Origin of the sequence: Trichocoleus sp. FACHB-90, assembly GCF_014695505.1 — a bacterium.
Taxonomy (GTDB): domain Bacteria; phylum Cyanobacteriota; class Cyanobacteriia; order Cyanobacteriales; family FACHB-T130; genus Funiculus; species Funiculus sociatus.
The window spans coordinates 115,344-173,014 of the sequence record NZ_JACJOK010000061.1 but is presented as its reverse complement, the minus strand read 5'-3'; the positions used below and the strand labels follow the sequence as shown (position 1 = coordinate 173,014).

The 57,671-nt window shown below is 46.3% G+C and carries 49 protein-coding genes and 1 pseudogene (2 of these 50 cut by a window edge); 18 read left to right on the top strand and 32 right to left on the bottom strand.

The window, feature by feature from the left end:
• The 3 genes from H6F74_RS18595 to H6F74_RS18585 all read left to right on the top strand — a co-directional run.
• Nucleotides 1–741: the 3' portion of an aspartate ammonia-lyase gene (locus H6F74_RS18595; RefSeq protein ID WP_190443679.1), read on the top strand. It extends 681 nt beyond the left edge of the window; the window shows 741 of its 1,422 coding nt (coding positions 682–1,422); its start codon lies beyond the left edge, outside the window; its stop codon occupies nucleotides 739–741.
• Nucleotides 742–820: 79 nt separating this feature from the next.
• The gene (locus H6F74_RS18590) at nucleotides 821–1,120 is read left to right on the top strand and encodes a hypothetical protein (RefSeq protein WP_190443678.1); all 300 of its coding nucleotides are present in this window, start codon (nucleotides 821–823) and stop codon (nucleotides 1,118–1,120) included.
• A 133-nt stretch (nucleotides 1,121–1,253) separates the two neighbouring features.
• Complete coding sequence (locus tag H6F74_RS18585; RefSeq protein WP_190443677.1) at nucleotides 1,254–2,219, top strand: DUF362 domain-containing protein; 966 nt, start codon at nucleotides 1,254–1,256, stop codon at nucleotides 2,217–2,219.
• Between the two features lie 126 nt (nucleotides 2,220–2,345).
• Here H6F74_RS18585 and H6F74_RS18580 read toward each other — a convergent pair whose 3' ends face one another.
• Nucleotides 2,346–2,588, bottom strand: a complete 243-nt coding sequence (locus tag H6F74_RS18580; RefSeq protein WP_190418955.1) for an HNH endonuclease — start codon at nucleotides 2,586–2,588, stop codon at nucleotides 2,346–2,348.
• Between the two features lie 33 nt (nucleotides 2,589–2,621).
• Between H6F74_RS18580 and H6F74_RS18575 the strand changes: the two genes are divergently transcribed.
• Nucleotides 2,622–2,903 (top strand): DUF4090 family protein, encoded by a 282-nt coding sequence (locus H6F74_RS18575; protein WP_190443676.1) that lies wholly within the window; start codon nucleotides 2,622–2,624, stop codon nucleotides 2,901–2,903.
• 67 nt (nucleotides 2,904–2,970) lie between these two features.
• Here H6F74_RS18575 and H6F74_RS18570 read toward each other — a convergent pair whose 3' ends face one another.
• Complete coding sequence (locus H6F74_RS18570) at nucleotides 2,971–3,354, bottom strand: KGK domain-containing protein (protein WP_206756329.1); 384 nt, start codon at nucleotides 3,352–3,354, stop codon at nucleotides 2,971–2,973.
• Nucleotides 3,355–3,503: 149 nt separating this feature from the next.
• Complete coding sequence (locus H6F74_RS18565) at nucleotides 3,504–5,963, bottom strand: dynamin family protein (RefSeq protein WP_190443674.1); 2,460 nt, start codon at nucleotides 5,961–5,963, stop codon at nucleotides 3,504–3,506.
• Nucleotides 5,964–6,086: 123 nt separating this feature from the next.
• Here H6F74_RS18565 and H6F74_RS18560 point away from each other — a divergent pair, with 123 nt between their 5' ends.
• Nucleotides 6,087–6,497: a PPC domain-containing DNA-binding protein gene (locus H6F74_RS18560; RefSeq protein WP_190443673.1), complete on the top strand. Its 411-nt coding sequence runs from the start codon at nucleotides 6,087–6,089 to the stop codon at nucleotides 6,495–6,497.
• A 164-nt stretch (nucleotides 6,498–6,661) separates the two neighbouring features.
• Here H6F74_RS18560 and H6F74_RS18555 read toward each other — a convergent pair whose 3' ends face one another.
• Complete coding sequence (locus H6F74_RS18555) at nucleotides 6,662–7,606, bottom strand: RsmB/NOP family class I SAM-dependent RNA methyltransferase (protein WP_190443672.1); 945 nt, start codon at nucleotides 7,604–7,606, stop codon at nucleotides 6,662–6,664.
• 150 nt (nucleotides 7,607–7,756) lie between these two features.
• On the opposite strand from H6F74_RS18555, the gene H6F74_RS18550 reads away from it, so the two are divergent.
• On the top strand, nucleotides 7,757–9,211 hold the full coding sequence (locus H6F74_RS18550; protein WP_190443671.1) for a DUF2157 domain-containing protein: 1,455 nt from the start codon (nucleotides 7,757–7,759) through the stop codon (nucleotides 9,209–9,211).
• Between the two features lie 83 nt (nucleotides 9,212–9,294).
• Nucleotides 9,295–9,987, top strand: a complete 693-nt coding sequence (locus H6F74_RS18545; protein WP_190443670.1) for a GDYXXLXY domain-containing protein — start codon at nucleotides 9,295–9,297, stop codon at nucleotides 9,985–9,987.
• Between the two features lie 30 nt (nucleotides 9,988–10,017).
• Here the strand turns inward: H6F74_RS18545 and H6F74_RS18540 are convergent, their stop codons facing one another.
• From H6F74_RS18540 to H6F74_RS18510, 7 genes are all read right to left on the bottom strand, one after another.
• Nucleotides 10,018–10,254: a hypothetical protein gene (locus H6F74_RS18540; RefSeq protein ID WP_190418939.1), complete on the bottom strand. Its 237-nt coding sequence runs from the start codon at nucleotides 10,252–10,254 to the stop codon at nucleotides 10,018–10,020.
• Between the two features lie 262 nt (nucleotides 10,255–10,516).
• Complete coding sequence (gene sppA / locus H6F74_RS18535) at nucleotides 10,517–12,331, bottom strand: signal peptide peptidase SppA (RefSeq protein WP_190443714.1); 1,815 nt, start codon at nucleotides 12,329–12,331, stop codon at nucleotides 10,517–10,519.
• A gap of 139 nt (nucleotides 12,332–12,470) precedes the next feature.
• A complete protein-coding gene (fni, locus tag H6F74_RS18530) occupies nucleotides 12,471–13,499 on the bottom strand; it encodes a type 2 isopentenyl-diphosphate Delta-isomerase (RefSeq protein ID WP_190443669.1) in 1,029 nt (342 codons plus the stop codon).
• 78 nt (nucleotides 13,500–13,577) lie between these two features.
• The gene (gene pyrR, locus H6F74_RS18525; RefSeq protein WP_190443668.1) at nucleotides 13,578–14,114 is read right to left on the bottom strand and encodes a bifunctional pyr operon transcriptional regulator/uracil phosphoribosyltransferase PyrR; all 537 of its coding nucleotides are present in this window, start codon (nucleotides 14,112–14,114) and stop codon (nucleotides 13,578–13,580) included.
• Between the two features lie 146 nt (nucleotides 14,115–14,260).
• Nucleotides 14,261–14,878, bottom strand: coding sequence for a peptidoglycan-binding protein (locus H6F74_RS18520; protein WP_190443667.1), 618 nt, complete (start codon nucleotides 14,876–14,878; stop codon nucleotides 14,261–14,263).
• A gap of 234 nt (nucleotides 14,879–15,112) precedes the next feature.
• The gene (cbiB, locus tag H6F74_RS18515; RefSeq protein WP_190443666.1) at nucleotides 15,113–16,090 is read right to left on the bottom strand and encodes an adenosylcobinamide-phosphate synthase CbiB; all 978 of its coding nucleotides are present in this window, start codon (nucleotides 16,088–16,090) and stop codon (nucleotides 15,113–15,115) included.
• 53 nt (nucleotides 16,091–16,143) lie between these two features.
• Nucleotides 16,144–16,587 (bottom strand): Rrf2 family transcriptional regulator, encoded by a 444-nt coding sequence (locus H6F74_RS18510; protein WP_190443665.1) that lies wholly within the window; start codon nucleotides 16,585–16,587, stop codon nucleotides 16,144–16,146.
• A 379-nt stretch (nucleotides 16,588–16,966) separates the two neighbouring features.
• Here H6F74_RS18510 and H6F74_RS18505 point away from each other — a divergent pair, with 379 nt between their 5' ends.
• Nucleotides 16,967–17,380: an AbrB family transcriptional regulator gene (locus H6F74_RS18505; RefSeq protein ID WP_190418925.1), complete on the top strand. Its 414-nt coding sequence runs from the start codon at nucleotides 16,967–16,969 to the stop codon at nucleotides 17,378–17,380.
• Between the two features lie 177 nt (nucleotides 17,381–17,557).
• Here the strand turns inward: H6F74_RS18505 and H6F74_RS18500 are convergent, their stop codons facing one another.
• From H6F74_RS18500 to H6F74_RS30600, 3 genes are all read right to left on the bottom strand, one after another.
• Nucleotides 17,558–19,504 (bottom strand): chloride channel protein, encoded by a 1,947-nt coding sequence (locus tag H6F74_RS18500; RefSeq protein ID WP_190443664.1) that lies wholly within the window; start codon nucleotides 19,502–19,504, stop codon nucleotides 17,558–17,560.
• A gap of 199 nt (nucleotides 19,505–19,703) precedes the next feature.
• Nucleotides 19,704–21,323, bottom strand: coding sequence for a glycosyltransferase family 39 protein (locus H6F74_RS18495; protein WP_190443663.1), 1,620 nt, complete (start codon nucleotides 21,321–21,323; stop codon nucleotides 19,704–19,706).
• 83 nt (nucleotides 21,324–21,406) lie between these two features.
• The gene (locus H6F74_RS30600) at nucleotides 21,407–21,538 is read right to left on the bottom strand and encodes a hypothetical protein (protein ID WP_277875813.1); all 132 of its coding nucleotides are present in this window, start codon (nucleotides 21,536–21,538) and stop codon (nucleotides 21,407–21,409) included.
• A gap of 175 nt (nucleotides 21,539–21,713) precedes the next feature.
• Here H6F74_RS30600 and H6F74_RS18490 point away from each other — a divergent pair, with 175 nt between their 5' ends.
• Complete coding sequence (locus H6F74_RS18490; protein WP_199301381.1) at nucleotides 21,714–21,992, top strand: hypothetical protein; 279 nt, start codon at nucleotides 21,714–21,716, stop codon at nucleotides 21,990–21,992.
• Between the two features lie 152 nt (nucleotides 21,993–22,144).
• Here H6F74_RS18490 and H6F74_RS18485 read toward each other — a convergent pair whose 3' ends face one another.
• The 4 genes from H6F74_RS18485 to H6F74_RS18470 all read right to left on the bottom strand — a co-directional run bounded on the left by H6F74_RS18485 (nucleotide 22,145) and on the right by H6F74_RS18470 (nucleotide 25,395).
• On the bottom strand, nucleotides 22,145–23,419 hold the full coding sequence (locus H6F74_RS18485) for a recombinase family protein (RefSeq protein WP_190443662.1): 1,275 nt from the start codon (nucleotides 23,417–23,419) through the stop codon (nucleotides 22,145–22,147).
• A complete protein-coding gene (locus H6F74_RS18480) occupies nucleotides 23,416–24,039 on the bottom strand; it encodes a type I restriction endonuclease (protein WP_190443661.1) in 624 nt (207 codons plus the stop codon). The genes H6F74_RS18485 and H6F74_RS18480 overlap by 4 nt, the downstream gene beginning before the upstream one ends.
• Before the next feature lie 27 nt (nucleotides 24,040–24,066).
• Nucleotides 24,067–24,429 (bottom strand): VOC family protein, encoded by a 363-nt coding sequence (locus H6F74_RS18475; RefSeq protein WP_190443660.1) that lies wholly within the window; start codon nucleotides 24,427–24,429, stop codon nucleotides 24,067–24,069.
• A gap of 477 nt (nucleotides 24,430–24,906) precedes the next feature.
• Nucleotides 24,907–25,395, bottom strand: a complete 489-nt coding sequence (locus H6F74_RS18470; RefSeq protein WP_190443659.1) for a VOC family protein — start codon at nucleotides 25,393–25,395, stop codon at nucleotides 24,907–24,909.
• Nucleotides 25,396–25,528: 133 nt separating this feature from the next.
• Here H6F74_RS18470 and H6F74_RS18465 point away from each other — a divergent pair, with 133 nt between their 5' ends.
• A complete protein-coding gene (locus tag H6F74_RS18465) occupies nucleotides 25,529–25,849 on the top strand; it encodes a helix-turn-helix domain-containing protein (protein ID WP_190443658.1) in 321 nt (106 codons plus the stop codon).
• A 2-nt stretch (nucleotides 25,850–25,851) separates the two neighbouring features.
• Here the strand turns inward: H6F74_RS18465 and H6F74_RS18460 are convergent, their stop codons facing one another.
• The 4 genes and pseudogenes from H6F74_RS18460 to H6F74_RS18445 form a co-directional block, all read right to left on the bottom strand.
• Nucleotides 25,852–27,357, bottom strand: coding sequence for a phenylacetate--CoA ligase family protein (locus H6F74_RS18460; RefSeq protein ID WP_190443657.1), 1,506 nt, complete (start codon nucleotides 27,355–27,357; stop codon nucleotides 25,852–25,854).
• A 278-nt stretch (nucleotides 27,358–27,635) separates the two neighbouring features.
• Nucleotides 27,636–29,873 carry a PAS domain S-box protein gene (locus H6F74_RS18455; RefSeq protein WP_190443656.1) on the bottom strand — a complete coding sequence of 746 codons (2,238 nt, stop codon included), beginning with the start codon at nucleotides 29,871–29,873 and terminating at the stop codon, nucleotides 27,636–27,638.
• Nucleotides 29,874–30,037: 164 nt separating this feature from the next.
• A pseudogene (locus H6F74_RS18450) lies at nucleotides 30,038–30,280 on the bottom strand (ATP-binding protein); the annotation flags it as partial.
• Between the two features lie 17 nt (nucleotides 30,281–30,297).
• Nucleotides 30,298–30,966 carry an MASE1 domain-containing protein gene (locus H6F74_RS18445; RefSeq protein WP_190443654.1) on the bottom strand — a complete coding sequence of 223 codons (669 nt, stop codon included), beginning with the start codon at nucleotides 30,964–30,966 and terminating at the stop codon, nucleotides 30,298–30,300.
• Between the two features lie 168 nt (nucleotides 30,967–31,134).
• Between H6F74_RS18445 and H6F74_RS18440 the strand changes: the two genes are divergently transcribed.
• Nucleotides 31,135–33,270 (top strand): serine/threonine-protein kinase, encoded by a 2,136-nt coding sequence (locus H6F74_RS18440; protein WP_190443653.1) that lies wholly within the window; start codon nucleotides 31,135–31,137, stop codon nucleotides 33,268–33,270.
• 14 nt (nucleotides 33,271–33,284) lie between these two features.
• The gene (locus H6F74_RS18435) at nucleotides 33,285–34,013 is read left to right on the top strand and encodes a tyrosine-protein phosphatase (protein WP_190443652.1); all 729 of its coding nucleotides are present in this window, start codon (nucleotides 33,285–33,287) and stop codon (nucleotides 34,011–34,013) included.
• Between the two features lie 144 nt (nucleotides 34,014–34,157).
• Here the strand turns inward: H6F74_RS18435 and H6F74_RS18430 are convergent, their stop codons facing one another.
• Nucleotides 34,158–34,766, bottom strand: a complete 609-nt coding sequence (locus tag H6F74_RS18430; protein ID WP_190443651.1) for a hypothetical protein — start codon at nucleotides 34,764–34,766, stop codon at nucleotides 34,158–34,160.
• A 269-nt stretch (nucleotides 34,767–35,035) separates the two neighbouring features.
• Here H6F74_RS18430 and H6F74_RS18425 point away from each other — a divergent pair, with 269 nt between their 5' ends.
• From H6F74_RS18425 to H6F74_RS18415, 3 genes are all read left to right on the top strand, one after another.
• Nucleotides 35,036–36,475 (top strand): efflux RND transporter periplasmic adaptor subunit, encoded by a 1,440-nt coding sequence (locus H6F74_RS18425; RefSeq protein WP_190443650.1) that lies wholly within the window; start codon nucleotides 35,036–35,038, stop codon nucleotides 36,473–36,475.
• Nucleotides 36,476–36,522: 47 nt separating this feature from the next.
• Nucleotides 36,523–39,798: an efflux RND transporter permease subunit gene (locus H6F74_RS18420; protein WP_190443649.1), complete on the top strand. Its 3,276-nt coding sequence runs from the start codon at nucleotides 36,523–36,525 to the stop codon at nucleotides 39,796–39,798.
• Nucleotides 39,799–40,034: 236 nt separating this feature from the next.
• Entirely contained in the window at nucleotides 40,035–40,505 is a 471-nt protein-coding gene (locus H6F74_RS18415) for a DUF4079 domain-containing protein (protein ID WP_190418891.1), read from the top strand.
• 48 nt (nucleotides 40,506–40,553) lie between these two features.
• On the opposite strand, the gene H6F74_RS18410 is transcribed toward H6F74_RS18415, so the two are convergent.
• The gene (locus tag H6F74_RS18410; protein ID WP_190443648.1) at nucleotides 40,554–41,225 is read right to left on the bottom strand and encodes a DUF1997 domain-containing protein; all 672 of its coding nucleotides are present in this window, start codon (nucleotides 41,223–41,225) and stop codon (nucleotides 40,554–40,556) included.
• A 219-nt stretch (nucleotides 41,226–41,444) separates the two neighbouring features.
• On the opposite strand from H6F74_RS18410, the gene H6F74_RS18405 reads away from it, so the two are divergent.
• Together H6F74_RS18405 and H6F74_RS18400 are read left to right on the top strand one after the other, a co-directional pair.
• Nucleotides 41,445–42,107 carry an SDR family oxidoreductase gene (locus H6F74_RS18405; protein ID WP_190443647.1) on the top strand — a complete coding sequence of 221 codons (663 nt, stop codon included), beginning with the start codon at nucleotides 41,445–41,447 and terminating at the stop codon, nucleotides 42,105–42,107.
• On the top strand, nucleotides 42,104–42,766 hold the full coding sequence (locus H6F74_RS18400; RefSeq protein ID WP_190443646.1) for a glycoside hydrolase family protein: 663 nt from the start codon (nucleotides 42,104–42,106) through the stop codon (nucleotides 42,764–42,766). Before H6F74_RS18405 ends, H6F74_RS18400 begins: the two co-directional genes overlap by 4 nt.
• A gap of 277 nt (nucleotides 42,767–43,043) precedes the next feature.
• On the opposite strand, the gene H6F74_RS18395 is transcribed toward H6F74_RS18400, so the two are convergent.
• From H6F74_RS18395 to H6F74_RS18380, 4 genes are all read right to left on the bottom strand, one after another.
• Nucleotides 43,044–43,430: a VOC family protein gene (locus tag H6F74_RS18395; protein ID WP_190443645.1), complete on the bottom strand. Its 387-nt coding sequence runs from the start codon at nucleotides 43,428–43,430 to the stop codon at nucleotides 43,044–43,046.
• Nucleotides 43,431–43,510: 80 nt separating this feature from the next.
• Nucleotides 43,511–44,308: a 2-succinyl-6-hydroxy-2,4-cyclohexadiene-1-carboxylate synthase gene (gene menH / locus H6F74_RS18390; RefSeq protein WP_190443644.1), complete on the bottom strand. Its 798-nt coding sequence runs from the start codon at nucleotides 44,306–44,308 to the stop codon at nucleotides 43,511–43,513.
• Between the two features lie 132 nt (nucleotides 44,309–44,440).
• The gene (locus H6F74_RS18385; RefSeq protein ID WP_190443643.1) at nucleotides 44,441–45,001 is read right to left on the bottom strand and encodes a Uma2 family endonuclease; all 561 of its coding nucleotides are present in this window, start codon (nucleotides 44,999–45,001) and stop codon (nucleotides 44,441–44,443) included.
• A 241-nt stretch (nucleotides 45,002–45,242) separates the two neighbouring features.
• Nucleotides 45,243–45,602 (bottom strand): metal-sensing transcriptional repressor, encoded by a 360-nt coding sequence (locus tag H6F74_RS18380; RefSeq protein WP_190443642.1) that lies wholly within the window; start codon nucleotides 45,600–45,602, stop codon nucleotides 45,243–45,245.
• 200 nt (nucleotides 45,603–45,802) lie between these two features.
• Between H6F74_RS18380 and H6F74_RS18375 the strand changes: the two genes are divergently transcribed.
• Entirely contained in the window at nucleotides 45,803–47,020 is a 1,218-nt protein-coding gene (locus H6F74_RS18375) for an HhoA/HhoB/HtrA family serine endopeptidase (protein WP_190443641.1), read from the top strand.
• Between the two features lie 122 nt (nucleotides 47,021–47,142).
• Here H6F74_RS18375 and H6F74_RS18370 read toward each other — a convergent pair whose 3' ends face one another.
• The 4 genes from H6F74_RS18370 to H6F74_RS18355 all read right to left on the bottom strand — a co-directional run.
• The gene (locus H6F74_RS18370) at nucleotides 47,143–51,225 is read right to left on the bottom strand and encodes a DNA-directed RNA polymerase subunit beta' (RefSeq protein WP_190443640.1); all 4,083 of its coding nucleotides are present in this window, start codon (nucleotides 51,223–51,225) and stop codon (nucleotides 47,143–47,145) included.
• Nucleotides 51,226–51,387: 162 nt separating this feature from the next.
• Nucleotides 51,388–53,265 carry a DNA-directed RNA polymerase subunit gamma gene (locus H6F74_RS18365; RefSeq protein ID WP_190418870.1) on the bottom strand — a complete coding sequence of 626 codons (1,878 nt, stop codon included), beginning with the start codon at nucleotides 53,263–53,265 and terminating at the stop codon, nucleotides 51,388–51,390.
• Nucleotides 53,266–53,391: 126 nt separating this feature from the next.
• The gene (gene rpoB / locus H6F74_RS18360) at nucleotides 53,392–56,712 is read right to left on the bottom strand and encodes a DNA-directed RNA polymerase subunit beta (protein WP_190418868.1); all 3,321 of its coding nucleotides are present in this window, start codon (nucleotides 56,710–56,712) and stop codon (nucleotides 53,392–53,394) included.
• A gap of 548 nt (nucleotides 56,713–57,260) precedes the next feature.
• Nucleotides 57,261–57,671, bottom strand: partial view of a TatD family hydrolase gene (locus tag H6F74_RS18355; RefSeq protein WP_190443712.1) — the 3' portion only. Its footprint extends 381 nt past the window's final position; 411 of the gene's 792 nt are visible here — the last part of the coding sequence; the start codon falls outside the window, past its right edge — the gene reads right to left on this strand; the stop codon is at nucleotides 57,261–57,263.

Genomic DNA, 57,671 nt, shown 5'->3' with positions numbered 1-57,671 from the left:
ATGATACTCGGTTTGGGTGGCTCGGCGGCGGGAACTGGACTAAATACCCATCCTCAGTATTGCGATCGCGTTGCCCAATTATTGTCAAGATTAATTGACCAACCCTTGCGCCCCGCCCCGCATCTGATGGCGGCAATGCAGAGTATGGCACCTTTTGTCAACGTTTCCGGTGCGATGCGGAACTTAGCGCAGGATTGCGTCAAGATATCTCACGACTTACGACTGATGGATTCGGGGCCAAAAACTGGTTTAAAAGAAATTCAGTTACCGCCAGTGCAACCGGGATCTTCGATTATGCCGGGGAAGTATAACCCGGTGATGGCAGAGATGACGACGATGGTGTGTTTTCAGGTGATGGGATATGACAATGCGATCGCGCTTGCAGCCTCTGCCGGACAATTAGAGTTAAATGTGATGATGCCGCTGATTGCTTATAACCTGATTCACAGTATCGAAATTTTGGGCAATACTCTAGCAGCACTCACTACACGATGCTTGGAGGGAATTACCGCCAATCGCGATCGCTGTCTCGCCTACGCAGAAGGAAGTCTCGCCCTCGTCACCGCCCTCAATCCTCACATCGGCTATCTTAATGCCGCTGCCGTTGCCAAAGAATCCCTCGAAACTGGCAAATCCCTAAGACAAATCGTACTAGAACGAGGTTTGATGAGTTCTGAAGAACTAGCCAAAGTTTTAGACTTAGAGGAAATGAGCGCCATGCCAGAAGCTAAGATTAATTAGTTTTTAGTCATTAGTCAGTAGTCCTTAGTGCTGCCATAATAACTAATGACTAATGACTATCTAACCAGGAGTATTTTTAATGCACAGTCAATCAGGTGCAACACAATTAACCTTTCATTATATCGACGGCAACATAGAATCATTCACTATCTATGAACCAGCTGAGGCTATAGAAACTCAGCAGGAAATGCGGCAAGAAGTCCGCCGTCTTTTAGATAAATCATGGTGGATTCTTCATCTAGCTGAAGAAACAGTTTTTATCAACACAGCCAATATTATTAAGGTTGAAGTAAAGCCTTCTATGCCTCACCTCCACGGAGAAGATGTTTTCTCCAATGCCGAAAGAGTGACTGCTTTAACTCGTGGCAACCGAAAATAGTTTTGAGTTTTGATTTTTGAGTTATTGATTCAAAATTTAAAATTCAGAAATTGAGTAGGCTGGGTCTTTGGAACGAAACCCAGCACTACACATTCGTTTAAGTTATACAAGCTACCTCAATCCAAAATTGAAAATGAGAAAATCTTTTGTTAGTTTAATTCGAGCGAATTCCTACGAACAGCAATTATTGCGGGAATCTGTGCAAAGCTTACTGGCACCATTAGGAGGGATAGAAGCGTTTGTAAAGGCAGGCGATCGCGTCCTACTTAAGCCTAATCTACTCACAGGTGGTCGTGTAGGCAATGAGTGCGTCACTCGTCGAGAAATCGTTCACTGCGTTGCCAAACTGGTGCAAGAAGCTGGCGGTAAACCCTTCTTTGGGGATAGTCCTGCTTTTGGTAGTGCGATGGGTGTGGCAAAGGTTAATGGTTATCTTCCCCTGATGGAAGAATTAAATTTGCCAATTGTAGAATTTCACGGTAAGCGTTACGAAACAGCCAGCGGAGAATTCAATCATCTGCTATTGTGCAAAGAAGCATTCGATGCAGATGTAGTAATTAACTTGCCCAAAGTAAAATCTCATTGTCAACTAACAATGACAATGGGTGTAAAAAATCTCTTTGGTTGCGTACCTGGAAAAATGAAAGCGTGGTGGCACATGGAGGCGGGGAAAGATAGCGATCGCTTTGGGGAAATGTTGGTAGAAACCGCCAGAGCAATTAATCCCAATTTAACCATTTTAGATGGAATTATCGGTCACGAAGGAAACGGGCCTTCTGGTGGCGAACCCCGTCCTTTAGGCATTCTAGCGGCTTCTAGTGATGTGTTTGCTCTAGATCGTGCCATTGTCGAAATGCTCAATGTAAATCCCCTTCAGGTTCCCACAGTCGCAGCTTCGATGAGATTAGGTCTTTGCTCAAATCTAGAGGCGATTGACTTTGTGCAACTGCACCCAGAAGATTTAAAGGTGCTGGATTGGAAACTGCCTACTAAGATGATGCCTATCGACTTCGCGATGCCTCGCGTGATTAAATCTACTTTCAGGCATCTCTACATCCGGTTTATCAAAGAACCCATGAACGCTTATGCTGGCAGATAAGTCAAGTTGAGGCGTATTCTGTAAAAGTTGTTACAGTAGGATACAAAATTACCAGGATAATCTATATTACCCTCCGATTGCTTAGGAAGACCGCCCTTACTCATGCTAGAGGCGGTTTTTTTCTGTCTAGACGAAATAACGCCGGAACCGAGGATCTAAATTGTCTGTTTTGCGCTGGTTGCAGGTAAGACAGAGGGTGTGTAGATTGCTGATATCGTTAGAACCGCCCCGCGCCAAGGGTATGATGTGATCGATGGTCAGATTGGTTTCTAGCGTAGTTTTGCCGCAGCTTTGACATTGATAGCGATCGCGTTCAAACACATACTTCCTCACTTGTGGGGGGATGCGAATTCTGGGCGTTTTAGTCATAAAATACTTCTGTAAACACGATCCCAGGCTGAAATGACTGAAACTACAGGCGCTGATGCTATTGATGTAGCGATCGCTAAAGGAATTGACTTTGACGGTTCTCCGATTCCCACAGCCAAACTTGAATTATATCAAAAAGTGATGGGTTTGGAAGCTGGTCGTCAGCGCAGCGGCGTATCTAATACCATGCGTTCCAGAATTGTTCGCATCGGTGCTAAGCATATTTCCCAAGATGAACTCAATCAAATGCTAACAGATGCCGACTTTGCACCGCTGAAAGACAAAGAAGTTGCCTTTTACTACGGCGGAAAATAGCCTTAGTAATAGTAATTCTCCCCCTAGATGAATGAAAGTTTAGGGGATTTTTTTATGAAATTTTATTCTAATTTTCTTGGCTAATTATTTTACGAAGCTCGTCAAGCGGCGAGTCTGTTTGAGGCATTTCTGATTCATCAGGACAAAACTCTAAAGTTACTTTTATTCTGACTTTTCCTTTTTCCCAACTTTTACCGTTAACTCTTAATATTTCACAATCTAAACCCTCGTAAAACCATAAATGCTTATGTTCTTTAAGTGTTGGCACTCCTCCTCGCTGACTTAATAATTTGCCTAGTTGATCCAATCCTTCATACCGAAATGCTTTTTTCAATGCTCCCATAAATTCACCTAATTTAAACATAGAATTAGAAAATGATAAAATACCATCTCTATCTTCAACTTCAGCGTCTATTCTCTCGAATTTATTTGTCATATCAATCTCTATCATGAAAATTTTGTAGACAATTTTCCGGTCGGCTTTCCCAGTATCTCGCCTTGAACTCAAGTTCAAGGCTAATAGCGAAAGTCCGTTGAAACGGGCTAACAGATGTAAACTGGATATCCCGGCACAGTTACCGAGATATCCATGCCTTAAATTTAAACGTTCGTAACGTCTACTACCCTAGAGGAATTAACAACACCGCCACCAGATGCACTGCCGCTGAAAGCTTCTGGATTAGGCGAAACTGGGATAACGTCAGATTGACCAATTACAGGCAACTGATGATCGTACAAACCCATCGCCTGCAAACAACTATTAATCCCAGTCACGGCTGAATTATAATCTGCTACTTTTTGCTCAACTGCACTTTGCAAGCGGCGATTAGTAGCAATTTTTTCCTCAGCTTCTTGTTCTAGTGTTTGCTCTAAATAAGCACGAGCTTGAGTGTACTGCTGTAATATTTCATCAGCTTGATGCGCTGCCATTGGCAATAAATTAGTTGTGAGAGTTTGATTAACAGTTGCTGGAAAACCGCTACTAATCGTTGCTTTAATTTTTGGCTCAAAATCTAACTTTAACAACTGACGAATTGCCGGTTCTGCTGCCATCATGCTTTCGCAACCGTAGCTTTGAGAAGTTTGCAACAACGTTTGCCGAAATTGATAGATCGAGAAAGTACCTTCATCGTAAAAGCGAGGACTTTCACGGACATAGCGATTGCATTCGTCACTTGCTGCATTGACTAAAGCATGATGAACCTGTTTTTCTATCTCATTTAACTTTTGCTCAATCCCGCCATCATTACCAAGCAAACGATAAAGTTGGCGATAGTAATCAGATTTGCGAACTTGTTCAACTAAACGCTGGAATAGGTTGGTAACTACTTCCTGACAAGACTCCTTCAAAATATCTTCTAGTTGATTCGCCAAGTAATAAAGCGCCTCAACTAAAACGGCAATCAAAGGTGCTGTAGAATTGCGGGGATGGCTGAGGATAGCGCGACTATAAGCATCTGCAACTGAGAAAGTATCCAGCAATTCATCTAAGCGACGAACCATCCGAGATTGCAGTTGACGAAAATCTGCCTCGAAAGCGCTGGATTGACCTGTTACAACCTGATTTAATTCTTCTGTAATCTGCTGGTGAAATTCTTGACCAATCTGCTGTAGCTGCTGATTGAGACGTTGTAATTCCTGTGTCTTCATTGCCTCAATTTCACGGGGTTGGCTATCCAAATCACGCAGGGCAGCTTGGTAATATTTCTTCAGGCTAATGCAGGCATCTTCGAGATCGTCAGCCAGATTTTTAAACAGTTGAGGACGCTTCTCTTTAGTCAGATAGTCGATGATAGCCGTGCGAAATTCTTCAATCCCGCTATCTTTGATCAGATGCTCAATTAATGGCTTACCCCAGTCGTTGAGAATCCTCACATAGTTTTCATTCGGCGAATCCCAGCCACGAACTTCTGTCCGGAATGGAGTGGAAGATAGCTTGCCAGCATTGACACAGTAATTGTTAAACTCGCTCACAAAGGGGTGAGGTTCTTCTGCATCTGCTAAGAAGGTATCTAATCCCCAGCGATTACTGGAATTACCTGAAACTTTCAGCAAGCTACCATAAAAACCGAGTAGCCCACTGGTTTTATAAAACCGGGTGGGAGGCTGAAACTGGGAGCTAATCAAATTATCCAACCGTCGCCGTAGTTCCGGCTTGAACCAGGTAATATCAATGTAGTTGAAGATATAGAACACGCGATCGCGTATTCCCGGATTCCCCCGCATCGTTTCTAGGAGTTCCGTTTCTTCCTTCGTCATATCGCCATCTTTGGCATACTTGAGGATACAAGCCACCGCTGAGGTGTCAGGGTGCTTAATCTTGTCGTATGTCAGCAAAGCATCTCGCTCAACTGGCGCATCAATCCCTGGCGTATCGACAATGACATTGCCATCTTTCAAGAGGGGATGGTTGCAGTGATATTCAATCCGTTTCAAAACTGCACTATTTTTGCCGCGACGAGCATAATCTGCTGCTTGTTGGAGATTGGAGAAGTTAAACTGCTCCATTGGATAGGTGGCATTGCTGACAGTTTGGATGCGATCGCGGTTTGCTACAAATCCCTCTAGCAACAACATCAACGCATTCGCTTGTTTTGCTCTTTCTGATTTACTTTCTCCACCCTCGATCTCGATAATCGCTTTGCATCCATCGTTTAGCAATTGAATCACTTCAGCTTGATTAATATTACTCGCTGTCCCTAATCCCAGCAGATGAGACAGCGTACTTGCCTGTTCCCGAATTTCCACCTCGCTTAGAAATGTCAGCACTACTCGTTCTTTATCGGGTTCGGCATACTCGATATAACATTCCGTACCTGTAGCGTGTCCCTCTGCACTGTAAAGCAATTCTCGTTCTAGCAGGGCGTTAATTAGCATAGATTTACCCGCACTAAAAGCACCCGCAAACACAATTTCAAACTTCGGAGAAATAGCTTTACCGAGCGAAGTTTGGACAGGTGTAACATCTTGCGATCGCAGCGACGGCTCCTGATGCAACAATTGTAGTATCGACTCAACCTGTTCTTTCAGATTTTGACATTGAGGCGGCAACTCAGTCACGGTTTCATCCTGCGAATATAAATTAACACTATTCTAAAAATATTATCTAATGGTAGGTATAGTAATATTACTGAGTAAAACATTATCTAAGAATAGATACCAGTGTATCTACTTAAGTAACTTATGAAAATATTTGCTGTCCGGCTGAAACCAAACCAAGACTTAAGAAAAAGTTTAAAAGAATTTGGCGTACAGCAAGGTATAAAAGCCGGGTTTATTTTAACTGCAATTGGTAGCCTTAAATTAGCAACTATTCGCTTTGCAAATCAAAATAGTAGTACAGTTTTAAACGATAAATTTGAGATTCTTTCCCTGAATGGCACCCTAGCAAATACTGGCATTCATCTGCATATTGCCATTTCCGATAAACAAGGAAAAACCATCGGCGGACATCTTGATAACGGTTGCATTATTTACACAACCGCCGAAATAGTTATAGGCGAAAGTGAAAATTTTACCTTCATAAGAACACTTGACGAACAGACAGGCTATCAAGAACTAGAAATCCTCCCAAATACCTCCAAATATTCTTGAAATTCCTCTGCGTTCTCTGCGCCTCTGCGGTTCAATAAATTTTTAACGCAAAGGACGCAAACGAAAGCCTAGTTAAGAATAATTCTAGGCTGGGTTAAACGACACTGAAACCCAACAAACGCTTATGTTGAATTGGTTTTCGTTACCTCAACCCAACCTACCTCCTATAAACGAGTAATTATAGGTAAAACCTCTAAATCAATCTGCTGCGGCTCACCTTCTTCTGTATTCTTAAATAAGGCAGTAAACGCTCCAGCACCCAAACCATCTTGAGGCAGCATCCGATAACAAGGCATAGTAGTAATATGAGATTGATAGGCTGATAAATCCGAAACTTCTATCGCTTTAAATTGAGGGAATTTTTCCAAAAGCCATTCACAAACCTGCTCATTTTCTTCAGGTGAGTAAGTACAAGTCATATAAGCAAGATATCCTTGAGGAGCTACAATTTGGGCAGAATTAGCTATGATTCTCTTTTGCCTATTGGCACATTTATTAATAGCGATTGGGTGAAAGCATCCAGGTACTTTCTCCCCTTTGGCAAGTAAAGATTGCCCAGTACAAGGAGCATCAACAATCACAAGGTTACTGGTGCGGTCAAATGTAGTTTTCAAGATATCTGAGTCTTTGTTAATAACCACAGAAGATTGAATATTACACCGCTTCAAATTGGAAATAAGCATCCCCAGCCGTTTACCTATGACTTCATTGCAAATCAGTAACTCTGGTTGCAAAGCTTTCCACGCAAAGACACTTTTACCACCTGGTGCAGCGCACATATCAAAAATTAAATTTACTGGCGACCCAATGGTTAAGAGAGTGGAAGCTGCAAAAACGGAGGAAAAGTCGAGACAGTAATAATATCCTTGTTCGTGCAGTGGATTTTTACCGGGTTTTTCTTTCAAGGCTAAGCGGTTAACAAAGCTTGGTTGCCAAGAAGTCGGTGTTTCGACAACAAAGGGCAAATCTTCAGGTTCTTCTTTACACCAAAGGATGCAAGGGGGGAAGGAGTTAGGATTAATTAATGCCTCTACAAATTTTTCTTGTTCGGAAGTATCATCAAACAAACGCCGACTGAGTTTAAGCAGTAATTTAGAAGGTGTTTCCATATGTATGCAATCTATTTTTTAAACTTTTAAAGGCTTTTTTATTTGCCAGTATTTAAACTGTCACAACTACTTGAAGTCAATGAGGTAAGCAGGTTAAAACTTATTTTAAGAGAAGCCAGTAAAATATAAGAGCGAAACTGGGATAAAATTATGGTTTCAGATAAATTTCGCCGCCAGTTACGCCAAGAAGCAGAACTTTGGCAAGCTGAGGGGCTAATTGATACTGACCTATACGAACAATTATCAGAGCGTTATCAGTTTAATACTCTGGATACTGCGGCACGCGATCGCTTCGTAATGATTTTGCTGGGTTTGGGGAGTGTCCTCATCGGTTTGGGGATAATTACCTTTGTAGCAGCGAACTGGCAGGAGTTGCCACGCAATGGCAAGGTGACGCTACTGTTGAGTTTGTTTATCGGGGTGAATACGGCGGGTTTTTATTTGTGGCGACAACCCAAGGGGGCGCAACATCGCCTCGGTCATGGTTTGCTCCTGTTAGGATCGCTGATTTTAGGGGCGAATATGGGGCTGATGGGTCAGATGTTCCACATCAGCGGTCAGTTCTACGAGTTGTTACTCGCCTGGGGAATAGGCGTGTTGGCAATGGCTTACAGCCTGCGTTTAACGTCTTTGAGTGTAGTCGCGATTATTATTATCGGGTTGGGTTACTGGGGTTTTTGGGCGGATTACGTAGGACAAGGCTGGTCAGAAACGCTTGCTGGACAGGAATTTTCTTGGTCATCCCAGATGGGGCAACATATGCCCCTAATTTCTGGGTTGATGTTTGTGCCGCTTGCCTACTGGTGTCGCTCTCGCGCTATTTTTGGATTAGCTGCGATCGCAGTCATATCTTCCCTACTCGCCAATTTACAACCTTTGAGCTGGGGATGGTTTTCTTTTCGATCAACAGGTTTGCTGTTAGCGATCGCCTTCGCCCTGCCACCAGCTTTATTATGGGCTTATGATGACTCATTGTGGGTTTACGGTGACTACTCTTCAAACCGACAACCCCAACCCTTAGCAACTACAGGGTCATTTCAGCCCCTCGCCCGCAGTTTATCGCTGGCATTTTTGGGCGTGGTGCTTTATCTCTTGTCCTCATTTTTCTTCTGGAGAATTTTATCCACAGACTACTCTGGAGATCAACCAAGGAATTTAAACTGGCTTCCCCTAGTGGATGCGTTAATTTTAAGCGGCTTAGCCATCTTTGAGTGGTTGCGTCTAGCATGGCTTTCCAGAAGAATACGCGATCGCTCCGATAGTCTTATCACCACAATCGCCATTGGAATCTTCATCAGTTTAGTAGCTGCGATACCCATCTGGCATTTGGGCTTTACCCCAATTCCCGAACTTGCAACCTTAATTTTCAACGTGCTGTTGTTTCTGTTTGCAGGTGGCTTGATGCGTGCAGGATTAGCACAAGGAGAACGCCAACCTTTTTGGGGTGGTATGGTGTTAGTAACCCTGCGAATTATCACTTGGTTTGTGCTAATTGAGACGGGATTAGTCTTAAAGTCCCTGCTATTTATTTTATGCGGCGTGGTTGTGATTGCTGTCGGGCTTTGGTTTGAGCGTTATGTCCGTACTCTGTCAATTAAAAATTGAAAATGTCAGTAGTACGGTGGGCAATGCTTACCAAAGCTAGTGATTATTATGTAATGCCTTTGAATTCATAATCCAAAATCGACATGACACAAAGTTCTCAATCCTCATCAACCAATCCTACATTTGTCGGACAGCGATCGCTATCTGGACGCATACCATCTTGGAGACTCTGGGTTCCCCTGCTGTTCCAGACAAGCGTTATTCTCGCAGCTCCTGCGGTGCCGTTTTATACTGTAATGACTGGTAAATCCATAGTTTTACAGACTGTGCCAGTAGATCCTTACGACTTCCTACGCGGATACTCGCAGACCTTGAGTTATGACATTTCGAGTCTAGACACCCTGCGCCGTCTTCCGGGCTGGAAACAGTTACTTAAGCAACAAGCAGGTGGAAAGTCGATAAATGTGCCGCCGCCTGCGCCTTCTTCAGAATATTTAGTTTCAGGGACTCGCTTCTATGTAATTTTACAAGCGCCTGCTTCCAATAAATCTAGCTCCCCCAAGCCTTGGAAACCTGTGAGAGTAAGTAGCGATCGCCCTGCGTATTTACCTGATAATCAGATAGCCTTAAAAGGCAAGTCCACAGGAAACTCTATCGAGTACGGCTTAGAAACGTACTATATGCCAGAGAATCGACGGGATGAGATTAACAACGATATTAGTCAAGCTCGTGGGGGCAAACAACGACAACCTATAGTAATGGAAGTGAAGGTGGATACCCTTGGGCGTGCCGTACCGATTAGTTTCTGGGTGAGCGATCGCAACTATAGATTTTAAGACAGCTAAATGCTGTATAATTACCTAATATTATTGCCGCTTCAGTTGGAAAGTGGCACCCAGCGCCGCTCCCGCTCCTGCTATCAAACCCATACTCATGCCCTGAATAGTTTTAAGCGTAGGATCTTGCAATAGGCACTCAGTGGTAGGTGTTTTAGCTTGCAAACACTGATGACTTTCTATCCAGTTCGAGACGCCTCCCACCAGTACCCCAGCAGCACTACAGGAAACAATCAGCACGGTAAAGCGGTTAGTTTTTATAACCATAGATAGATGTTTTAATTTTTGTAAGGAACTAACTGTTCAGTCTACTCTACTCTTAGGCAGAGTGTTACAGTAAATTCCACAATTGGTGAATCTTTTTTCCGTACTCCGGAAAATTTTCCCTTTTAGGCTCAGCCTAAGAAATATCTCTGGGAGGCGACCGCCTTAAGAATAGCCGAAAGCAGGCTGAGGCGGTCGCCTCATCAATAGGCGTTCCCAGTCTCTGACTGGGAACGAGAATTCACTCAAGCCGAAAGCAGAAAGTTTAATCAATCCGCAGGCTATAGGGCAAACGGGCATAAATGCCTCTGGGGTCGTTCATCGCCTTGAAAGTTGCCAACTCCTCTTGTAACTTTAGGAATTCTGCTGTCAGCGGATCGGGCGCAATCTTTGCTTGAGTGCTTTCGTCACCACCAAGCTGCTTGAGAAGCCTTTGTTCAAAACTGCGAGCTTTGGGATACTCTTCCAGTTGCCAATCATTCCCCAACTTAGCTTGCTTAGCAGCATACTCAATAGCTTTATCCACACCACCAATATCATCAACCAAACCTAACTGCTTGGCATCTTGACCTGACCAAACCCGTCCTTGGGCAATTTCTGCCACTTTGGTTCTTGGTATCTTGCGGGACTCTGCCACTTTGGTAACAAACTGACCGTAAATTTGGTTCACAAATTTCTGGTAAATCGCCAGTTCTTGCGGCGTTTTCGGGCGAGAAATGGTTTGAGAATCGGCAAGGTTGGAGGTTTTTACCACGTCCCAGGTGATGCCGTTGTTATTGGCAAGCTTTTGCACATTTAGCAGCAACCCAAAGACACCAATCGAACCCGTGATGGTATTCGGCTGGGCATAAATTCGGTTGGCATAGGTAGCAATCCAGTAGCCGCCGGATGCCGCCATATCGCCCATAGAGACGACAATTGGTTTCACCTGACGAATCAGCCGCACTTCCCGCTGAATCACTTCTGATGCCGAAGCGCTACCGCCGGGACTATTCACCCGCAGCACTACCGCTTTCACATCTTTGTCGAGTCGCAAGCGTCGCAATTGTCTAGCGAAGCGATCGCCACCAACTTGTCTAGAACTGCCTTCCCCATCAACTATCTCACCTTCGGCATAAATTACAGCAACTTTATTCTCAGAAACGCGCTCCTTTGCCTCTCTTTTGGCAACCTTGGCGTAGGTACTGAGGCTAATTTGCCGAAACGATTTATCATCTTTATCACTGCCACTTAGCTTTTTCAGCTCTGCAACCACCTGATCCAGATAGGCAACCCGATCGACAAAGCCGCGTTTTTTAGCTTCCGGTGCTGCTAAAACTCCTTGAGTATCTGCGATCGCTTGTAGCTGTTTCGGGTTTAATTTACGGCTTTTGCTCACCGTCGTCAGAAATTCTCCCCACAAATCACCCAGCAAATTTTGAGTTTGTAGTCGATTTTCCGGACTTAATTTTGTTAACACATACGGCTCTACCGCTGACTTAAACTTTCCTACTCGCACGACCTGAACGCCAACGCCGTACTTTTGAAAAGCTCCCGTCAGGAACATAGATTCCGAACGCAGACCGTTCATTTCCATCATCCCCAACGGGTTAAGCACAATGGTGTCTGCTACCGAGCTTAAGTAATACTCCTTTTTACCCAAATCCATGTTGTAGGCAACAATCTTTTTGCCAGATGCTCGGAATTTTTCCAACGCCGAACGCACTTCCTTGAGCGTCGCCAACCCGGTTCCAGAACTAGACGACTCGCTGCCATCTAAATACAAGCCGACAATTCGCTTATCCTTGGTTGCCTGCTCTATAGAATCCAAAACTGTTCGTAGAGTTAGTGTGTCAGGACTATCACCTGATAGCGCTTCGTTGAGAGCTTCTGAGGTGCTGGAACTCGGTTCGCTATCGGTAATATTTATAGATTGGTCAATAACCAGCACCGATTTATTATCAACTTGCGGCCCTGTATCTCTAGATGCAACTGCAACCAACAAAAATATTAGCCCAGTTGTCCCCAAACCAAAAAATAGGAGGAGTCCAAATAGGCTTCCGAGTGTGCTGGCAAAGGTTTGTTTTAGAAAATTACGCATTGGGGAAGGGGGGAATGGGGGCTGGGGAATGGGGGCTGGGGACTGGGGACTGGGGGCTGGGGGCTGGGGGAAAGTGGGAAAGTTACCAATTCCCAATTCCCAATTCCCAATTCCCAATTCCCAATTCCCTTCCCCAATTTCATCGTAATGGTTGTAGAGAATTTGAATGTTTCAGATCAAGCAGGGTGGCGTTACCAGTGCAGAATAATACAGTGGTGATTTCAGCGAACAACACCTCAACTAAAGCGTCGAGGGCCTCTTCTGATTCAACGGCTGCTTGTAGGAAAGGCCATGCTAGACCAGCTAAATCTGCTCCCAGCGCGATCGCTTTTGCCACTTCCAAACCCGTCCGCAATCCTCCGGAGGCAATTAAGGGAATATCGGGGGCAACTGCTCGAATATTTGTAATACATTCTGCTGTTGGCAACCCCCAATCAGCAAATGTTAATCCCAACCGTCGCTGCTGGGCATTTTCCGCTCGTTCACTCTCCACCTTTGCCCATGATGTCCCACCAGCCCCAGCAACGTCAATGGCGCTCACACCCGCCTCGATTAACTTCACAGCAATTGCTGCTGAAATTCCATTGCCCACCTCTTTTGCTATCACTGGCACAGATAATTTACTGCATAAATCAGCGATTCTGTCAAGCAGACCGCGAAAATTAGTATCGCCTCTGGGTTGAATGCACTCTTGCAGGGGATTGAGATGCAAAATCAGCGCGTCGGCTTCCAGCAAGTCAACTACGCGCAGACATTCATCAATGCCATATTTATAGTTAAGTTGTACTGCGCCCAAGTTAGCAAATAAGAGAATATCAGGAGCAAGCGATCGCACCGCAAAAGTATCGGCAACTTGGGGATTCTCCACCGCCACCCGCTGGGAACCCACCCCCATCGCTAGTTTGTAGCGTTGCGCCGCCTCAGCAAGACGATAATTAATTGTCCTTGCCTGTTGGGTTCCTCCAGTCATTGAAGAAATCAGCAATGGCGCACCCAGATTTTTACCCAGAAACGTAGTTGATATATCAACTTCACTGCGGTCTAGTTCTGGCAAACAACAATGGGTGAAGCGGTAGCCCTCAAACCCACTTTTAGTCTGATGAAATTGCACATCTTCATCCAGACAAATCCGCAGGTGGTCTGCCTTTCGCGTCTGGGTTTCTCTCATAGCTCAAAAATCTATACTGGCAGGTTTATCGACAATCTCGATTGTCGCACCGACGCGATCGCTCACCCAAAACACCTCTCAAAACTTTATTAACTCCACAGCATCCCGTCCATCACTATCTTGCAGGTAAACCTTAACCTGTTCTTCCTTCGACGTTGGCAGTTTCTTCCCAGTAAAATCCGGATGAATCGGCAACTCCCGATGTCCCCTATCCACCAGAACCGCTAACCAAATCGCCGCTGGTCTACCATAATCATTAACCGCATTCAAAGCAGCGCGGACGGTGCGCCCCTTATATATGACATCATCTACCAGCACCACCGTCTTACCCGATAGATCGAAAGGAATGTCAGTTTTCTCAGGCGTTCGGATGCCAATTTGATCCAAGTCATCTCGATAGAACGTAATATCCAAAGCCCCCACCGGAACTTCAACTTGTTCGAGTGCTTCTATCTGACGCGCCAACATCTGGGCTAATGCTACGCCTTTAGTGTAAATGCCTACTAGCACTAGCTCAGACAAGTCTCGTGACTTTTCCACCACCTGAGAGGCTACGCGGTTAAGGGTACGACGGATTTCGTCGCAAGAGAGAATTTCTACAACTTCGGAAGACATATTAAATCTACGGATTTAGTAGGGCATCTGAATCATAATCGTTGTAGTTTAATTGAAAAAGCCGTTCTATTAAACTTATTTGTTTAGAAGCGGTCGCCTCGTTTTCTTAAAACTTGCTGTGCGGCGGTCGCCGCACAGCTGAAGAATTAGTCAGCTGCAAGTGCTGATTTGGTACTCTGTCCTACCACTCCGTCAGGATATAGCCCATTGGCTTGTTGAAATCTTTTCACAGAGGATTCTGTTAACGAACCAAAGTAGCCAGTAATCGGCCCGTTGTAGTAGCCTCCGCTTCTCAAAACTTGCTGAAGCGTAGTTACACCAGAACCACTGCTTCCACGTCGTAAGGTGCTGCGACCAAAACCACCACCAGTTATAGGACTTTCACCACCACGACCTTCTAGTGCGGCTAAAGTTCTAGAGCCAGCTATGCCATCTGCTATTAGTCCATTGGATCGCTGAAATCTTATGACAGCTGCCTTAGTCAGATCGCCATAATATCCAGTGACCGGGCCATTATAATAGCCTGCGATTTGGAGATTTCTTTGCAGGGTGGCTACTTGAGAGCCGCTATTGCCTCTCCCAAGTGCCAGGGCATTACCAGCTGTACCCAGGACTGCTAAGGTGAGGGCAAGGGATAGCAAGCGAAAACTTGCTTTTTTAGGGAAGTTTTTCCAATTCAGTCCTGGGAATAATTTAACTTCGCGAGCCTGAGATTGAGAATCTTCGTAGGCGGTGGATAGATGAAGGTATGCAAGAGTTTCCATAGTTTTAGTGCAAAATTTTTACAGAAAGTTAAAAAGTAAATACACCCAGTTGGATTTTGAATAGGCTCGATTTCCCTAGAAGGAATTCTAGGTTTACGAACCCGGAAGGCGATCTAAATCCATATCAGGGCTTGAAACTAGATCCAATCTATGCTATGGCCTACTTAAGTACCATCGCCCGATGGATTCACCCAAACGGGCGATCGCATAAAAATAATGATGATGCCTGGTGATTTATACGGACAGTATTATTAGGGTAGCGATCGCTATTCCTAGCCAAATCAGAAAGCAATACCGCGTTAGCTGCAATGCTCGATGAATTTCTACTGAACTAATCGGGTTAATCCCATCTCCCAGTAGGGGTTTGTGTTTAGCAACGCCGCGATACCAGTTTGTTCCTCCTACTTGGACTCCCAAAACTGCGGCATAGGCGCACTCACTCCAACCAGAATTAGGACTGGGATCTTTAATAGCATCCCTCTGGCAGACGCTCCAAACATACCCCGGCTTTCGGGATATTAAAGCTAAAGTAATTACAGTTAATCGGCAAGGCAACCAAGTAAGAATATCTTCTAATTTGGCACTAAACCAGCCCAAATCTGTGTAGGGTGCTTCCTTGTAACCAACCATAGAATCAAGGGTACTGGCAGCTTTGTAGGCAAGGGCAAGGGGAACAGCTTCGACATGGGGTAAAAATGCTCCGACAATGGCATAAAAAAGTGGTGCCATTACTCCATCGGTGGCGTTTTCGGTTACGGTTTCCAAAACAGCGCGGAGGATTTCTGATTCTGATAAATTTTCAGTATCGCGTCCTACATATTGACTCAATTTGGAACGGGCAGTGATAATATCGCCTGAATTTAGAGGTTGCAATACATCTTCAGCTGCGGCTCGCAAACTGCGACCAGCGAAACAACTGGCAAGTAAAATACTCTCTAGAGCAATTCCGATAAAAAGATGTAGCGAGTGGGCGGCTTGAACAATTAACCACCCTACAAAGTAGCTGCCTAAGTTTAGCCCAACTGCGAGAATAATTCCTGCCCATCGCAGTGCGAGGGGATGCTGCCATATTTTGAAGACTATTTGGGTATAGCGAGAAATTATCCAGCCCATGACTCGTACTGGATGAGGCCATCCCCAAGGATCGCCGATGATGTAATCAATACTGGCAGCGATCGCTAAAACAACAAACAGCGATGGGTCAGCAGTCATTGGTTCCTAGTTTCTAGTCTCCAATTTATTTAAGAATGACTAATGACTAATGACTAAACAACAAAACTGGTTTCTTCCCCTTGGGCTGCTTGCCAGCTACGAGCGTCATAGTATAAGTCTGCCAATGTAATACTGTACAACGCTTCTTTAAGTTTTTGGTGCAATCTGTGCCAAAGAGTAAATGTTACCCAATCTTCCGCAAGCTCTGCGTCTGGGGTGTGGCGAGGTAGCGGTTCAATTGTTTCGCCTACTGCTTCTAATATTTGTCCGAGGGAAATTTTTGCAGGTTCGCGGGACAGTTGATATCCCCCATGAGCGCCTCGAACTGAGTTGACTAAACCAGCTCGTCGCAATTCTATCAACAATTTTTCCAGATAGGGTGCGGGGAGGTCTTGCCGATGCGCGATCGCTTTTACTGAAGTCGGTCTATACCCTGGTTGTAAACTTAAATCCAGCAGTGCCTTTACACTGTAGTGTCCGCGAGTTGTCAGCTTCATACTGGTAAAAAGGGTATTGGGAAAAAATGATTGGGGATAATGACTTGGAAATTAACACTCGCCATTCCCCATTCCCCGTCCCCCATTCCCCGTTCCCCTACATCCTACACTCTTTAATCTTTTTTCACATTGATGCTTTCAAAGGAACAACCATCATTGACTTACCTGAGTTGTTCACAAGGTACAGATATTTATACTTATTCAACAGTCTGATAAAAAAAGTTCTCCTTTAAGGAATACAAATATATTGAATTAATAAAGCGATATCTGTATGATATAGTTTTATGAGCTGATATAAAGCTAAGGTTTTTTATTCTTAGCTACTGTCAAGCTAAAGCACCATGCCCGCCCTCTATTACTTACTTCTCGTTGCAAGTTGATGAATAAAAAGAAAAAAATCGAAACTCTAACTGGTGAGACGCTAGTCAAAAAAGTTAAAGAGTTAGAAAACCTCAGCAAAGAAGAAAAGGCAAGAGCCTGCGGCTACTACACCGTTACAAAAAGCGGCGTAGAGCGAGTAAATATGATGAAGTTCTTGAATGCCCTTATTGATGCGGAAGGGATTGAGTTAGACGGCAAACAAAACGGCAATGGACGAGGAGGCCGCAGTGCCAGCTATAGAATCAGCGTCCAGTCTAACGGTAATTTGCTGATAGGCTCTGCTTACACTAAACAGATGGGTCTCCAATCTGGGGATGAGTTTGAAATATCTCTGGGACGGAAACATATTCATCTGCGACAACTTGACCGGGAAGAAGGAGACTTAGACGAAGAATTAGAAGAGGCATCCTGATTCAGGGAGTCGTTAGTCATTAGTAAAAACGCCTGACGAATGTAGAGACGTTGTATGCAACGTCTCTATACCCGGTTAAGGCAATATGTAAATTGGCTTTTGCAGGAGATGCGGTGGGAGCGGCCTGCAAAAGCTAGTTATTAGTTATCAGTCGCAACTTCATGACTAATAACTAACTTAGGCAGTTTTCTTGAGCGGCGGTAAATTTAACTCTTTCGGCAGTGTCACAGGGAGATAGCGACGCAATGTTTTGCGAGTAGCGGCGACACTGCACGCCAAAGCAATTCCATCTTTTTCCAAGACACCTAATACATGATGAGGATTATTCGGGTCAACAACTGGTAACTGGTGGAGTCCCCGCGCCGCCATCCGGTCTAAGGCATCAGCCACAGGTTCATCAGGAGTTGCATACAGAATTTCAGTTGTGCAGATATCAGCAAGCGACTGATAAGCCAAATTGTCAGTCAAGTTGGTAGCGGCGCTGCTTAAAACGTTGGTTTGGGCTGAGGAAATCACAGGCGATCGCCCTACAGACATCGCTCGATTAATATCCTGTAAGGTGACAATACCAATTAACTGCTGGGTGTCGTCAATCACTAAAGCACTGCGAGAACGACTATTAGTTAAAGCTAAACCTGCCTCTAAAACTGAAGAAGAAGCAGCCAGCATCAAACAAGGTGTTTGCATTGCTTCTGCAACTGGCAATGAAGTTAAAATTTCCTGTTGAGAAAGGTCTTTTTCCACATTAATATCCATCTGCTGGACGTTTTGACCTTTGGTTGGCGCTGGCTTGAGTCGATCCACCAACCAGACACTTAAGCCGACTGCTGCCATCAGCGGCAAAACAATCCGGTAGTCCCGCGTTAGCTCAAACAGTAGCAGAATCGATGTCAGGGGCGCTCTGACACTGCCTGCAAGGACTGCTGCCATCCCCACCATTGCATAAGCAGGTGGTGCGGCAATGTGCGCGGATGCAGGCGCTAACACTGCTGCCAAAATTTTGCCGTAAGCTGCCCCCACCGAGGCACCCAGGAACATCGCCGGGGCAAAGATGCCGCCAACCAAACCACTACCCGCACTAATTGCTGTCAGCACTAGCTTAAATACCAGCAGGGTAAGCAGTAACCCCAAAGAAAAATCAACATCCTGAAGCATGGCGGCAATTGTTTCATAGCCGATGCCGAGAATTTGGGGTAGATGTAAAGCCACTAAGCCGAGACTTGCACCGCCAATTACCGGACAAAGCGATCGCGGCACCCTTTGCATCCATTCAAAACCGGCAATTTGCCCGCGAAAGAAACGCCGCGACAGTTGAATTGACTGGGTGTAAGCCAGCGATACCAAACTCGCTAATATACCCAGTCCCATATAAAGAGGTAATTCTAGGGGACTGCGGACTTCATATACTGGCAGAGTGAAAGCTGGTTGACCGCCCAACCCAATCTGAGCAATCAAAGATGACACAACTGCTGCTAGCAACACCACGCTTACTGCTGAAGTCGCGAAAGTAGTTCCCAGCACCACTTCTAAGGCAAAAAATACCCCAGCAATCGGTGCATTAAATCCAGCCGCAACACCAGCAGCTGCCCCTGCACCCAAGAGTAACTGCTGCCTCTCTCTGGAAACTTGCAGCACTTGACCCAACAGCATCCCAAAATTAGCACCAATCTCCGCGCTAGGCCCTTCCGGCCCCAACGAGGCTCCCGTACCCAAGGAAACAGCAGCTGCGACCATCTTCGTAACTGGTCGCAGGGGTAACACTTCTTTCGCGCCTTGTGTAGCAGCAATTAGTGAGGAAATGTTGGGGCCAAAGTCAGGCCAAGCAAGCCGCATTAATCCAACAATTAATCCGCCAATTGTAGGAACGCAAGCTAGAGTCCACGCACCCCAGCCGGAGATTAAGCCCATCAAATTCTCCAGCATCAAGCTGTGAATCAGATGTATTAAGTAGTGAAATGTAACTACACCCATTCCTGTACCTGTGCCAATTAAGACAGCCAGGAGGAGAACCACCGTTTCCGGTGAGGGTTGGATGTGGTTGATAACGTGAGTAACGCGAGACGCAGGGGAAGCAGGTGCGGATGATTCCGACAGCAGGACATCTGACGAAGTAGTGGCGGTCATTGAGGAGGTTTGGGAGTAAAAATGAGAAGAAGCTTAATTTTTATTTATAAATCTCATTCTAACCGCGAGTTATCAGCTATAAGCTATAAGCTATAAGGTTTTTATTGAAAATGGGAATTGGTTTATTTTAAGGTGCGTAAATATACTCACAGGCTTCAAGAAGCCTGGGAAGGCAGGCTTCTTTTGCGTAGCCGCGACTTTAGTCGTTAGGCTTCTTTGTAATTAACAGCCAACCCTCTGCCTTGTTAATCGATTTCACACCCTGGAATTTCAGCTTGTCAAAGGTGGGTTGGTCAACTAATAAATAAGGTGAAGGTGCTGTTTTCCAAAGTTGTTTGAGTTGTTCGGGTGTATTGGGGATGACTTGGCGATCGCTATAAAAATTCAGAGAAGGACGTTCATCGGGAAAAGATGTATAAATCTTTTCCCCGATAGGAGTGCCGCGCTTAACTATGGCAGCAACGGGTTTAACAGGATATTGTTCTGCCAACTCCCAAACCCAGTGAGAGGATGTCATAAATATCGTCAGCGTCACATAGGTTCCCCAAAACAAAATTGGGATGAATTGCAGATTTCTTCGGGACACTAAAAATGCTGCTACAAGTAAAGTCATAGCAGCAGATGCCAGCACCAGTGACAAATGCCAGTCTAGTTTGGGAGCGAAAACCGCAAAATAAATACTCCCAACAATAGCAACTAAACCCATCACTGTTAAACAAGGTGTCCAAAAGCGGGGATAAGATTGACTGCTGGGCCAGTACCAAACTTCAGCTAGTTTTGCACCAGAGAATAAAGCTAATGCTGGGTAAATTGGCAACACATACCAGGGAAGTTTGGTTCCCATCACCGAGATGGCAACTAAATAAACACCACCCCATATCAATGCTAATTTTGCCCAGCTTGAAGTGCGATTTTCCCAGGCGAGGCGAACCCCTTGGGGAAAGAAGAGTAACCAAGGCCATGCGTATTTTAAAATTTCCAGCAAGTAGTACCAGGGAGGCCCAGCGTGATTCTCGACTGGTATCCAAATCCGCTGCAATGATTGATTGAAAATGCCGATGTTGATAAACATCTGCTGGTAGCGCCACAGTTGGGCAGCATACCAAGCGGCAACTGGCGCACTGCCAAGCAGCAAACCGCCCCAGAGATAGGGAGAGGTGAGCAGTCTAGGAGTATCCCAAGCCAAAAATATTAACGCGATCGCGCCCAGCAATAATCCCAGAATGCCTTTAGTCAGGCAAATCAGCCCAAACCCCACTCCGGCACCCAGTGCATAGCGCAAGTCTCGACGACTTCGCAACACGCACCACATCATAAACATCAAAAAGCACAACACCGCCCCATCCAACATCGCCAGTCGCCCATGACGCACCACTGGCACTAAAGTTAGATAAGTCAAAGCTGAGAAAAGAGCTGGAATACGTTGCCGAAATAATTCCCTACCAATTCCATACAGCAGCGGCACTGAGAAGGCTGTTAGCATTGCCCCAGGCAAGCGCGATGTCCACTCATTGACACCGCCAACCTTGTAAGCTCCGGCAATTAGCAGATGCACCAGAGGCGGCTTATTTAGATATTCTGTACCAGATAGCGTCGGATAAAGCCATCGCCATGAGCCTGCTGGTGCCTGCAAAATTTCACGCGCAACCTGAGCAACTGTACCCTCATCCCAATCTCGCAAAGGTAGTCCGCCCAAATTAATCCCAAACAAGACAATAGCCGCTAGGAGCAACCCCAAAACCCAAAGCCACTCAACCCATCTGTCAGCTCCAATAATCTTGTTTTTTGAACGGCCCCAAGCAAAAGTTTGACGATCCATATTTAACAACGCTCGTGCTATCTAGCGGCAATCAGAAGCAACTTCCTGCGATCTAACTCTTTAAATCATCTGATGAGGATCGCCTATAGCAATTCCAGGGTTAGGTGCCATACATCTGTAGGGATATGGCATTGCCATGTCCCTACCAACATGGACTGAACGTCAGAACCGCGATATATTCCACCCAACTGAGAAACGCTATAGTAAGTTTCCATCTACTATTAAAGTTTGCATAAATCTATAAATAGAGCCGCATTTTCTATCTTAAAGCGGCGCGGCAAGACTTTTGTTAGGCATACACCAATAATGTATGGAAATGCTATCGGGCAACTAAATCATATTTAATCTAGTCTAAACTAGGCAAGAAAATCAACTTCACGAAGTTTGTATGTGGATGCGAAACTATCAATTAGTCGTGCTGGTTTGGTAGCTGTTGTTTTGGGAACCACTTTGGGGGGAGGCTTTTGGGCTGGTCAAGCTACTGCACAGCCTGAATATCAACCCCGGATGCGGTCTGCACTGGCAAATTTGAAACAAGCTAAAACCCATTTGGAAAAAGCTTCTACCGATAAAGGAGGTCATCGGGCAGCAGCGCTACGTTTAACAAACCAGGCAATTACAGAAGTTAATAGAGGCATCGAATACGACCAAAAAAATCCTAGACGCTAAAGTGCTAATTGTTTTTAAAGCGATTAGGGATATTAAATAAAGGGATTGGGGATGAAATCTCTGATTGGGCGGGGTTCGTCGCATTATTTATTTAGTTAAAAAATATAAAATTTACTGCTTTAACAGACACAAGTTGAACTAAGAGTTAATTACTAAAAGATAAAAACCAGCTTTAGTTGCCACGCTTCCGCCTGTCGGGTAATTTCAATTTGACGAATGAATTCTCGAAAGTAAAATCTTCGCTCTGATTCTGATAAGTCTAGCCAGAATTGGGGGATGGAAACTGCTTGCGCGATCGCTTGCAAATTTACTGGCGGTAAACTCGCTAACTTTCCTTGTAGTTGAGATATTTCTGTGCGAAGTTTGTAGGCGCGTATATCGGCTGTTTCTGAATCCAAAATGCCATTAGCAGTTAAATTAGGCAATTGAGCTAAAATATCTTGTCTGGTAGCAATTTGACTTGTAATTGCGCTCTTAATTCCATTCATATTTGGTACATTCATACCCGCTACTGCAAGAGGTAAATCCTGACAAATTCTCTCAATAGTTTCTTGCAAAACTTGCTCGTAGGAAATTGCACCACATTTAGGCTGTTTGTTGCACTTGGTTGGACGCAAATAGAGATATTCTCCCTGTTTGCCACGAGTTGTAACGCGAGTTATCGTCATCGGTGACTGGCACTCCCCACACACAACCAACCCCGCCAAAGAACGATTTGCACTGGCTGTGCGAGGTGGCAAATGGCGGTTACGGCGTATTAGCCGGTCAATCTGTGCGGCTTCTTCCCTGGTAACAATGGGGACATGAGTATCCGAGAGAACCTGACCATTTTGATAAGCTGTGTCACCCCGATAAACTGGGTTAGAGAGCCAGCGTTGTCCGGTAGATACGGAAATTTTCTTACCGTATTTCTTTTCTAGATACCGCACCGCACCGCGCAGAGAACCGTAGAGTAGATATTGTTCAAAAAAATCTTTCACCACAGGCGCTGCACTGCGGTCAAGTATGTAACGGTCTTTACCTCGCTTATAGCCGTAAGGAGCTTTCCCCGGCCCCGGTGAAGCTTTGAGTCGCCGCTTCGCGTGTCCTTGACGGAGACGACGCGATCGCTGGCTTTCCTGAATTTCTTTTAATAATTGGAGCGGTGTTTGATTATACCCTACTGATTCAGTGGTGATGAGCTTGATGCCGAGAGATTCAAGATTGGAGATGCGATCGCATACTTCATCAACCGAGTCTCCCAATTCTTCTAACCGTCGAATCAGCAGATATTCAGCAGGTTCTGCTTGGCAATCTTTTAACAACTGTTGCAGCTGATCTCGACCTCCCAAATCTTGATAAACCCGATCCACCTCCCAACCCCACACATTCGGATTAGGTGTCGATTCCAACAATGGATCGCTGTACAAATACGCAATAATATTCATTGCACTAAGGCGGCAAGGTGCTTTAGTATACTAAAAACACGATACAAGTCATTTCCTCGCCGGATTGAAAAATCATAGGACATATCGTATTGCGGTGTATCTTGTTTGATCAGCTTCAGAAAAATGAAATGGCTGCCATTTGTGACAAATCCAAAACACGGTTTTTCCTGGTTAGGGTTGCCTAACATATAAGCTAAAGCTTGGGGTATCCCTGCGTCTAGGGATAAGCTACTACGTTTAGACTCAATGACGAATATCCACAAATGGTTTCCTAAAACCAGAACATCAATATCTCCCTTAATAACTTCATCCTCATCTTCGACAAAGATTTCTACTCCTTTTTCTCCGTCTATTTCAAAAGGAGGCTGATAAAAACCTGCCAATTCCAGCAGCGGAGACAGTACCACCATTTTGACGATACTTTCTATCATTTGCTGGCGTTCAATCAAATGAAAAAAATTGCTTTTAATCCGGTCTAAAGTTTGTTTTTCTATCTCCGATAGTTCAGGCAAATCAGCTAACCATTCGGTGAAAAATTTGTCATCATTCACCCGTTGTAAGTCAAATTTATCTATCAGATATCCGATGGTAATTTTACTGGCTTGGAGTGTTTGAACCATATTTTTCTCAGTAGTTATTTGTCATTTTTATACCTGACTCAATTCAATTATATTACCGTCTGGATCTTGGGTGAACAAAGCTGCTCTACCAGAGGCACTCATTTGTATGGGACAGTTGTTATTTATAATCTGCTCTTTAGCAGCATCTAAATTTGCCACAGAAAAAGCTAAGTGTCGGTTGCGACCTAACTTTTGGGAATCCACCATATCTGATGGTATAGAGTCAGCGACAATCAGGTGAATTTGAAACTCTCCGACTTGATACCATGCTCCCGGAAATTTAAGCGTTCTATCTATTTTAGATAATCTCAGTACCTTGCCATAAAAATGTTCTGCTCGTTCCAAGTCAGAAACGAGAATAGCTGCGTGGAGGCATTGGATAATTTGCATAGCTGGTTTGGTTAGAGATAGGCGTAATTTTAATTATGCAGCACGTTAGGGATGCGCGATCGCTCTCAAACCACAGACAACCCAATTTAGCCTAACTCAGTGAATGTCATTCAGAGTTAGCTTGAAGAAATAAGCTAAAATTTCCTAATAGCAATGCAACTATAGCAGTCCGAAATGATTCGTGAAGGCAAGATAGCCGACTTCTGTAATAAGTCGGCTATCTGAAGGGCTGGCTCACAACTTAAATAGGATTGCTATAAATCGCATTCAAATAAAATTATAAAGTCCGAGATTTTATATAAGCCAGCTACTTCAGCGGAATTACCAGAAGGTGATTCAGAACACTAAATTTACGCTTCCAGGCTGAGTCTGGCAAGGTTTTCTGCGGAGGCTCTGCATCCCTCCATAAACCGAAAACAAGTGAGGCGTAAGCCTCGCCAAAAGTGTTGATAACCTGAACTTAGGAACAAGAAATTATCAATTTTTACTTGTTAATTTTTCTATACCGTAACGCTCGATTTCGCTTTGCAAATTCAGCGGCGCAACTATTGCCTGATTTTCAAAGTTTCCCCAATTTTCGCGAGGTATATGCCAGGTAATTTCAAACTCCAAGCCATCAGGATCTTGACCATAGACTGATTTGCTGGCACCGTGATCGCTAGCACCTCGAAAATAACCGTTATTTTTGAGAATTTGAGCAGAGTTTGCTAAATCTTCAATTGTCTTTACTTCCCACGCTAGATGATAAAGTCCAATTGTTCCCTTTGGTGGAGATGGAACATTAAAACCCAAGGCTATTAATCCCAAATCGTGATGATTCGTGGAGCCTTTTACTCGCAGAAAAGCCATCATTCCGTGTAGACGAGATACTTCTTCAAAACCAAAAACTGATTTATAAAACTCAACTGAACGCTCAAATTCGCGCACATAAAGGACTGCATGGTTTAAACCTGTGACAGGAATCATAAAATTAACCTCATTGAAACCTAAAATCTTAACTAACGATTTTTGGATGTATTTGGATACTTAAATTTTAAGAACAGTAAAGATAGTATGTAAAGTATGCACTTTAAAGTAAGCTAGTACCCAAAAAGATACTATGGAAGCCAAAAGCCAGAGTCACGAGAGAAAGACTTGTCCGGCGGAAACTGCTTTAAAAGCGATTAGCGGACGCTGGAAGCTTTTTATTTGGGGAGAACTACTGACAGGAGTTAAACGGTTTGGTGAACTGCAACGATCTTTAGACGGCATTACCCAAAAGATGCTCACGCAGCAGCTGAGAGAAATGGAGGAAGACGGAATTATCCATCGGGAGGTTTATCTGCAAATCCCCCCCAAAGTGGAATATTCCCTAACACCTTTAGGGGAAAGTTTGAAACCGATTATCGATGCTATGCACGAATTCGGAACCCAGTTGTGAAATTACTTGCGGGTGTAGCGGTGCTTAACTCCGATGGGAAAATACTCAGGAGCGCCAGTTGGAGTTAGTGTAATTTGGGGGATTTGGTATTCTGCGGGGACGTAGTTAGCAAATTCGCTGTTAAGGCGTAGTAACTGTTTGAGAATGGAGGATGCGATCGCATCCTGCTTCTGTTCACTTTCTTCCACCCCAGGCGCTAACTCCACCACAACCGACAAAAACCGATTCTTATCTGCATCTTCCTTAACTTGCAATACGAATTTACCTGTCACCCACTCTCGAATAATTGGCTGTTCCAATCCCACCGTCACATTTTCCGGGTAAATATTCGCGCCGAAGTAAGAAACTGTAAAATTAGAGCGCCCGAAAACATAGACAAAAGGTAGAGGATGAATTCCTCTCCCACCTTGTAGCTGCAATATTTCTATAGGATTGAATCCCCACTCTGCCAAGAACTGGAGCATCGCATCATAAGAGATTAAACCCCCCGTATCCAAAATGTTATAGCGCACCAAGGGGATACCGTTATCACCAGAAAACAGCAACGTGGTATCAATAACCTCGAAAAAGCGGCTCAAAGGGTCATACTGTACCAAGGTAGGTAAGCGCGATTCACCGAACAAAGCACGAGACGCATCTGGATTATTTGCTAAAAACCTGCGAATGCAAATACTAAGAGGTGTTTCGTTTCCTAAAACGCCTGCATCTGCTGTTCCATACAGCGAAGCTGAGTCATAGCAGGGATTACGGGAACCAACTCGTTCACCTACAAGACTACGCCATTCTTCACTAAAAACTTCTCCAGCAAAAACCATTTTTATTTGATATTTCTGCCACTCTACACCCCGCGCAATGCCGCTATCAATAACATCCTTAATAAACGGCGGATATCCCAACAGTACAACTTGCTCAAATGCTGAACCAAGTTCCTGCACAACTCGGAATATTTCTTCTTTGTTATTTCCGGGAGTAATAACAGTAATGGGGTAGCCTTTACTGGCAAGATAGCGACAGCAATTTGTTGTGTACATTCCCCCCACCCAAGTTCCCAAAGTAAAGCAAATTACAGCTAAGGTGCGGCGCGTGTCAGCATAAAAGCTATCGTAAAAAATTTGCTCAAAACGTGTAGCAATCTGAAATTCATCGCTCAAAAAGCGCGGCCAAAATGTAGGCTTGCCAGTAGAACCTGATGAAACAGCAATTATATCGCAGGTTTCTAATTGCCCATTCCGGCACAAGTCTGCGAGTGAGTGACGCGACAGGTAATTCTCTTTAGTAATCAGAGGAAGCTTTTGGAAATCCTGGTAACTTTGAATAGATGAAGGATTGACACCCTGTTCTTTCAGAAAAGCTTTGTAAGCGGGTATACTAGCAGCAACATCGTGAAATAATTGCCTAGCAGCAGCTTCTGGAGAAGAAGTGAAATGCTCTTTAAGTAACTCCTGGAAGGGTGTATTTAGGAATGCTTGAAAAGCTGTAATTGCCCGTTGACTTTGTTCTTCCTGCATTGTCGCCTCTCTTTTTTGAAAGTGCTTCGTCTTATAGTGCTGAGCGCTAGTAAGTTGGGTTGAGCCACAGCGAAACCTAACAAATGATCATGTTGTGTTGGGCAATGCTCACCTCAACCCAACCTACTGTCGCTTCTATCCTAATTTGTAGACCTAATTTGTAGAGTAAACCAATGCCTATAATCTTGAAAAACTTGGATTTTGAGAATTTTATCAATCCAGCATTTCAGCCGTTACACGCTACTACTCACTGCCATTTTCTTTGTGAACCTTTGTATTTAAATTTCAGTTTCATCTAACACATGGGGCGGTTCCTGATTTGGTTGGTGAGTTGGAATTTCGATGATAAACTCTGTTCCCTCTCCCGGTGCAGAAATACAGCTCAATTTTCCGCCGTGTTTTTGTACAATAATTGAGTGCGAAATTGATAAGCCTAAACCTGTACCTTTGCCTACTGCTTTTGTCGTAAAGAAGGGGTCAAATAGCCGTTTCCTTACCGATTCTGGCATTCCTGAACCGTTATCATAAATTCGGAGTGAAACTTTGTCTTTTTCTATAACTTCAGTGCGAATACGAATCTGGGGATTGTCAGTGATTTTTCCATTTACAATTGACACCTGACGACTAGCTACTAACTCTTCCAAAGCATCAATTGCATTGCCGATGAGATTCATAAACACCTGATTAAGTGGCCCAGCGTAGCACTCAACAAGGGGTAACTTTCCATATTCTTTGATTACCTGAATACCAGGATGATCTGGACTTGCTCTTAGACGGCTATGCAAAATCATCAGGGTGCTGTCGATGCCTTCGTGAAGATCAACACCTTTCATCATCGCTTCGTCGAGGCGAGAAAAGTTTCGCAAGCTACGCACAATTTCACAAATGCGTTGCGTTCCCACTTTTATTGAAGATAGCATTTTGGGCAAATCTGACCTAATAAAATTGAGGTCGATGGCTTCTATTTCATCCAAAATTTCTGGTGTGGGATTGGGGTATTCTTGCTGATAAAGCGTTACTAAACCCAGTAAATCTTCGGCGTAATCCCAAACATGGGGTAGATTGCCGTGAATAAAGCTAACGGGGTTATTAATTTCATGGGCGACACCAGCAACTAGCTGCCCTAAACTAGACAATTTTTCGGTTTGAATCAGCTGGGATTGTGTCTGCTGAAGTTCCCGCACGGTTTGTTCCAACTGAGTCGCTTGCTGTTTTAATTGGGACTCTGCGTGCTTGCGTTTGGTGATATCATTACAAATGCTAACTAGCCCGATAATCTTGCCAGTTTTGTCTTTAATGGCATCAGCACGAAGCGAAATTGGTACAATGCGATCGCTCTTTGTTTTAATCTCTACTTCCCCCCGCCAAGAGTCACCTTTCATTACCGTAGAAAACACCTCTTGTACTACCAACGAATCGGTGTAAACTATCGCCTGTCCCCCAGCATTGTTTAGTTCATCTACAGTGTATCCAAACAAATTTATAAAAGCATGGTTGTGATAGATGGAAGTGCCATTATTATCGGTCATGGCAATTGCATCACTAGAAGATTCTACGGCTTTTCTCAGTAATAAAAGTGCTTCTTCTGCCTGTTTTTGCGGTGTAATGTCTCTGGCAAAAACTACGACTCCCCCAATATTTCCCTCGTCATCGTGCCAAGGAACTCTATCCAGATTAAGCCAGATATTTTCTCCTGAGTAGGTTTTTATTTTTTCAACTATTCCAATTTTAGACTTTTTAGAATTGATTACTTCTAGGTCGTTTTGATGATATTTTGCTGCTTGAGCAGGATAAATATCATAGGTAGATTTACCTTCGATATCTTCCACTTTCATCCCCATCCATGCGGCAGCAGCTTTATTTATTTTTAAAATTCGGTTTTCTCTATCTTTGAACCAAATCATCACTGGCATGGCATCAAGAATGATTTGTTGATGTTGCTTTTCAGAGGAAGTGCTAATTTGTCTTTTAAGTTGGGCGTAAGCGTTGTTTAATGAACTTATAGTATTATTTAGTTCGGCTGTACGTTCTTCTACTCTGAGTTCTAATTGTTCATTTGCTTTCTCTAGCGCTTCCTGGGCAGCTTTGCGCCGCGAGATGTCTTCGATAGTTGCTATAAAATAGTCTGGTTCCCCAGAAGGTTTTAGCACAAGAGACTGAGATAAATTAATCCAGACAGAAAACCCGCTTTTGTGGATGTAGCGCTTCTCAATCGAGAAGGTCTGAATTTTGCCTGTCAATAGCTGACTTATATATGAAAGATTAATATCAATATCGTCGGGGTGGGTAATATCTGGAAGCGATAAAGTTAGCAATTCCTCATGGCTATAGCCTAAAATATTACAAAACTTTTTGTTAACTCGCAGCCACCCTCCATCTAATGCTATATGGGCAATGCCAACAACAGTTTGCTCAAAGGTAGCATGGAATCTTTGCTCGCTAATCAGTAGCGCTTCCTCTAGTTGCTTGAGGGCAGCTTCGTTAATCAATTTTTTGCTAGATGTATTGATTTGCATTGCTTGTCAGACCTATATGTTTTACTAATACAAGAATTGCCCCCTCTATCTGTTTAAGGCAATACTTTAATTTCTAGTGTGATCGAAAACACATTAGAATGAGTTTGTATCACTGCAATCAATCAGGCGCTAAGCGACGATAGCCCCGCGCTAAAACTGTTTGCCTAAGCCATAAAAATTTTAATTTTATGTACAATTGGAATTTCAATAATAAATTGTGTTCTCTGTCCAACTGCTGAAATACACTTTAAATCACCTTGGTGTTTTTCTACGACAATCTGATAGCTAATAGCTAAACCTAAACCAGTGCCTTTGCCTATCGGTTTCGTGGTAAAAAAGGGGTAAAATAGTTTTTTTTTTACATTTTCAGTCATACCTGAACCATTGTCTGCAATTTTAATAACTGCTAGATCGTCGTCTCGCATCAAAAGTACAGCCTCAAGCAATTTTGGATTTTAAATTTTCGATTTTTAAATTGCTTGCGGGTTTTACCTGTTTTGAGCAACGCCCAATCCAAAATCGGCCATCTAAAATTTGAAATTGGTTGGCTCCAAATTAGCAGCACTGGTGTGAAGACGAGAACGCCACCTACATTGCCAAGCCACCAAGTCCACCAAATCGCTTTATAAGCACTCCAAGGTGCGATGCCACCCAGACACATACTGGTGGTGCCGAAGGTGGCAGCTATTAACCAGATCAGCATCCCTCCAATTAATACAAAGTTAAAAACGCTACTCACCCGATTTAGCAGATTGCTGTACCCGATAAATCGGCGTATTAAAAAAGCACCCAACACGGGTGTCAAGGCATCTCCCACGGCACAGCCACTAGCAACTGCAAACACCACGGCTGGCGATCCGTCGATCGAAGTGCTGACGGCAAGGAACTCCCCCAGCCAGATACCAGGCCAAACGCCATAGCCCAGGCGTAGGATAGGTGCCAAGGCGATACCTGCCGGAGGCCAAACTGGTGTTACGTTTCCAGGGAGGGAAACCAGTAAAAGCCCAAGTTTAGCAGCACTATAGTAGATGACAGCAGCAAACACCACGGCTGTCAACCGTACCGCCGATTTGGGCAATGCAAAAAATTTCATTTTTAATATCTAACGCCACGATATGCCTTGAATTTAGTATTCCCACTGAGGCCGGGGAAAGTGGATTTGAAGAATACAAAGAATTATTTTTAAAGACGGAGCAGTTGGTATATTCTCGGTCAATTTGTTATACCTAACTTGAATCTTCCACAGAATCGCCCCAGGTTAATGATGCCCCTGTATTGCACCAAAGGACACGAGAATCCCACCGATTGCCGCTTTTGTCAGCATTGTGGCGAACCGCTGCCGGAGTTCGCCAGCAATAATATTGTGACGGGGATGATTTTAGGCGATCGCTATCGCATTGTGCGCGAACTGGGGCATGGTGGCTTTGGACGCACTTATCTGGCGGAAGACTTGAACCGATTCAATGAACCTTGTGTTTTAAAGGAATTTGCTCCCAAGGTTCAAGGCGCTTATGCTTTGCAGAAAGCTGAAGAACTATTTGAGCGAGAGGCGGGCGTACTCTACAAGCTGCGACATTCGCAAATCCCCAACTTTCGAGAAATGTTTCGGGTAAACCAGCAAAGTAAAGGATATCTGTTTTTAGTACAGGACTATGTGGAGGGTCAAACCTACCGTTCGTTGCTCGATGCTCGAAAATCTCAGGGGTTGCGGTTTAGTGAAGGGGAAGTACGCCAAATTCTACTGCACATTCTGCCAGTGTTGGAGTATATCCACTCGCTGGGGGTGATTCACCGGGATATTTCTCCAGAAAACATGATTTTGCGGAGTTCCGATCAGCTTCCGGTGCTGATTGACTTTGGCGGCGTGAAGGAAGTTGCAGCAACGGTGGAATCGCAGTTTACTTTGGGAAGTGGCAATTCTCCGCCTTTGATCGCTACTCGCTTAGGAAAGCGGGGATACGCTCCTGACGAGCAGATGGACAAGGGATTGGTTTTTCCCAACAGCGATTTGTACGCTTTGGCAGCAAGTTTGTTAGTTTTGCTTACGCTCAAGCAACCCCACGAGATAATTGACAGCGAGACGCTGAAGTGGAACTGGCGGCGGGAAGTTAATCTTAGCCCGATGCTGGGAGATGTTCTGGATAAAATGCTGTCTCGGCGGATAAGCGATCGCTACCAATCTGCCAGAGAAGTTCTCCAAACTCTCTCTGTCAACATACCTTCTACTGAATTTCCTCCTACTCAGCCGCCAGCGCTACCACCGATAGAACCCACACAGGCTGTTTCTCCTCTCTCATACCGCCCCCATCAACCCCCAATCGCCAACCTTCACGCCCAACCCTCCCATCAACAGAAAGGGGAGCCGCTTACTGCGAAACCCCAACCTACAATCCCCAAACGCCAATCCCCGTTTGTCGGCATATTAGGTAAAATTTTGCTGGTGGCGCTGGTGATTACTGGTGCTACTGGACTCGGCTGGTGGGCTGGAAATTTGTGGATACAGTCGATGACTGGTTCCGAGGACAAAGGATCTGATTCCAACTCCTCAGATAATTCCACTGCGCCAACCGATCAGGAAAATCCTTCCCCGCAGTATTCTGCGGCGGAACGCGATCGCAAGCAACAGCTGCGCGATCGTCGCATTAGTTTGGGTGTTGACTACAATTTCTACGTAAACTGGGTAAATGAAACTTTCTGGACGCGAAACCCAGAACAACGGGGAAAAATTCTTGGCAATGGTTCAGAATTTGAGCAATTACGCCTAAGTTGGGATCAAACAGCCGCCCAGTTGCTCGATAAGTTGGAGCAGGCAAACTTGAGCGGTGCGTCGCGCCAGCGCTTGGGAAGCTACCAACCGGAAGATCGCGATCGCTTTAAGGAGCAAGTCAACCAGCTGCGTCTTTCTAGCCGCGCCCTCTACGACCTCGCTGATGTAGTATTTTTCCAGCTATTCCCAGAGCAGCGCGGTAAAGATTTTCTCCAAGAGCCGATTGGTCAAGTATGGCACGCGATAGTTGCCGAGAAAGTCAAGGCCTTGCAGGCTGGAGACGCTTTAGAAACCATTCGCTTCGCTCCTGGCGCGGTTGGGAAACGAGTCAGAGGCACCCTCAAACCCAGAGAAGGCAAAGCCTTCATCGCCAACTTTAACAAAGATCAATTGCTGGCACTCACTTTCACAAATAATCCAAAACTCCGCCTTTCTCTTTATCCTCCAACCACCGCCGTTCCCCCACTGCTGGAAGACTCGACACAAACAACTTGGTCGGGAAAACTTCCTCAATCAGGCTATTACGAATTTGTAGTAATTTCTGAAAATTCTGAACCCGTTGATTATCAACTCGACCTCGGCGTGGAAACCCCTGCGGCAACGCCCTCTACATCTACTGCTCCTCAGTAATCATCTTTTGTCTCATGTCTTTAATTCCACAGGAACCTGCACAACGTCACTTGCCACTGCAAGGTAGCTACAACATCCGCGACATCGGCGGCTATGCTACTCTAGATGGTTGCCACACGCGCTGGCGACAAGTTTTACGGGCAGATAGTCTGCATCGTCTCACCCCAGAAAGCCAGCAAGCACTTATAGATTACGGTGTGCAAACAATTGTTGATTTGCGTCGTGTGTTTGAAGTCAACAATGCTCCCAATGTCTTCTCAGAATCAAAAGTAGTAACTTATCTAAACCTGCCACTATTTGGTAATGAAGTTGTATCTGCTCTGATGCAAGCGAAAACACTGCTAGAACAGTATTGTTTGCTGCTGGATTCCTGTCAGAAACAGATGAAAGTCATTTTTGAGACAATAACAACCAGTTCGTTTCCTATGGTAGTGCATTGCTCAGCTGGGAAAGATCGGACTGGTCTGATCATTGCGTTCTTGCTAAGTATAGCTAACGTGCCAGCAGAGACAATCGCCCAAGATTACGCCTTAAGTGAATCTTACCTGGCCCCGTTGTTTGAAAAAGACCTGGAAGTAGCAAGACGCAATGGCTACGCGCACATATTTGAATGTGAGCATGAAACAATGGTGGACACTTTAAATTACTTGCAAGAAAAGTATGGTGGCGCGATCGCATACTTACATAAAATTGGGATTACGGATGACCAGATTAATCGTTTACGCACAATTATTGTTGATTAATCAGGGAGTATAGCAATTCAAGGATTGGGCGCGATACATCTGTAGGGACATGGCAATGCTATGTCCTTACCAAGGTGGCTGTAACGCCTACAAGTGAGAACTGCTATATTTCTCGTTTTTCTATCGGAAATATTCAGCCTTTTCTTATCTTCCGATAATTGGAGGAGAAACAACGCGACGCAGTGGCGCTTCATTAGCCATTGAATATGCCATGAACAGCATACTTAACCGTTCTGTTTGCGGAAGACTCACTCGATAAATTAGGTTGTCCTGCTGCCACATCACAGAGGAAAATTCATAAGCGGGTTTTTGCTTTGAGCCTTCCAATAGATATCCCTTAATATTGGGTTTTAAGGTGATACGATCGCCTGTAGCTTTATGTTTTTCTAAATCTCGGATAGCATTGGGCGAAGTATTCCTCGCTACAGAAAAACTGCCGAGTAAGCAGGGTTGGGGGCCGCTGATACAGGTAAACAGACTAACTGTTAACCCAGCTGGAGTTTCCGAGGGAAAGACGCGGACAATTAACTTAGAAAAATCTATATCTGGGAAGCCACTAAGTTGAATTTGAGATGGTAAGCGCATTACCAACCCCAACGGCAAGTTGCTTTGAATTTCTTGTAGATGGGGAGTAAATATTTCAGCTGGTCGCGCCTGAACTGGTTTGTTTCCAGACGCTACTACTACGATTCCAGCGATCGCTAGAATCAGACCTGTAAATAATTTGTTAATTTGTAAAACTTGGTAAAGCAATTTTAAAATCTAGCAAACTTTTAAAAGGAACAATAGCAGATGTCATGTACCTTAAGGTAGATTTTCTGCTGCGGAAACAAAAGCAGATGCACAATATCCGTTACTTATGGCTGACTAAAGAAATTTAATTTGCAATTTATGATTACAAGTAAACCTTTGTAAAGTATCTTCAGTCTAAATACACAGCAAGCCTATTTCTAGTTTATCGCCCCATCGGGCGGTCAGCCCGATATTCTCCTGATTGGAACCTCACCGTGCCATTTAATTTTATGTCTGCTGAATTATCTACTAAAAATCAAAAGACACAGCAAGAGGGAAAAAGCAAAAGTCAAAGAATGTTTCTTTTGCCTTTCGCCTTTTTATTATTGCCTTATTTGTCAAGTTGCGGTATTTTACCGCAGCAGCAAGCGGATGCTCAAGCTCCACAACAGCAACAACGGGGAGGAGCCGGAGGGATAACCCCAGTGGATGTAGCGATCGCTCGTACCGACACTCTCCAAGAAGAGATAAAGTTTATCGGCACCACTCGCCCGGTTCGGGAAGTCTCGGTGCAACCCCAAGTAGAAGGACGACTGCTATCTCTCAAAGCGGACGTGGGAGATAGAGTGGCGCAGGGCCAAATTGTTGCCCAGTTGGATGACACAATATTGTTAACCAACGTCAATCAGGCGCAAGCAGAACTTGCAACTCTTCAATCGGAAGTGGCACGCGCCCGAACTCAGGTAGGCAATGCACGGACACAGGTAGAACAGGCAAAAGCTCAATTGCAGCAAGCACAGAGGGACGCGGCTCGACTGGCTGGATTGGCGCGGCAAGGCGCAATCGCTCAGCAACAAGCAGAATTAGCCCAAACAGAGGCTCAAACGGCTCAACAAGCTTTACTCTCTGCTCAGGCACAGGTGAGTACAGAACAGCAAGCAGTCGTAGCGGCTCAAGGGAGAGTTAAGGCGCAACAATCTGTACTGGCTCAAAGTCGCGAACGCCAATCCTATTCAGTATTAACTTCCCCAATTAGCGGCGTTGTCGTTTCCAAAGGGATAGAACCAGGCGATTTGGCGAACCCAGGTAGTGAAATCTTGAAAATTGGAGATTTCAGTCGCGTCACAGTGGTGGTGCCAGTTTCAGAATTAGAACTGTCAAAAATTCGGATTGGGCAATCGGTACGAGTACAGCTAGACGCTTTTGCAAACAGAGAGTTTCTTGGAGAAGTAGTTCGCATTTCCCCCGCAGCGAATGTAGCGGCTCGTCAAATACCAGTGGAAGTCACAATTGCCAACCCTAAAGGCGAGATTAGCAGCGGACTACTTGCACGGGTGAGCTTTTCGTCAACTGCCTCCGAACGGGTATTGGTGCCACAAACTGCCTTGCAAGAGAGACCCGGCGGTAGGGGCGGGGCAAGCTCACCCACAGAGGGTCAGGGGAGCAGAGAGGCTAGAAGCGGTGGTTCCGCAACCGCTCCTGAGCAGGCACGCAATTCAACATCCCAAATCGAAAATCCTAAATCTAGCCAAGCGACAGTATTTGTTTTGGACAGAAACGGGAAACAGCCAACAGTGGAGGCTCGATCGGTGACAGTAGGCGATCGCGCAAATGGAAAAGTCGAAATTCTCTCTGGTTTAAAACCAGGAGAGAGATTCGTAAGCCGTAGTGGTAAGCCGCTAAAAGATGGTGAGCCAGTGCGCTTAAGTGTTCTTTCTGAAACTCAGTAACGGGCAATCGGGATTCACCAATTAGCAATTAGCAATTAGCAATTACCATGTCTGGATTTAGCTTAAGCGCGATCGCCATCCGCCGTCACATCGGCACACTCATGCTCACCATCACTACGTTGGTGCTGGGAGTCTTCTTTCTCTCCCAACTGCAAGTTGATTTGTTGCCGTCTATCACCTATCCCCGGATTGGCGTGCGGCTAGAAGCCCCTGGAATCTCTCCAGAGGTAGCAGTTGACGAAATCACTAAGCCGCTAGAAGAAACTTTGAGCGCCACACAAGGAGTGGTGCAAGTTTACTCCCAAACCCGCGAAGGGCAGGTAAGTTTAGACTTGTACTTTGAACCGGGTGGCAACATTGACCAAGCGCTAAACGATGCCACTGCTGCCTTTAACCGGGGTCGCAGCAGACTCCCCAGTACCATCGAAGATGCCCGCTTATTTAAAGTTGACCCCTCCCAGCTGCCCGTTTACGAAGTTGCGCTGCAATCTGCTTCCTTGGGGGATGCAGATTTACGAGTATTTGCCGATGAAGAATTATCCCGCGAACTCGGTGTAGTCAATGGTGTCGCCGCCGTCGATATTGCGGGTGGTGTGGAAGAACAAGTCCGGGTGCAAATTGACCTGAATCGCTTACAGGCGCTAGGGGTGAGTTTGGTAGACGTGTTAAATGCTTTGGGCGATCGCAACCAGGATATCTCTGGCGGTCGTCTGCAAGGCGCTGACTCCGAACCGCTTACCCGTACCGTCGGACGCTTTCAGAATGCCCAAGAAATTAGCAATCTCTCCTTTGAAGTTGGTTCCCCAACCCCCAGCGCAGTAGGAGCGCAAACCCCCGCGCTTTTACCGCAATCTCGCGTTTATCTAAGAGATTTTGCCGAAGTCATTGATGGGACAGAAGACCAGCGGGTATTTGTCTATCTGAATGGGCAACCAGCGGTAAAACTCAGCATCCAAAAGCAACCGGATGCCAATACTATCGAGGTTGTGGATGCAGTTAAAAAACGGATCGAAGAACTGCGCCAAGCTGGGGTAATTCCCGAAGACATGAAACTGTTAGCAACGCTGGATGAGTCGAAATTTATCAGCAACTCGATCTCCAACGTGACCAGTTCCGGATTGCTGGGTGCAGGGTTAGCAGCGGTGGCGGTGATGCTATTTCTAGGTAGCGCCCGTCAAACTTTAATTATTATCATCGCCATTCCCCTAGCGACTATCGCGGCGATTATCTTAATGCAGCTATTTGGACTTTCCATCAACATTTTCAGCTTAGGTGGTTTGGCGCTGGGTGTGGGGATTGTCGTAGACAACTCTATCGTGATGATGGAGACAATTGCCGAAGGTGCTGGCATGATTCCGGGTCAGGATAGCAAAGCCCGCATGAATAGCCAGCAAGTAATCGATCAAGCAGAACGCAGTGGTCGCGAGGTGGAATCGGCGCTAATTGCCTCTACGACTACTAACTTGGTGTCTGTGCTGCCGTTTTTGCTGATTGGTGGCTTTTTCTCCCTGCTATTTAATGAATTAATTCTTACCATTAGTTTTTCTGTAGCTGCCTCTCTATTGGTGGCGCTGACAGTGGTGCCAGCACTCAGTTCCCGGTTGTTGGCAATCCAGTGGTCGAGTGGCCTAGGTAAGTTTTGGCCTTTGCGGGAATTTAACCGCCGATTTGAGGCAGCGACTGGCAGCTATACCCGCTTTCTGACTGGAGTAGTGCGTTATCGGTTGTTAGTAATCGCCGCTATTATTCTGCTTTTCGGCGGCAGTAGTTTGTGGATGGTCGGTCAAATTCCTCAAGAAATTCTGCCTCGGATTAATACAGGTCAAGCAAATTTGTTTGCCCAGTTTCCTCCTGGAACTAGCGTGGAAACTAACCAAAAAGTGATGAAACTGGTGGACGAAATTCTGGTTAAACAACCAGAAAGCGACTATGTATTTAGCACAGCCGGAGGTTCTCTGTTCGGCAGTACCACCAATGCCAATCCCCTCCGAGCTTCCAGCTCGATTACTCTCAAGCAAGGTACAGATGTCGAGAAGTTTGTCGAAAAAGTCAATCAGGAGTTTAACAAACTTAATTTGGCGGGGATTCGTCTGCGATTGAATCCCGGTCAGGTACGGGGGATTATCCTCAGTAACTCGCCAGTGCGGGGGGCGGATGTGGATATCATCCTCCAGGGAAACGATGAGCAGCGGTTGCAACAAGCGGGGCGGCAAGCGCTGCAAGCCTTGGATGAGCAGGTAAAAAGTGCAACTTTCCGACCTGATGCTGACTCTCGACAACCAGAAGTGCAGATTCGACCAGATTGGGAGCGTGCAGAAGAGTTGGGTTTGACGACGCAAGACATTGGGCAAACGATCCAGACGGCAATCGAGGGGTCAGTCCCGACTCAGTTGCAAAGAGGCGATCGCTTAGTGGATGTGCGCGTACAATTCAATGAAGAATCTGTAGAACGCGCTTCTCAGCTTGCACAAATTCCCTTATTTGTCAATAACAACAGCTTAGTTCGGTTGGGTGATGTCGCGACCATTTCCGAAGGTCAAGCCCCCGGTGAAGTTCAGCGGATTAACCAACGACAGGTTTTTATCATTGCGGGTAGTCTGAGCGAAGGAGCTAACCTCAGCGACGCCCTGACAGAGGTAGACGAGGTACTGGGGAATTTGCGATTACCCGAAGGCGTGAGCGTGATACCCAGTTCGACAGCGGAAACGAATCAGCAGTTGCAAAACTCCTTGACAATTTTAGGAGGTTTAGCTGCTTTCTTGGTTTTCGTCGTTATGGCGGTGCAATACAACTCCTTAATTGACCCCTTGGTAATTATGCTCACGGTGCCCCTGGCTTTAGCAGGCGGCATTCTGGGGCTTTATATCACCCAAACCCCTATCGGTGCTACGGTGCTAGTCGGTGCGGTGCTGCTGGTGGGGATTGTGGTGAACAACGCCATCATCATGGTGGAGTTGGCTAACCAGATTCACGAACAGGAAGGCATCGACCGACAAGCGGCGATTTTAAAAGCGGCTCCCATGCGCCTGAGAGCAATTATGATGACCACCATCACCACGGTTCTTGGCTTGTTTCCTTTGGCGCTGGGAATCGGGGAAGGCTCAGAATTTCTGCAACCGCTAGGCGTTGTGGTGTTTTCCGGTCTATCTCTGGCGACACTGCTAACGTTGTTTATTATTCCCTGCTTCTACGTGCTGCTGCACCAGTTCCCATCTGTGAAATTGCCGCGATTTAGTTTTAAAAAGAAATCTCGCAAGGCTTTTCGAAGCAAGGAACACCCAAGTCCTTCACAAAGCAAAAAGGAACAGATAAAACTTAAATAACCAAGCAATTATCTCGTTCATAATCTCTGACTAGGAACGAGATAATCGTTTTTACAGCGGCTTCCAGTCGGATGAAGTACAGGCTATCTGGAGAGATACCCGACTTCTCCAAGAAGTCGGGTATCTGTGTACCTTACCTTACTCGCCCGAAAAGCGCTGTATAAGTAATGGCGACTACCCAAGGACAGATGGGGATTATGCTAATTTTTATAAAGTTCCTTAATAATCCGAATCTTATGAGCTTGGAGATCCCCGTCTCGATTAAACCCTGGCTTAATTTCATTCACCCAGCTTTAATGTGGGTGCTGCTAGGTGTATCCGTCTATGCCCTGTATTTAGGCGTTAAACTCCGAAAAACTAGATATGCTGAAGGGGAAGCCAAGAAAGAGCTGATCAAAGGCAGATACAATGTCCGGCACTATCAGGTAGGTTCAGTGCTTTTGGGGTTGATGGTAATCGGTACGCTTATCGGTATGGGCGCTACTTACATCAACAATGAAAAACTGTTTTTTGGGCCTCACCTTCTAGCTGGGTTAGGCATGACAGGTATGATTGCGGTTTCAGCTTCCCTGTCTCCCTATATGCAAAAGGGTCACGATTGGGCGCGTTACACTCACATTGTGTTGAATTCTGCTCTCTTGGCGCTGTTTGCCTGGCAAGCTTTCAGTGGTGTGGAAATTTTGCAAAGGATTATTAGCAAGATGTAACCTAGCTAATGGCTAATAGCTAGTTCAAGACCTATTAGCCATTAGCCATTAGCCCTTTTTTCTCGCTTTTTTCGGTAAGGGTAAGCCGAGAGTCGTGTGAAAGTCTTCCTGCACTTTGTGGGTGAGACGGCGGGAAACTTGGCGGACTATTTGCGCGAGTAAGCGATCGCCTGTATTCTGGATCGCAGACTTGGGCAACTTGTAAATAAACTTGGGAAACCGCAGGTAAACTGCTAAATCCAGCTGCCACTGAACGCGGGTGATGGTCAACTCATCTGTCGGTACTTCCACCAATTCCATCACCGCTTTATAGTCAACCTCATAGCCCGGAGCCACGTAATTTGGAATCGGTATCGTCTGGATACGATAAACGCCGCGATCCTGGGGTAGCAGTTCTAAGCCGATTTTTGGCTCTACCTCATAGCCAAAAGCCCCAAAACGCCCTATTACTAGCGAATAGCCGTTTTCTCCCAGCGGTTCGGCTGCCATTGGGTGGGCGCAGCGACAGAACCAACCTTGGTGAGTATCCAGATACTTAGCTACTGTGTGAGCATCGGTATACAGTTCCATGCTGTCTTCAAAGCGAGTGTGAAACCGAGTTGGCTCAATCGTACTGTCAGCTTCTACAACTAAATTGTCTGACTCCATGAAACTTGGTTCTAGATTGCACATTGCTGACTGAATCTCAATCGCTTGACTATCAACAAATTGTGACTGCATCACCTGCTCTCCTGCGATGGTTGCCGTTTCCCTATATAAAGGATTCCCGCAAAGAGTCCAATTGTTTCCATAAATTGCATTTTTTTTCTAAAAGACGACAACGGCTCATAGTTCATACAATTGAAAAGTTGGACTTTACTGCAAAATAAAAATTTTCTCTGTCCAATAAGCATAGCTTGCGAATTTAAAAGTGGACACGTGTAATATACGGAGAAAGCGATGAAAGCATTTGTAGCAGGGGCAACGGGAGAAACTGGTCGCCGGATTGTACAAGAACTGGTGAAGCGAAATATACCTGTTCGGGCGTTAGTACGGAACATGGAAAAAGCTAGAGGAATTCTCCCAGATGCGGCGGAATTAGTAGTCGGAGATGTGTTAAAGCCAGAAACTCTCAGTGTTGCTTTGGGTGATAGTACGGTAGTGTTATGTGCTACTGGTGCCGCACCAGGTTTTGACCCGACTGCACCGTACAAGGTAGACTACGAAGGCACAAAAAATCTAGTAGATGCCGCCAAAGCTAAGGGAATTGAGCAATTTGTACTGGTTTCTTCAATTGGTGCTTCTCAATTTTTCCATCCGCTGAACCTTTTCTGGCTGATTCTCGTCTGGAAGAAGCAAGCTGAGGAGTATATTCAGAAAAGCGGTTTGACTTACACAATTGTGCGTCCAGGCGGTCTGAAGAATGAAGACAGCTCAGACTCGGTGGTAATGTATAACGCAGATACCCTGTCTTTGAGTGGCAGCATTCCCCGTCAGAAAGTGGCGCAGACGTGTGTGGAAGCACTATTTCAACCAGCGGCTAAAAATAAAATTGTGGAAGTCATTGCTAAGCCGGAAGCTTCTCCAAAAAGCTGGGAGCAACTTTTTGCTGAGGTAGCATGATTGAGACGTCACCTAAAAAGCAGAGAACCGCTGCGATCGCTGGCATCATTGGATTGCTATGCTTGCTCTTTTACATAAGGGCTTGCGAAAAACCGCTATCGCGCCTAGTATTAGACCCATCTGGAGGGGCGGACGGGACACAGCCTCTGGTGATGCAGGGCGGCGATCCTTATATTCGCGCTTTGATGCGGACAATTTCTGCCAGCGAAGCAAATGTGGCTCATCCTTACTCAGTGATCTACGGTGGCGATCACGTCCGCGACCTCAGCAATCACCCTCAGCAGTGCGTCACAATTGTTAATGGCCCAAATATGGGAAATTGCTCAACTGCGGCGGGACGCTATCAGATGATCAACACGACTTGGTTTGAGAAGGCTAAGCGCTATCATCCACATCCGTTTGAGTTTATGTTTTGGCAGTCTTATAGCTTTGAGGCGGAATTTCAGGATGCGGTGGTTTATGCTTGGTTGAGCGACGCAGGTGCTTGGGGTGTTAACATTTCTGAGTTACTGCGGCAAGGTAAGATAAATCAGGTTTTGCGGCGGCTTTCTGGCACTTGGACAAGTTTGGGGTATGGAATAGAAAACAATTCCATGAGTAGCAAGTTGCCGAGGATTTATCAGCAAATGCTGAAAGAGGAACTAAAAGCCTCTGGGTGAAAAAAGGCATAAGCAAAAAAACGAAACCAGATTTCTTAGAGGATGTCTGAAAAGTAATAATCGAGACGCTTAGACGGTCGATATCTCCCTTGCATCCCCCTTAAAAAGGGGGACTAAGACTTAATTCTCCCCCCTTTTCTCTAGCGCAGCGGCGCGTTAGGGCGGGGGCTGGGGGGGAGCAAGCTAACTTTTGACACTTCTGGGACATCCTCTTAGGGTGCGTTAGCGCTATTCTTAACGCACCTTTCCCAAAATATTCGGGTTTGAGGCAGTTTTTTTAGTTCTCGTAAATCTCTAAAGGTAATCCATCTGGATCGCTAAAGAAAGTAAACCGCTTGCCAGTAATTTCATCGATTCTAATATCTTCTACTTGTATGTCTTTAGATTTTAAATAGCAAACTGATTCATCTATATTTTCGACAACAAAAGCTAAATGCCTCAATCCGCAAGCTTCCGGGCGACTCACTCGTTGAGGCGGATTAGGAAACGAGAATAATTCTATTTGAGCGCTGCTACCAACTCTTAAATCTAATTTATAAGAATTTCTTTCTTCTCTGAATGTTTCTTTTATAACCGAAAATCCTAAAACTTCTACATAAAATTGTTTTGATTTTTTATAGTCAGAGCAAATGATGGCGACGTGATGAATTCCTGTGGTTTCCATAATTTAATTCCCATAAACTTACGATTTTTGGGTAGCCATTGCCATAGGTTGAGGTAATGAAACCAAAATTACAATGATTTTTAACTTAAAAACAGTCTAACATTTTTAACGAAGTCATTCAGATTTTCAAAATGAACATTATGTCCACAAGTTTTAATGATGTTCAACTTCGCTGATTCACACAGACTAGCCATTTCCGAATTAATATTGATAAATTTCTCATCATATTCCCCAACCAGCAAAAGCAGAGGCGTTTGATTTTCTTTTAACTTCTCCCACAAAGAAGGCTGACATGCACTACTTAAATTACGCAATGACTTAGCCAACTCTATTGGATTATTTTGTAAACGATACTCTACGAGACGCTCAAATTTTGGGTGTTTTTTAAGGGAAGCAAAAAGCGGTTGATTATACCATTTTGATAAAAAAGATGTAAAATTACTTGTTTCTAATTGATGGGCTATTTCAACATCCCCTTGACTTCTTTCCCATTGTTCGTGTTCAGTCTTTAAACCCGGAGATGCCGATTCTAGAACTACTTTATGAAAATATTTAGGAAAATTAAGAGCTAGATACAAAGCTAAACGTCCACCCATCGAATAACCTAATAAAAAACATTTTTGAATGTTTAAACTATCTAGTAGTTTGATTAATGCGTGGGCAGTGTTTGCCATTGTGTAGCAATCATCTCCAGCGATTATTCTAGTTTTTCCATGACCTGGAAGGTCAACGGCGAGACAACAAAATTGGTCAGACAATAAGGATATAACTTGATTAAATTCATTGCTATCTCCCAAAAATCCATGCAAAAAAAGAATCAGCGGCTTATCTGCGCTACCACTGAAAGAATAATGAAATTGATAATTGTCAAAATTCATTTTCTACAAATGCTTTAAGAAAGCCTATTTGATATATAAAAAGTGGTCTTACGAATGCGATCGCATTCTTCCGGATGCAGCAAAGTAGGCGAAGCGTGCGATGAAGGAGATTTCGCGCACTTTCACCTGAACTTAAATAAAAGTCAACCAACCAAAAACTTGTTCAGGTGTTAGTTCCAACTCGACTCCAGTAAGAATTGGCAACTGATTAGCACCTGTAAATAGTTCCACTCGCTGACCCGGAAACACTACTATAATAGTAGCCTCTTCTGGGTCTATTAACCAACCTAACTCGGTGCCGTGTTGCGAACAATGCAACAACTTACTAAACACTTTAGTTTGTCTTTGGTCTGGGGAAAGAATCTCAATTGCCCAATCAGGATGAATTTCAAAGCGGTTAGCAATTCTGCCTGATGGTTCAATGGGGATTCTTTCCCATCGAAATACAGCAATATCAGGGACGATTACATCACCGCCAAAAGTGCAGCGCAATTCTGGGAAAGCATAAGCAATTTTCTGGCTTTTAGCGACTTGATTAATTACTTCGCAGAGTTTACCTTGAAGTAGGCTGTGTTCACCTTGAGGCATCGGCTTCTGAATAATTTCTCCATTGATTAATTCTGATGCAGGCTTAGTTTCTGGAAGTTTTAGAAACTCTTTTAAGGTCAGTTTAGGTTTAATAGCTATGCTCATAAGTCACTTGCTTGCCGCTATGATACTTTTTAGTTTTAGCGCGATCGCTCCTTAATTTGACCCATGACCTCTCCCCTTGTAGGAAACCGCGTAAAATCGTTAGGTTTGTATTCCACTCAACTGCGAACCGCTATAGCAGTTCTATTGATACAAAAAAACCCTGCGAACAGGGTTTTTTGTCAAGTAGATATAGAGAAAAACGCAATGCAGCCGTCACCCTGAGTCGAGATTGATTCTTAAATTAAGGCAGAAATCGATCCAAAGCAGCCTTTAACTCTTCGATCTCAACTTCAATATTGCCTTCTTTGGCAGCACGACCGATACACTCAGTTAAATGCTCATCCAAAATCATCCGCGCCACCCGATCCAAAGCACCCCGCACGGCAGCAACCTGCACGAGGACATCAGGACAGGGGCGGCTTTCCTGTACCATCGTCTTAATGCCCCGAATATGTCCTTCAATCCGAGATAGGCGGTTAATTACTCGTCGCAGTGATTCTTCGCTGTGAACGTGATGATGGGGCGACTCTTCCTCCTCATGAGTATGCGGATGATCCTGAATCGGAAAGGTTTGGTCAAGTTTAGGGTTCGATCCAATCATGTAGAGTCGTCCATAAGGCATCTGTATAACATAATCTAACCTATCTGAGGGTCAGTACCTCTGGTAGTTTAAAGAAATTTGGGATGTAGGGAAAACCGCATCAGCGATCGCGTCTGAGGAAAGCCAATTCAACTGTAAAAATAGCTGTAGGGCTATTTATTGTTGCCGCCTAGACCATCACGAAGCTAAAAATTGATGCTATGCAGTTTCCATTTTCTCAATTTCCACGTCAAATCGCTACCTATGTATTTTCCATCCTTTTAGGAGCTATTCTGACAGCTGGCGTTTATCGCGTCCTGCCATCTCAAGCCGGGGTTGCTCCTAAGAAATTTTCATCATATCAGGAGGCACCGACGCTACTGGCACAAAGCACTATCTCCAGAATTCCCGAAACAGCTGCTGGCAGTTTTGTCACCGCAGCGGTGAATCGGGTCGGTAAAGCTGTAGTAAGGATTGATACCGAGCGTACAGTCAACCGCAACCTCGATCCATTATTTGACGATCCCTTCTTCCGGCGTTTTTTTGGCGAAGAATTGCCAAGAGGCCCTATGCAAGAGCGTCTGCGCGGTCAAGGCTCTGGTTTCATTATTGACAAAAGTGGAATTATCCTAACAAATTCCCATGTGGTGAATCGAGCCGATAAGGTGACTGTGAGACTCAAGGATGGACGTACCTTGGAAGGAAAAGTACAAGGTGCAGATCCGGTGACAGATTTGGCAGTAATTAAGATCAATGACAACAGCGATTTGCCAGTGGCACCACTAGGAGATTCTAACGAGGTGCAAGTAGGAGACTGGGCGATCGCAGTCGGCAATCCTCTAGGATTGGATAATACCGTTACCTTGGGAATTATCAGCACGCTCAAACGCTCCAGCGCCCAAGTCGGTATTCCCGACAAACGGATAGACTTTATTCAAACTGATGCAGCGATTAATCCCGGCAACTCCGGCGGGCCATTGTTAAATCAGCAAGGCGAAGTTATTGGCATCAACACGGCAATTCGCGCCGATGCAATGGGTATTGGCTTTGCGATTCCCATCAATAAGGCTAAAGTAATCTCCAGCGCACTAGCACGCGGGGAAAAAGTTGCCCATCCCTATCTCGGTATCCAGATGGCAACCCTGACACCAGAAGTAGCAGCTGAAAATAACAGCGACCCAAATGCTCCCTTTGAGGTGCCGGAAATCAATGGCATTTTAGTGGTGCGAGTTCTGCCAAATACTCCAGCAGCAGCATCTGGAATGCGTCGGGGGGATGTAATTGTCCAGATTGACGGACAAGCAGTGGAAACCGCCGCTGAGTTACAGCGCATCGTAGATAGTAGCGGCATCGGTCAGATGCTAGAGATGAAAGTGCAACGCGGCAAACAGACTACATCTATCGGCATCCGCACTGGCGAACTGCAAGAACAATCTTAGAAAAGGCAAACTCTTCGGTAAGTTAAAAGGAAAGGGCGCACAATTAGCTTGTGTGCCCTTTCCTTTGCGGGGTACTGTACTGGGGACTGAACAAGACTTATGCCAGTCCCTAGTCCCTTTCTTTAGTCCTCGTCATCCTCGAAGTCGCCATCGTCATCATCATCAACGAGTTCGTCATCATCTAGAACCGGGGACAAGGAAGCGCCGCTTCCCATTCCGTAAGTGGGTCGTTCCTCAAATCCCATTCCGGGATTGTAAGCGCGTGCTGTGCGGTCATCCAGAACCACATCTAGTGCGTCTTCCTCAACATCGAGTCCGGTTGCAAATGCCCCAGTAAAGTCAACCGTCTCGTTGTTTGCTTCCTCAAAGGCGTTGAACCCGGTTCCGGCTGGAATCAGTCGTCCGATGATCACGTTCTCCTTGAGACCGCGCAACCAGTCAGATTTACCTTCGATCGCCGCCTCGGTCAGCACCCGCGTCGTCTCTTGGAAAGATGCCGCAGAGATAAAGCTGTCTGTGTTCAAACTAGCTTTGGTAATCCCCAACAACATTGGAGTGTATTGTGCTGGCGCTCCTCCGGTGATGGCGATCGCTTCGTTGACTTGTTCTATCTGCCGCAACTCCACCAGTTCCCCAGGCAGCATGATCGTGTCCCCACCATCATCCACCCGCACCTTAGAGGTCATCTGCCGTACTATCACCTCAATATGCTTGTCAGAAATATCAATTCCCTGCGATTGATACACCGACTGCACCTCGTCCACCAAGAAGGTCTGGACTTTCTGCAATGCCCCTAGCGCTGCTTCATAGATGCCCATCGTCTCGCGATAATGGTCGAAGAAAATCTCCAGAATCTCGTGCGGGTTCGCAGGGCCATCAGTCAGCGCTTCTGCTGTCTCCACACTCATGCCGTCACCGACAATCATGTTCTGACCAGGGCCTAGCGGGTAGTCAGCTACTACCCCATCCGCCTCGACTACCTTAATATCCTCAGCTTCCTGCTGCGAGCCATAAACCACCTGCGTCGTCCCCGATCGCCGTGTTAAAATACACGCCTCCTTCGGTTTCCGAGCTTCTAGCAGTTCCTCAATCCTGGGCAAACCCTGGATGATATCCCCAGTCTTGGCTCGTTCAAACACCAGCAGCACCAGGTTATCCCCCCGCTGCACCAAATCGCCATCGTCAATGTGCAGCACAGCTCCCGAAGACACTCGGTAAGGACGCGCCAAACGCAAAGTTACTGAATTCTCGGTTACTGAAAGGACTTGACCGGATTCCGGTGTTGGCAGTCCTGGCGCAAGCGGAGTTCCCGACACCAATAGCGATCCGGGCTTTACGGTAGGCTTCGCTCCTGATGTTTCAATCGTTACGCGATCGCTATCCCGAATCAGCAGCACCCGACGAATCGCAGCATCCCCAGGACGAATCCCGCGCACTTCTCCCGCGTCTTTGCACTGAATCTCAGTTCGCGCCACAACCGCCCCCGGCTCTATTTGCTGCCCATCCGTCACCATAATCCGGGTGTGGGTGCTGCCGCTCAAAGGATCTGCCACCGTATCCCGCCGGATCACCAGCGTCTCAGACACCAGCAGTTGTAACCGATACTCGGAATAGTTTTGAGTTTCTCGGCTTAAGCTTTGACTTGAATCTTCTGGCTCAGAACTCCCGCCGGAGTCATCAGTCCTGTCGATTGGCAACAACTCAATATCCGCTGCCAGCAGTTCCAGCCCCGCTATAGACGCAGGTTTCAAACCCGCCCCTTCCGCTGAGCTATCTTGCTCGCCTCCAGCGCCAATTTCCAGCACCAACTGTGTCCGCAACAGTTCCAGCGCTTCTTTTGACTTCACCCGCTCCCCATCTTTATATGGCAGCCGCTGCACCGCGCGCAGCTCAATGGTATATCGTCCTTTGCTGGAAAGCGATGCTTGGGAAGGTACGCTTGGTTCATCGGGTACTTGGAACTCTACGACCGGACGCAGCAACAATGCTGGGCCCTCTGGAGTCTCCACAAATTCAACGTACCGCAGTTCGTTTGTCACCAGCCCAGGAACTATTTCCTGTCCCGGATAAAACAGAGTTGCGTCTTTCCCCATCACTGCCTCTGGGTCGTCCACTAGATGCAGATCCCCAGGCTTAATCACAATCTCCCGCAGAATATCATTTTTCTGCGTCACTTCCACTAGACCCGAAGTCTGACAGAAGATATCTTTGACTACCTCAGTCCCGACTTCTACATATTGAGCGTCCTCAACCTGTAACAAGGAAATATCCTTATTCACCTCGTGGGACTCTTCCGGTATCCACAGCAGCGTCCCGCCTTTGATGACTTCGTACCCCAGTTTGGCTTTTGCTTTTTTGGCAACTTCCACCCCGGCGTATTTAATAATTCCCCCGGTGGTGGTGCGATAGCGGTCGTCTATCAACTCCGCAACCACCGCGTGATTCTGCACCTTCGTCCCTGGTGCCGCCTTCAACTGAAAGCGCTGCGACTCGCCAGTGTAAATCGTGTAGTGGTCTCGCCCAGCGGTCGTTTCTGACCGCACCCGCGCTTGGTCTAGCAGTACAGAAGCCGTGATGATTTCAATCTCTCGACCCCTAGAACTTCCAGTCTCCGCCTTCAGGCGCACCACTCCTCCATGCTCACTCACCAATTTGGTTTCCGCTAGCACGTCTTGGTGATCCACCATCGTACCATTCTGGACTACTGCTTCTGCCCCAGGCGGCAAGTTGTAAACTTCCCCTGAGAGAATCCACAACAAACCACCCCGCGCTGCAATTCGGGTGGTGTTCCCTTGACGGTCGGTTTTCTCTTCTGGCAGCAATCCTTCAAATTTCACTTCTCCCGCCAAGTCGGTTGTTACGTCCTTGGCAGCTTTTTCCGTGTGTGCCTTGGTCGGGGCAACAATTGCTACCTCTGCCAATAGCACTCCCTCGGTTACTGTGTCTCCAGTATTGCAGTATAGGGTTGAAGCCTGAGTCAGAGGAATTGTCGTTGCTTCCCCTCCGGAAGCAGGTTCCAATACCAATGCGCCATTGTTAGATTCCACCAACAGAGCATCTTCCCCGTGCCGAGTTCTTAAGGGGCGTGTCCGCATCCCCCGGCTGAAACGCACCTTTCCATCAAAGGGCGCTCTCACTTGTCTGGCAACCTCTCCGGTGAATACTCCTCCGGTGTGGAACGTCCGCATCGTCAGCTGGGTTCCCGGTTCCCCGATACTCTGGGCGGCAATAATCCCGACTGCTTCTCCCAAATCTACTGGGTGTCCGTGGGCCAAACTCCATCCGTAACAAGACTGACAGACGGATCTCGCGGCTTCGCAAGTCAGAGGCGATCGCACGATCACTTCTTCTACCCCAGATGCAGCCACTGCTTGTGCCAATTCTTCTGACAACGGCTGATTTCTCGTCATCACCACTTCTCCAGTGGTGGGGTGAATCACATCCTCTGCCAAAACTCGGCCCAAAAGACGGTCGCCCAGTGGAATCAAAACGCGATCGCCCGAAGTCATTGCCGTAACCTTCACCCCCCTTGGGGTGCCACAGTCCACTTCCCGCACAATCACATCCTGGGACACATCCACCAAGCGTCGGGTCAGATATCCAGAATCCGCCGTCCGCAAAGCAGTATCCACCAATCCCTTCCGCGCTCCATAAGAAGAGATGATGTATTCCGTCACCGTCAGACCTTCCCGGAAATTGGTCTTAATCGGCAAGTCAATAATTTCCCCTTGGGGGTCTGCCATCAAACCACGCATCCCCACCAGCTGGCGCACCTGGGAAATATTTCCCCGCGCCCCAGAAAACGCCATCATATACACGGAGTTCAAGGGGTCTTTCTTCCGGAAGTTGCGAACCACCTCATCTTTTAGTGACTCAGAGGTGCTGTTCCAGGTGTCAATTACCTTTTGGAAACGCTCTACTTCCGTAATTTCTCCCCGCGCATAGCGGGACTCTGTAGCGCGAATTTCCGTCTCAGCCGCTTCCAGCAGATCCCGCTTGGAATCCGGTACCTGCAAGTCATCCACGCTTATAGAAACACCCGCTTTGGTCGCGTAATGGAAGCCTAAATCTTTCAGCCGATCTGCCATTTGTGATGTCCGGGCTGACCCATAGTTGGTAAACGCCCAGGCAACCAGCTTCTTCAGCTGCCCTTTATCAACCATTCGGTTGTGAAAAATATTTTTGATTTCAGGTTGCTCTGCCATTTTTGAATTTTAGTTTATGGATTTTGCAGAGGTTGGAGTTTCTCCGCCTCTGATGATTAAGCCAGCGCAAAGACTTCGGATTTTGGATTAAAAAGTTACTCAGTTTCCCTTACAATTTCTTACTTCCTGGTGAGCAACCCCAATCCAAAATCCAAAATCTACTTAGCCTGCTAAGGCTTCTTGAACCGTCTTGTTGTAGATAATCCGCCCAGGCGTAGTCCGAATGTATTGAGTCAAAACATTCCCTTGCTTATCTTCACGAAGGCGGCGGAACTTGTAGGTTTTCCACACCGTGCCATCAGCCAAGGTTTCCACCTTTTCCGGCTCCAAATCCGGTTTATCATTTTCTACCACACCGTCAAAGCGTACCCAGATGTAGGCGTGCAAATCCACTGCCGACTGCTCATAGGCTAAGAGGGCATCATTCAAGCTGGCAAAGTAACATCCCGCCCCCTTGGTTGCTGCCGGGTTTTCCGCCGTCAGGTAATAACAGCCCAACACCATGTCTTGACTCGGCGTCACAATCGGTCGTCCAGTCGCTGGTGAGAGAATGTTATTAGATGCCAGCATCAGTAACCGCGCCTCTGCCTGAGCTTCCAGAGAAAGCGGCACGTGAACCGCCATTTGGTCGCCGTCAAAGTCCGCGTTAAACGCCGGACATACCAGCGGGTGCAGTTGAATAGCTCGACCCTCTACTAGAATCGGCTCAAAAGCTTGAATTCCCAGACGGTGCAGCGTTGGTGCGCGGTTCAGTAACACTGGGTGTCCCGCAATCACGTCTTCCAGCACATCCCATATAGCAGCATCGGATCGCTGAATCAGCTTTTTAGCGGCCTTGATATTATTCACCAAGCCGCCGCGAATCAGTCGATGAATCACAAACGGTTGGAACAGCTCAATCGCCATTTCTCGTGGCAAACCGCACTGGTGAATTTTCAGCTTTGGCCCCACCACAATCACGGAACGTCCGGAGTAATCTACCCGCTTACCCAACAAGTTTTGACGGAAGCGTCCTTGCTTACCCTCAATAATGTCCGATAAAGACTTCAGAGGTCGGTTATTCGCTCCTACCACCGTGCGTCCCCGACGACCATTGTCAATCAGAGCATCTACCGCTTCTTGCAACATCCGCTTTTCGTTGCGGACAATGATTTCTGGTGCCAAAATTTCCTGCAACCGGGCTAGACGATTGTTGCGGTTAATCACCCGCCGATACAGGTCATTCAAGTCAGAAGTAGCAAACCTGCCCCCGTCCAGCTGCACCATTGGGCGCAAATCTGGCGGAATCACCGGAATCATTGTCAACACCATCCACTCTGGTTTTGATCCCGTAGCGATGAAGTTGTCAATCACCCGCAGGCGCTTAATCAGCTTTGCCCGCTTTTGACCTTTGGCTTGCTCAATTTCCTTTCTTTGGGACTCCGCCTCTGCTTCTAAGTTAATGTCCTGCAAGAGACGTTGCAGCGCTTCTGCTCCGATTCCCACCTCCACACCTTGCAAGGTAGAATCTTCGCTATACAGCTGCTCCTCAATTTCCAACCATTGGTCTTCTGTGAGCAACTGCTTGTAAGTCAGATTATCTGCATTGCCAGGGCTAAGCACCACATAGGCATTGAAATAGACAATCTGCTCCACATCCCGCAGCGGCATATCCAGCAGAATTGACATATAGCTGGGAATACCTTTGAGATACCAGACGTGTGCCACGGGAGCGGCTAGTTTTATATAGCCCATGCGATGACGGCGCACTCGCGATTCCGTCACTTCCACACCGCAGCGTTCGCAGACAATCCCTCTGTGACGCACCCGCTTGTATTTGCCGCAGTGACACTCCCAGTCTTTTGCTGGGCCAAAGATGCGCTCGCAGAAGAGACCATCCATCTCTGGTTTGAGCGTCCGATAATTGATTGTTTCGGGTTTCGTAACTTCACCTACTGCTTGGCCATTAGGTAGAGTTCTTTGTCCCCATTCCTGAATTCGCTTTGGCGATGCCAGAGCAATTTTTACGTAATCAAACCGCTGTTCTAGCTGATTTCTCATACTAAAGAAGTCAAAAGTAAAAAGTTAAAAGGCAAAAAAGAAAAGTCAAAAGTTAAAAGGCAAAAGGCAAAAAATCAAGAAAAAGGAAATATTTTTTCTTTTTTTACCTTTTACCTTTTACCTTTTTTACACTTCGTCTTCTTCTAGCTCTTCGCGGGTCAGAGATTCATAAGTCGGTCGCGTTGGTGTCCGCCGATTCGACACATCCGCCATCAAGTCCACCTCAACGTGGCCCGTGGTTCCGTCTTCCGTAGTCTCTACTTTGTGGACGGCGATATCTAAACACAGAGATTGCAGCTCTCGCATCAGCACTTTGAAAGATTCGGGCGTTCCTGGTCGCGGTATTGCCTTACCCTTAACGATCGCATTCAGCGCCTCATTCCGCCCCTGCATATCGTCAGATTTCACAGTCAGCAACTCCTGCAAGATGTAAGCTGCGCCAAATGCCTCCAGCGCCCACACTTCCATTTCGCCAAATCGCTGTCCTCCTTGTTGCGCCTTCCCTCCCAAGGGTTGCTGCGTCACCAACGAGTACGGCCCTGTGGAACGAGCGTGGATCTTGTCGTCCACCAGGTGAACTAGCTTCAACATATAAGCTTTGCCCACCGTTATCGGACGGTCGAATGGCTCTCCAGTCCGCCCATCAAATACCTGAATCTTCCCGGCATTCAAGTCGTTGGTAAACAGCCAATCTTTCCCCGTCTTCTTCTTCCCTTCCTCCAGCTTCCCGTGTACCGACTCCCGGCTCTTCTCTGCTCCGTGCATCTCGTCAAAGGGTGTCACCTTGAAGCGCACTCCCAGGTTCTCGCCAGCCCATCCCAGCAAGCACTCAAACACCTGCCCCACATTCATCCGGCTCGGTACGCCCAAGGGGTTCAGCACGATGTCCACAGGCGTTCCATCCGGCAGGTAAGGCATATCTTCCCCAGGTAGGATGCGGGAAATAATTCCTTTATTCCCGTGCCGTCCCGCCATCTTGTCGCCTACCTGAATCTTCCGCTTCTGCGCCACATAAACGCGCACCACCATGTTCGCCCCAGGCGGCAGTTCGTCACCTTGCTCTCTGGTGAAAACTCGCACGTCCACCACGCGGCCTTTCTCTCCGTTCGGCACCCGCAGCGAGTTGTCCCGCACATCCCGCGCCTTTTCTCCGAAGATTGCCCGCAGCAGCTTCTCTTCTGGCGGCTGGTCAGATTCCCCTTTGGGTGTCACCTTCCCTACCAGAATATCCCCTGCTTCCACCCAGGCACCAATCCGGATAATCCCGGTTTCGTCAAGTTGCCGCAGCGAATCTTCCCCGACGTTGGGAATCTCCCGCGTAATCTCCTCCGGGCCCAGCTTGGTTTGCCGCGCTTCTATCTCGTACTTCTCAATGTGTATAGAAGTATACACATCGTCATAAACTAGACGTTCGCTAATCAAGATAGCATCTTCGTAGTTATACCCTTCCCAAGGCATATAAGCCACCAAGATGTTCTGCCCCAGAGCGAGTTCTCCGCCCTCAGTAGCGCTTCCGTCTGCCATCACCTGTCCGGCAACTACGTGATCGCCTTCATACACCAGGGGTCGCTGATTCAGACACGTATCCTGGTTAGAACGCTGATACTTCTGTAACTCATACAGAGTCTCCGGCCCAGTCGGTTCGGAGTTTCCATCCAGCGCTCTTACCTTGATCTTCGTCGCATCCACATAAGTAACTTCCCCTTCATCGCGACACACGATCACCATCCCAGAGTCCCGGGCTGCCTGCGCCTCCAAACCAGTCCCCACTAAAGGACGCTCTGGTTGCAACAAAGGCACCGCCTGCCGCTGCATGTTCGACCCCATCAAAGCCCGGTTCGCATCATCGTGTTCCAAAAACGGAATCAACGAAGTCGCCACAGAAATAATCTGCACCGGAGACACTGCCACATAGTCCACCTGATCCGGCGTTGTGGTAGTGAATTCCTGACGATAGCGCACTGGCACTAATTCGCCCTGAATCATCTCCTGCTCGTTCACCGGAATATCCCCCGGTGCCACTCGCAAATCATCCTCCTCATCCGCCGTCATGTACTGGGGGGCAATTTCCTTCATCACCCGCCCCTTATCACACTTCCAGAAGGGTGTCTCGATAAACCCATAGGCATTCACCCGCGCATGAGTCGCCAAAGAACCAATCAGTCCTGCATTCGGGCCTTCTGGTGTCTCAATCGGGCAAATCCGTCCGTAGTGACTGGGGTGAATATCCCGCACTGCAAAACCAGCCCGTTCCCGCGTCAGTCCCCCAGGGCCAAGCGCCGAGAGTCTCCGCTTGTGGGTCAGCTCCGCCAATGGATTCGTCTGATCCATAAACTGCGACAACTGCGACGAGCCAAAAAATTCCTTAATCGCCGCCACCAAAGGCTTCGGGTTTACCAAAGATGCCGGAGTCAAGGTAGCCGCATCGCTTACCGTCATCCGCTCCCGGATAATCCGCTCTAAACGGTTTAACCCCACCCGTACCTGGTTCTGCAACAGTTCGCCCACCGAGCGCACCCGCCGATTTCCCAAGTGGTCAATATCATCCGTCTGACCGATGTCAAATTCCAGATTTATCAAATAGTCTACCGCCGCCAAAATATCCGTGGCAGTAAGCACCCGCATTGTATCTGGCACAGACAGGCGCAACTTCTTATTCAGCTTATAGCGTCCCACTCGACCCAAGTCATACCGCTTCGGGTCAAAAAAGCGCGACTCCAATAGCTGCTGTCCCCCGGACACGGTGGGTGGTTCGCCCGGACGCAGCTTGCGATAAAGTTCCATCAGAGCTTCTTCTTCGGAGAATTGCCCTTCTTTCTCAATCGTTTTCTGGAAATATTCCGGGTGGCGCAAGGCATCGAAAATTTCCGAGTCAGAAAGTCCCAGCGATTTCAGCAATACCTGCGCTGAGAGTTTGCGGGTTTTGTCAATTCGCACCCACACCAGGTCATTTTTATCTGTCTCAAATTTCAGCCACGCCCCCCGGTTGGGAATCAAGGAAGCTGAGTAGGTGCGGCGACCGTTTTTGTCTGTCTCTGATTTGTAATAAACTCCGGGAGAGCGGACAATCTGGTTAACAATAACTCGCTCAGCACCGTTGATAATAAAGGTGCCTCGGTCTGTCATCAAAGGCAAATCGCCGATGAAAACATCTTGTTCCTTGATGGTTCCATCTTCTTTATTAATCAGCCTGGTGGGGACGTACATCTGCACTGCGTAGCTGGCATCCCGCCGCTTCGCCTCGTCCACATCGTACTTGGGCCGCTTGAGTTTGTAGTTTTTGCCCAAGAAATGCAGCTCTAGTTTGCCTGTATAGTCGGTGATAGGACTAAAGGAGTCGAGTTCCTCAATCAGACCTTCTTCCAAAAACCAGCGGAAGCTGGCTCTTTGGATTTCAACCAGGTCTGGCAACATATAAGCGGCGGTGGTTTCGGTCTGACTATTCATGCGTTTCCTCTCTCTAACAATTCGGGCCTCAGCAATCTTGGAGAACAGGGCTATGGCTTTTTGCCCATACGGAGCGTAGGTTGTATGGGCGGATGAGAAAAGCTTCCATACAGGAACTTCTTGTTTTTGGCGGGAGCCTTATTTTTTCTGGCTTCATGCTGCATCCTGCCAAATATGACGGGGTATGGAATCTCTCTCTAACACAAGGACGAGCGATTCGCAATAATATCCTGAGACGTTAACTACCGCTGTTGGCAGTACCGCAACGTCTCAGGAATGTCTTAAAGGAAAGCTCAAAGAAAATATTTAGTGCTTATTTACCTGATATAAGGACGGTGTAGGGCTTGCGGTTGAAGTGTCTTCATTACGCTGAGGATGCGATCGCACTTTTACTGAAAGAATTTTGGTCATAGCCGGTCTATTAAATATTATGACGCAGATTTAGTTTTTTGGTTGACATTTTACTGCTAACTAGGTTAATAATTCTAAGTTAACAGGAACAGGAACAGGCAACCGGAAATTCTCAATTTTCCTGTGATGTGTGTCTTTTACCTTCCTGAGTCATCAGGAAGGCGAAACAGTTTACAAGCATTTTCGGTGGTTTGGGCTGCTATAGTCTCGATAGAGACACCCCGAAGCGAGGCTAGACATTCTGCCACATAACGAACATAGGCAGGCTCGTTGCGTTTGCCACGCTTGGGAACTGGTGCGAGGAAGGGGCAGTCGGTTTCAATCAGGAGGCGATCGCTTGGGATAATTTTCGCCGATTCCTGAATCTGTGTGGCATTTTTAAATGTCACGATTCCGCTGAGGCTTATATAAAAACCCAAATCCAAAAACCATTGCGATTCTTCTGGTGTGCCTCCCCAGCAGTGCATAACACCCCGCACGGGAGCAATGCCTTTCCATAAATCTTGCAATAGTTCTCGCATCGCGACGGCGGCATCGCGGCAGTGGAT

Excerpts from the sequence above, each read along its gene's own strand:
- H6F74_RS18435 (WP_190443652.1), top strand. The coding sequence starts at position 33,285 with ATGTCTTTAATTCCACAGGAACCTGCACAACGTCACTTGCCACTGCAA.
- fni (WP_190443669.1), bottom strand. The coding sequence starts at position 13,499 with ATGAGAGAAACCCAGACGCGAAAGGCAGACCACCTGCGGATTTGTCTG.
- H6F74_RS18575 (WP_190443676.1), top strand. The coding sequence starts at position 2,622 with ATGACTGAAACTACAGGCGCTGATGCTATTGATGTAGCGATCGCTAAA.
- H6F74_RS18370 (WP_190443640.1), bottom strand. The coding sequence starts at position 51,225 with ATGGCAGAGCAACCTGAAATCAAAAATATTTTTCACAACCGAATGGTT.
- H6F74_RS18465 (WP_190443658.1), top strand. The coding sequence starts at position 25,529 with ATGGAAGCCAAAAGCCAGAGTCACGAGAGAAAGACTTGTCCGGCGGAA.
- H6F74_RS18590 (WP_190443678.1), top strand. The coding sequence starts at position 821 with ATGCACAGTCAATCAGGTGCAACACAATTAACCTTTCATTATATCGAC.
- H6F74_RS18385 (WP_190443643.1), bottom strand. The coding sequence starts at position 45,001 with ATGAGCATAGCTATTAAACCTAAACTGACCTTAAAAGAGTTTCTAAAA.
- H6F74_RS18455 (WP_190443656.1), bottom strand. The coding sequence starts at position 29,873 with ATGCAAATCAATACATCTAGCAAAAAATTGATTAACGAAGCTGCCCTC.
- H6F74_RS18510 (WP_190443665.1), bottom strand. The coding sequence starts at position 16,587 with ATGAAGCTGACAACTCGCGGACACTACAGTGTAAAGGCACTGCTGGAT.
- H6F74_RS18480 (WP_190443661.1), bottom strand. The coding sequence starts at position 24,039 with ATGGTTCAAACACTCCAAGCCAGTAAAATTACCATCGGATATCTGATA.
- H6F74_RS18470 (WP_190443659.1), bottom strand. The coding sequence starts at position 25,395 with ATGATTCCTGTCACAGGTTTAAACCATGCAGTCCTTTATGTGCGCGAA.
- rpoB (WP_190418868.1), bottom strand. The coding sequence starts at position 56,712 with ATGAATAGTCAGACCGAAACCACCGCCGCTTATATGTTGCCAGACCTG.
- pyrR (WP_190443668.1), bottom strand. The coding sequence starts at position 14,114 with ATGTCTTCCGAAGTTGTAGAAATTCTCTCTTGCGACGAAATCCGTCGT.
- H6F74_RS18545 (WP_190443670.1), top strand. The coding sequence starts at position 9,295 with ATGACACAAAGTTCTCAATCCTCATCAACCAATCCTACATTTGTCGGA.
- H6F74_RS18420 (WP_190443649.1), top strand. The coding sequence starts at position 36,523 with ATGTCTGGATTTAGCTTAAGCGCGATCGCCATCCGCCGTCACATCGGC.
- H6F74_RS18380 (WP_190443642.1), bottom strand. The coding sequence starts at position 45,602 with ATGATTGGATCGAACCCTAAACTTGACCAAACCTTTCCGATTCAGGAT.
- H6F74_RS18440 (WP_190443653.1), top strand. The coding sequence starts at position 31,135 with ATGATGCCCCTGTATTGCACCAAAGGACACGAGAATCCCACCGATTGC.
- H6F74_RS18400 (WP_190443646.1), top strand. The coding sequence starts at position 42,104 with ATGATTGAGACGTCACCTAAAAAGCAGAGAACCGCTGCGATCGCTGGC.
- H6F74_RS18485 (WP_190443662.1), bottom strand. The coding sequence starts at position 23,419 with ATGAATATTATTGCGTATTTGTACAGCGATCCATTGTTGGAATCGACA.
- H6F74_RS18410 (WP_190443648.1), bottom strand. The coding sequence starts at position 41,225 with ATGCAGTCACAATTTGTTGATAGTCAAGCGATTGAGATTCAGTCAGCA.
- H6F74_RS18500 (WP_190443664.1), bottom strand. The coding sequence starts at position 19,504 with ATGACCGCCACTACTTCGTCAGATGTCCTGCTGTCGGAATCATCCGCA.
- menH (WP_190443644.1), bottom strand. The coding sequence starts at position 44,308 with ATGAATTTTGACAATTATCAATTTCATTATTCTTTCAGTGGTAGCGCA.
- H6F74_RS18520 (WP_190443667.1), bottom strand. The coding sequence starts at position 14,878 with ATGGAAACTCTTGCATACCTTCATCTATCCACCGCCTACGAAGATTCT.
- H6F74_RS18405 (WP_190443647.1), top strand. The coding sequence starts at position 41,445 with ATGAAAGCATTTGTAGCAGGGGCAACGGGAGAAACTGGTCGCCGGATT.
- H6F74_RS18550 (WP_190443671.1), top strand. The coding sequence starts at position 7,757 with ATGGTTTCAGATAAATTTCGCCGCCAGTTACGCCAAGAAGCAGAACTT.
- H6F74_RS18365 (WP_190418870.1), bottom strand. The coding sequence starts at position 53,265 with ATGAGAAATCAGCTAGAACAGCGGTTTGATTACGTAAAAATTGCTCTG.
- H6F74_RS30600 (WP_277875813.1), bottom strand. The coding sequence starts at position 21,538 with ATGGAAACTTACTATAGCGTTTCTCAGTTGGGTGGAATATATCGCGGT.
- H6F74_RS18570 (WP_206756329.1), bottom strand. The coding sequence starts at position 3,354 with ATGATAGAGATTGATATGACAAATAAATTCGAGAGAATAGACGCTGAA.
- H6F74_RS18395 (WP_190443645.1), bottom strand. The coding sequence starts at position 43,430 with ATGGAAACCACAGGAATTCATCACGTCGCCATCATTTGCTCTGACTAT.
- H6F74_RS18375 (WP_190443641.1), top strand. The coding sequence starts at position 45,803 with ATGCAGTTTCCATTTTCTCAATTTCCACGTCAAATCGCTACCTATGTA.
- H6F74_RS18580 (WP_190418955.1), bottom strand. The coding sequence starts at position 2,588 with ATGACTAAAACGCCCAGAATTCGCATCCCCCCACAAGTGAGGAAGTAT.
- H6F74_RS18415 (WP_190418891.1), top strand. The coding sequence starts at position 40,035 with ATGAGCTTGGAGATCCCCGTCTCGATTAAACCCTGGCTTAATTTCATT.
- H6F74_RS18475 (WP_190443660.1), bottom strand. The coding sequence starts at position 24,429 with ATGCAAATTATCCAATGCCTCCACGCAGCTATTCTCGTTTCTGACTTG.
- H6F74_RS18585 (WP_190443677.1), top strand. The coding sequence starts at position 1,254 with ATGAGAAAATCTTTTGTTAGTTTAATTCGAGCGAATTCCTACGAACAG.
- sppA (WP_190443714.1), bottom strand. The coding sequence starts at position 12,331 with ATGCGTAATTTTCTAAAACAAACCTTTGCCAGCACACTCGGAAGCCTA.
- H6F74_RS18540 (WP_190418939.1), bottom strand. The coding sequence starts at position 10,254 with ATGGTTATAAAAACTAACCGCTTTACCGTGCTGATTGTTTCCTGTAGT.
- H6F74_RS18560 (WP_190443673.1), top strand. The coding sequence starts at position 6,087 with ATGAAAATATTTGCTGTCCGGCTGAAACCAAACCAAGACTTAAGAAAA.
- cbiB (WP_190443666.1), bottom strand. The coding sequence starts at position 16,090 with ATGACTGCTGACCCATCGCTGTTTGTTGTTTTAGCGATCGCTGCCAGT.
- H6F74_RS18425 (WP_190443650.1), top strand. The coding sequence starts at position 35,036 with ATGTCTGCTGAATTATCTACTAAAAATCAAAAGACACAGCAAGAGGGA.
- H6F74_RS18445 (WP_190443654.1), bottom strand. The coding sequence starts at position 30,966 with ATGAAATTTTTTGCATTGCCCAAATCGGCGGTACGGTTGACAGCCGTG.
- H6F74_RS18505 (WP_190418925.1), top strand. The coding sequence starts at position 16,967 with ATGAATAAAAAGAAAAAAATCGAAACTCTAACTGGTGAGACGCTAGTC.
- H6F74_RS18460 (WP_190443657.1), bottom strand. The coding sequence starts at position 27,357 with ATGCAGGAAGAACAAAGTCAACGGGCAATTACAGCTTTTCAAGCATTC.
- H6F74_RS18555 (WP_190443672.1), bottom strand. The coding sequence starts at position 7,606 with ATGGAAACACCTTCTAAATTACTGCTTAAACTCAGTCGGCGTTTGTTT.
- H6F74_RS18495 (WP_190443663.1), bottom strand. The coding sequence starts at position 21,323 with ATGGATCGTCAAACTTTTGCTTGGGGCCGTTCAAAAAACAAGATTATT.